63 protein-coding genes, 4 tRNA genes and 3 pseudogenes (1 of these 70 cut by a window edge) are annotated in these 56356 nt (G+C 46.5%); 3 read left to right on the top strand and 67 right to left on the bottom strand.

Annotation, left to right across the window (positions count from 1 at the left end):
• The 49 genes from rplQ to ACTHS8_RS08365 form a co-directional block, all read right to left on the bottom strand.
• A protein-coding gene (gene rplQ / locus ACTHS8_RS08605) for a 50S ribosomal protein L17 (protein WP_003684792.1) crosses the window boundary here: on the bottom strand, window positions 1-131 show its beginning. Its footprint begins 244 nt before the window's first position; only the first 131 of its 375 coding nucleotides appear in the window; its start codon is at window positions 129-131; its stop codon lies beyond the left edge, outside the window.
• A 24-nt stretch (window positions 132-155) separates the two neighbouring features.
• The gene (locus ACTHS8_RS08600; RefSeq protein ID WP_003684706.1) at window positions 156-1142 is read right to left on the bottom strand and encodes a DNA-directed RNA polymerase subunit alpha; all 987 of its coding nucleotides are present in this window, start codon (window positions 1140-1142) and stop codon (window positions 156-158) included.
• Window positions 1143-1167: 25 nt separating this feature from the next.
• On the bottom strand, window positions 1168-1788 hold the full coding sequence (gene rpsD, locus ACTHS8_RS08595) for a 30S ribosomal protein S4 (protein WP_039863983.1): 621 nt from the start codon (window positions 1786-1788) through the stop codon (window positions 1168-1170).
• A gap of 19 nt (window positions 1789-1807) precedes the next feature.
• Window positions 1808-2203, bottom strand: a complete 396-nt coding sequence (gene rpsK, locus ACTHS8_RS08590; protein WP_002216249.1) for a 30S ribosomal protein S11 — start codon at window positions 2201-2203, stop codon at window positions 1808-1810.
• A gap of 19 nt (window positions 2204-2222) precedes the next feature.
• Window positions 2223-2585, bottom strand: coding sequence for a 30S ribosomal protein S13 (gene rpsM, locus ACTHS8_RS08585; protein ID WP_063075322.1), 363 nt, complete (start codon window positions 2583-2585; stop codon window positions 2223-2225).
• A gap of 67 nt (window positions 2586-2652) precedes the next feature.
• A complete protein-coding gene (rpmJ, locus tag ACTHS8_RS08580; RefSeq protein WP_003697674.1) occupies window positions 2653-2766 on the bottom strand; it encodes a 50S ribosomal protein L36 in 114 nt (37 codons plus the stop codon).
• 18 nt (window positions 2767-2784) lie between these two features.
• Entirely contained in the window at window positions 2785-3003 is a 219-nt protein-coding gene (infA, locus tag ACTHS8_RS08575) for a translation initiation factor IF-1 (protein ID WP_003684714.1), read from the bottom strand.
• A gap of 4 nt (window positions 3004-3007) precedes the next feature.
• The gene (secY, locus tag ACTHS8_RS08570; protein ID WP_154954173.1) at window positions 3008-4321 is read right to left on the bottom strand and encodes a preprotein translocase subunit SecY; all 1314 of its coding nucleotides are present in this window, start codon (window positions 4319-4321) and stop codon (window positions 3008-3010) included.
• A 13-nt stretch (window positions 4322-4334) separates the two neighbouring features.
• Window positions 4335-4769, bottom strand: coding sequence for a 50S ribosomal protein L15 (gene rplO / locus ACTHS8_RS08565; protein WP_004520192.1), 435 nt, complete (start codon window positions 4767-4769; stop codon window positions 4335-4337).
• 1 nt (window position 4770) lies between these two features.
• Window positions 4771-4956: a 50S ribosomal protein L30 gene (gene rpmD, locus ACTHS8_RS08560; protein ID WP_003684808.1), complete on the bottom strand. Its 186-nt coding sequence runs from the start codon at window positions 4954-4956 to the stop codon at window positions 4771-4773.
• Window positions 4949-5467, bottom strand: coding sequence for a 30S ribosomal protein S5 (gene rpsE / locus ACTHS8_RS08555; RefSeq protein ID WP_003684704.1), 519 nt, complete (start codon window positions 5465-5467; stop codon window positions 4949-4951). The genes rpmD and rpsE overlap by 8 nt, the downstream gene beginning before the upstream one ends.
• Window positions 5468-5484: 17 nt before the next feature.
• Entirely contained in the window at window positions 5485-5838 is a 354-nt protein-coding gene (rplR, locus tag ACTHS8_RS08550; RefSeq protein WP_003749287.1) for a 50S ribosomal protein L18, read from the bottom strand.
• A 13-nt stretch (window positions 5839-5851) separates the two neighbouring features.
• Window positions 5852-6385, bottom strand: a complete 534-nt coding sequence (gene rplF, locus ACTHS8_RS08545) for a 50S ribosomal protein L6 (RefSeq protein WP_039408163.1) — start codon at window positions 6383-6385, stop codon at window positions 5852-5854.
• A 13-nt stretch (window positions 6386-6398) separates the two neighbouring features.
• Window positions 6399-6791 (bottom strand): 30S ribosomal protein S8, encoded by a 393-nt coding sequence (rpsH, locus tag ACTHS8_RS08540; RefSeq protein ID WP_003684738.1) that lies wholly within the window; start codon window positions 6789-6791, stop codon window positions 6399-6401.
• A gap of 14 nt (window positions 6792-6805) precedes the next feature.
• Window positions 6806-7111, bottom strand: a complete 306-nt coding sequence (rpsN, locus tag ACTHS8_RS08535; RefSeq protein WP_003684736.1) for a 30S ribosomal protein S14 — start codon at window positions 7109-7111, stop codon at window positions 6806-6808.
• Window positions 7112-7113: 2 nt separating this feature from the next.
• Window positions 7114-7653, bottom strand: coding sequence for a 50S ribosomal protein L5 (rplE, locus tag ACTHS8_RS08530; RefSeq protein ID WP_003684750.1), 540 nt, complete (start codon window positions 7651-7653; stop codon window positions 7114-7116).
• Window positions 7654-7662: 9 nt separating this feature from the next.
• The gene (rplX, locus tag ACTHS8_RS08525) at window positions 7663-7986 is read right to left on the bottom strand and encodes a 50S ribosomal protein L24 (protein WP_003684754.1); all 324 of its coding nucleotides are present in this window, start codon (window positions 7984-7986) and stop codon (window positions 7663-7665) included.
• A gap of 11 nt (window positions 7987-7997) precedes the next feature.
• Window positions 7998-8366, bottom strand: a complete 369-nt coding sequence (gene rplN / locus ACTHS8_RS08520) for a 50S ribosomal protein L14 (RefSeq protein ID WP_002215434.1) — start codon at window positions 8364-8366, stop codon at window positions 7998-8000.
• A gap of 227 nt (window positions 8367-8593) precedes the next feature.
• Window positions 8594-8857 (bottom strand): 30S ribosomal protein S17, encoded by a 264-nt coding sequence (gene rpsQ / locus ACTHS8_RS08515; protein ID WP_003684766.1) that lies wholly within the window; start codon window positions 8855-8857, stop codon window positions 8594-8596.
• Complete coding sequence (rpmC, locus tag ACTHS8_RS08510; RefSeq protein ID WP_003684705.1) at window positions 8857-9048, bottom strand: 50S ribosomal protein L29; 192 nt, start codon at window positions 9046-9048, stop codon at window positions 8857-8859. The genes rpsQ and rpmC overlap by 1 nt, the downstream gene beginning before the upstream one ends.
• On the bottom strand, window positions 9048-9464 hold the full coding sequence (gene rplP, locus ACTHS8_RS08505; protein ID WP_003684741.1) for a 50S ribosomal protein L16: 417 nt from the start codon (window positions 9462-9464) through the stop codon (window positions 9048-9050). The genes rpmC and rplP overlap by 1 nt, the downstream gene beginning before the upstream one ends.
• Window positions 9448-10140, bottom strand: coding sequence for a 30S ribosomal protein S3 (gene rpsC, locus ACTHS8_RS08500; RefSeq protein WP_003684753.1), 693 nt, complete (start codon window positions 10138-10140; stop codon window positions 9448-9450). The genes rplP and rpsC overlap by 17 nt, the downstream gene beginning before the upstream one ends.
• Window positions 10141-10149: 9 nt before the next feature.
• On the bottom strand, window positions 10150-10479 hold the full coding sequence (gene rplV, locus ACTHS8_RS08495; RefSeq protein WP_003749277.1) for a 50S ribosomal protein L22: 330 nt from the start codon (window positions 10477-10479) through the stop codon (window positions 10150-10152).
• A gap of 8 nt (window positions 10480-10487) precedes the next feature.
• Window positions 10488-10766 carry a 30S ribosomal protein S19 gene (gene rpsS / locus ACTHS8_RS08490; RefSeq protein ID WP_002215422.1) on the bottom strand — a complete coding sequence of 93 codons (279 nt, stop codon included), beginning with the start codon at window positions 10764-10766 and terminating at the stop codon, window positions 10488-10490.
• A gap of 5 nt (window positions 10767-10771) precedes the next feature.
• The gene (rplB, locus tag ACTHS8_RS08485) at window positions 10772-11605 is read right to left on the bottom strand and encodes a 50S ribosomal protein L2 (RefSeq protein ID WP_003684813.1); all 834 of its coding nucleotides are present in this window, start codon (window positions 11603-11605) and stop codon (window positions 10772-10774) included.
• A 5-nt stretch (window positions 11606-11610) separates the two neighbouring features.
• Entirely contained in the window at window positions 11611-11925 is a 315-nt protein-coding gene (gene rplW / locus ACTHS8_RS08480; protein WP_197459389.1) for a 50S ribosomal protein L23, read from the bottom strand.
• On the bottom strand, window positions 11922-12542 hold the full coding sequence (rplD, locus tag ACTHS8_RS08475; protein ID WP_003684798.1) for a 50S ribosomal protein L4: 621 nt from the start codon (window positions 12540-12542) through the stop codon (window positions 11922-11924). The genes rplW and rplD overlap by 4 nt, the downstream gene beginning before the upstream one ends.
• Window positions 12542-13186: a 50S ribosomal protein L3 gene (gene rplC / locus ACTHS8_RS08470; protein WP_004464584.1), complete on the bottom strand. Its 645-nt coding sequence runs from the start codon at window positions 13184-13186 to the stop codon at window positions 12542-12544. The genes rplD and rplC overlap by 1 nt, the downstream gene beginning before the upstream one ends.
• 250 nt (window positions 13187-13436) lie before the next feature.
• A complete protein-coding gene (gene rpsJ / locus ACTHS8_RS08465; RefSeq protein ID WP_002642322.1) occupies window positions 13437-13748 on the bottom strand; it encodes a 30S ribosomal protein S10 in 312 nt (103 codons plus the stop codon).
• A 17-nt stretch (window positions 13749-13765) separates the two neighbouring features.
• Window positions 13766-14950 (bottom strand): elongation factor Tu, encoded by a 1185-nt coding sequence (gene tuf / locus ACTHS8_RS08460; protein ID WP_440373472.1) that lies wholly within the window; start codon window positions 14948-14950, stop codon window positions 13766-13768.
• An 85-nt stretch (window positions 14951-15035) separates the two neighbouring features.
• Window positions 15036-17141, bottom strand: a complete 2106-nt coding sequence (gene fusA, locus ACTHS8_RS08455; RefSeq protein ID WP_063076706.1) for an elongation factor G — start codon at window positions 17139-17141, stop codon at window positions 15036-15038.
• A gap of 18 nt (window positions 17142-17159) precedes the next feature.
• Window positions 17160-17630, bottom strand: a complete 471-nt coding sequence (gene rpsG / locus ACTHS8_RS08450; RefSeq protein WP_002240962.1) for a 30S ribosomal protein S7 — start codon at window positions 17628-17630, stop codon at window positions 17160-17162.
• Window positions 17631-17747: 117 nt separating this feature from the next.
• Entirely contained in the window at window positions 17748-18119 is a 372-nt protein-coding gene (gene rpsL / locus ACTHS8_RS08445; protein WP_002218431.1) for a 30S ribosomal protein S12, read from the bottom strand.
• A 470-nt stretch (window positions 18120-18589) separates the two neighbouring features.
• Complete coding sequence (gene rpoC / locus ACTHS8_RS08440; protein ID WP_440373471.1) at window positions 18590-22765, bottom strand: DNA-directed RNA polymerase subunit beta'; 4176 nt, start codon at window positions 22763-22765, stop codon at window positions 18590-18592.
• Window positions 22766-22920: 155 nt separating this feature from the next.
• Entirely contained in the window at window positions 22921-27099 is a 4179-nt protein-coding gene (rpoB, locus tag ACTHS8_RS08435) for a DNA-directed RNA polymerase subunit beta (RefSeq protein WP_440373470.1), read from the bottom strand.
• Between the two features lie 189 nt (window positions 27100-27288).
• A complete protein-coding gene (gene rplL / locus ACTHS8_RS08430) occupies window positions 27289-27660 on the bottom strand; it encodes a 50S ribosomal protein L7/L12 (protein WP_003677916.1) in 372 nt (123 codons plus the stop codon).
• Window positions 27661-27718: 58 nt separating this feature from the next.
• Entirely contained in the window at window positions 27719-28219 is a 501-nt protein-coding gene (rplJ, locus tag ACTHS8_RS08425) for a 50S ribosomal protein L10 (RefSeq protein ID WP_003680699.1), read from the bottom strand.
• 223 nt (window positions 28220-28442) lie between these two features.
• Window positions 28443-29138, bottom strand: a complete 696-nt coding sequence (gene rplA, locus ACTHS8_RS08420) for a 50S ribosomal protein L1 (protein ID WP_003677918.1) — start codon at window positions 29136-29138, stop codon at window positions 28443-28445.
• On the bottom strand, window positions 29138-29572 hold the full coding sequence (gene rplK, locus ACTHS8_RS08415; RefSeq protein ID WP_002220151.1) for a 50S ribosomal protein L11: 435 nt from the start codon (window positions 29570-29572) through the stop codon (window positions 29138-29140). Before rplK ends, rplA begins: the two co-directional genes overlap by 1 nt.
• 105 nt (window positions 29573-29677) lie before the next feature.
• Window positions 29678-30211 (bottom strand): transcription termination/antitermination protein NusG, encoded by a 534-nt coding sequence (gene nusG / locus ACTHS8_RS08410; protein ID WP_063076703.1) that lies wholly within the window; start codon window positions 30209-30211, stop codon window positions 29678-29680.
• A gap of 2 nt (window positions 30212-30213) precedes the next feature.
• On the bottom strand, window positions 30214-30489 hold the full coding sequence (gene secE / locus ACTHS8_RS08405; protein WP_063076702.1) for a preprotein translocase subunit SecE: 276 nt from the start codon (window positions 30487-30489) through the stop codon (window positions 30214-30216).
• A gap of 131 nt (window positions 30490-30620) precedes the next feature.
• Window positions 30621-30696 (bottom strand) — tRNA-Trp (locus tag ACTHS8_RS08400).
• A 6-nt stretch (window positions 30697-30702) separates the two neighbouring features.
• Window positions 30703-31887 carry an elongation factor Tu gene (tuf, locus tag ACTHS8_RS08395; RefSeq protein ID WP_440373469.1) on the bottom strand — a complete coding sequence of 395 codons (1185 nt, stop codon included), beginning with the start codon at window positions 31885-31887 and terminating at the stop codon, window positions 30703-30705.
• Between the two features lie 50 nt (window positions 31888-31937).
• Window positions 31938-32012: transfer RNA gene (locus ACTHS8_RS08390), tRNA-Thr, on the bottom strand.
• A gap of 9 nt (window positions 32013-32021) precedes the next feature.
• Window positions 32022-32095 (bottom strand) — tRNA-Gly (locus ACTHS8_RS08385).
• Window positions 32096-32127: 32 nt separating this feature from the next.
• Window positions 32128-32211, bottom strand: a tRNA-Tyr gene (locus ACTHS8_RS08380).
• A 98-nt stretch (window positions 32212-32309) separates the two neighbouring features.
• On the bottom strand, window positions 32310-32561 hold the full coding sequence (locus ACTHS8_RS08375; RefSeq protein WP_003679513.1) for a YfhL family 4Fe-4S dicluster ferredoxin: 252 nt from the start codon (window positions 32559-32561) through the stop codon (window positions 32310-32312).
• Window positions 32562-32683: 122 nt separating this feature from the next.
• Complete coding sequence (rsmD, locus tag ACTHS8_RS08370) at window positions 32684-33256, bottom strand: 16S rRNA (guanine(966)-N(2))-methyltransferase RsmD (RefSeq protein WP_440373468.1); 573 nt, start codon at window positions 33254-33256, stop codon at window positions 32684-32686.
• A gap of 132 nt (window positions 33257-33388) precedes the next feature.
• A complete protein-coding gene (locus ACTHS8_RS08365) occupies window positions 33389-33772 on the bottom strand; it encodes a helix-turn-helix domain-containing protein (protein ID WP_128580462.1) in 384 nt (127 codons plus the stop codon).
• A gap of 130 nt (window positions 33773-33902) precedes the next feature.
• Between ACTHS8_RS08365 and ACTHS8_RS08360 the strand changes: the two genes are divergently transcribed.
• Window positions 33903-35078, top strand: a complete 1176-nt coding sequence (locus ACTHS8_RS08360; protein ID WP_188209999.1) for a GTPase — start codon at window positions 33903-33905, stop codon at window positions 35076-35078.
• 83 nt (window positions 35079-35161) lie between these two features.
• Here ACTHS8_RS08360 and topA read toward each other — a convergent pair whose 3' ends face one another.
• The 11 genes and pseudogenes from topA to def all read right to left on the bottom strand — a co-directional run bounded on the left by topA (window position 35162) and on the right by def (window position 46820).
• A complete protein-coding gene (topA, locus tag ACTHS8_RS08355) occupies window positions 35162-37468 on the bottom strand; it encodes a type I DNA topoisomerase (protein ID WP_107724226.1) in 2307 nt (768 codons plus the stop codon).
• Window positions 37469-37541: 73 nt separating this feature from the next.
• Complete coding sequence (locus tag ACTHS8_RS08350) at window positions 37542-37997, bottom strand: DUF494 family protein (RefSeq protein ID WP_003679497.1); 456 nt, start codon at window positions 37995-37997, stop codon at window positions 37542-37544.
• Window positions 37998-38021: 24 nt separating this feature from the next.
• A pseudogene (locus tag ACTHS8_RS08345) lies at window positions 38022-38177 on the bottom strand (DNA-processing protein DprA); the annotation flags it as partial.
• Between the two features lie 104 nt (window positions 38178-38281).
• Window positions 38282-39212: pseudogene (gene dprA, locus ACTHS8_RS08340) on the bottom strand (DNA-processing protein DprA); the annotation flags it as partial.
• 234 nt (window positions 39213-39446) lie between these two features.
• Entirely contained in the window at window positions 39447-40721 is a 1275-nt protein-coding gene (locus tag ACTHS8_RS08335) for a sigma-54-dependent transcriptional regulator (protein ID WP_440373467.1), read from the bottom strand.
• Entirely contained in the window at window positions 40708-42834 is a 2127-nt protein-coding gene (locus tag ACTHS8_RS08330) for an ATP-binding protein (protein ID WP_440373466.1), read from the bottom strand. The genes ACTHS8_RS08335 and ACTHS8_RS08330 overlap by 14 nt, the downstream gene beginning before the upstream one ends.
• A gap of 3 nt (window positions 42835-42837) precedes the next feature.
• On the bottom strand, window positions 42838-43431 hold the full coding sequence (locus tag ACTHS8_RS08325) for a DUF4390 domain-containing protein (protein ID WP_063075692.1): 594 nt from the start codon (window positions 43429-43431) through the stop codon (window positions 42838-42840).
• A complete protein-coding gene (gene rsmB, locus ACTHS8_RS08320; RefSeq protein WP_440373465.1) occupies window positions 43397-44656 on the bottom strand; it encodes a 16S rRNA (cytosine(967)-C(5))-methyltransferase RsmB in 1260 nt (419 codons plus the stop codon). Before rsmB ends, ACTHS8_RS08325 begins: the two co-directional genes overlap by 35 nt.
• A gap of 46 nt (window positions 44657-44702) precedes the next feature.
• A pseudogene (locus tag ACTHS8_RS08315) lies at window positions 44703-45221 on the bottom strand (O-acetyl-ADP-ribose deacetylase).
• Between the two features lie 33 nt (window positions 45222-45254).
• Window positions 45255-46181, bottom strand: a complete 927-nt coding sequence (gene fmt / locus ACTHS8_RS08310) for a methionyl-tRNA formyltransferase (protein ID WP_440373464.1) — start codon at window positions 46179-46181, stop codon at window positions 45255-45257.
• Window positions 46182-46316: 135 nt separating this feature from the next.
• A complete protein-coding gene (def, locus tag ACTHS8_RS08305) occupies window positions 46317-46820 on the bottom strand; it encodes a peptide deformylase (protein ID WP_003678675.1) in 504 nt (167 codons plus the stop codon).
• A gap of 234 nt (window positions 46821-47054) precedes the next feature.
• On the opposite strand from def, the gene ACTHS8_RS08300 reads away from it, so the two are divergent.
• Window positions 47055-48320 carry a LysM peptidoglycan-binding domain-containing protein gene (locus tag ACTHS8_RS08300; protein ID WP_440373463.1) on the top strand — a complete coding sequence of 422 codons (1266 nt, stop codon included), beginning with the start codon at window positions 47055-47057 and terminating at the stop codon, window positions 48318-48320.
• Window positions 48321-48629: 309 nt separating this feature from the next.
• On the opposite strand, the gene ACTHS8_RS08295 is transcribed toward ACTHS8_RS08300, so the two are convergent.
• Both ACTHS8_RS08295 and pyk read right to left on the bottom strand, forming a co-directional pair.
• Entirely contained in the window at window positions 48630-50018 is a 1389-nt protein-coding gene (locus tag ACTHS8_RS08295) for an OmpP1/FadL family transporter (protein WP_440373462.1), read from the bottom strand.
• A gap of 200 nt (window positions 50019-50218) precedes the next feature.
• A complete protein-coding gene (gene pyk / locus ACTHS8_RS08290; RefSeq protein WP_440373461.1) occupies window positions 50219-51691 on the bottom strand; it encodes a pyruvate kinase in 1473 nt (490 codons plus the stop codon).
• 213 nt (window positions 51692-51904) lie between these two features.
• Between pyk and ACTHS8_RS08285 the strand changes: the two genes are divergently transcribed.
• Window positions 51905-52408: a hypothetical protein gene (locus tag ACTHS8_RS08285; RefSeq protein WP_063075685.1), complete on the top strand. Its 504-nt coding sequence runs from the start codon at window positions 51905-51907 to the stop codon at window positions 52406-52408.
• Window positions 52409-52473: 65 nt separating this feature from the next.
• Here the strand turns inward: ACTHS8_RS08285 and ACTHS8_RS08280 are convergent, their stop codons facing one another.
• The 5 genes from ACTHS8_RS08280 to pyrB all read right to left on the bottom strand — a co-directional run bounded on the left by ACTHS8_RS08280 (window position 52474) and on the right by pyrB (window position 56004).
• The gene (locus ACTHS8_RS08280; RefSeq protein WP_283132674.1) at window positions 52474-52599 is read right to left on the bottom strand and encodes a hypothetical protein; all 126 of its coding nucleotides are present in this window, start codon (window positions 52597-52599) and stop codon (window positions 52474-52476) included.
• Between the two features lie 23 nt (window positions 52600-52622).
• Window positions 52623-53480, bottom strand: a complete 858-nt coding sequence (locus tag ACTHS8_RS08275) for a GNAT family N-acetyltransferase (protein WP_063075684.1) — start codon at window positions 53478-53480, stop codon at window positions 52623-52625.
• Window positions 53481-53755: 275 nt separating this feature from the next.
• Complete coding sequence (locus ACTHS8_RS08270; RefSeq protein WP_440373511.1) at window positions 53756-54421, bottom strand: hypothetical protein; 666 nt, start codon at window positions 54419-54421, stop codon at window positions 53756-53758.
• A 193-nt stretch (window positions 54422-54614) separates the two neighbouring features.
• On the bottom strand, window positions 54615-55073 hold the full coding sequence (gene pyrI / locus ACTHS8_RS08265; RefSeq protein ID WP_003684689.1) for an aspartate carbamoyltransferase regulatory subunit: 459 nt from the start codon (window positions 55071-55073) through the stop codon (window positions 54615-54617).
• A 10-nt stretch (window positions 55074-55083) separates the two neighbouring features.
• Window positions 55084-56004: an aspartate carbamoyltransferase gene (gene pyrB / locus ACTHS8_RS08260; RefSeq protein ID WP_063076131.1), complete on the bottom strand. Its 921-nt coding sequence runs from the start codon at window positions 56002-56004 to the stop codon at window positions 55084-55086.
• Window positions 56005-56356: the final 352 nt, after the last annotated feature.

The following is a 56356-nucleotide window of genomic DNA, read 5'->3' as shown; positions in this document are numbered from 1 at the left end:
AATTCTTTTGCTTTAGGCAAAGTTGTCACGATGGTTTCGTGAGTCAACAAGGAATTCGCCATATTGCGCAGCATCGCAGCACGGTGGCTGCTAGTACGGTTTAATTTGCGGTTGCCATTACGATGACGCATGTCATTATCCTTTAATCTTCAAACTTACGGCTTTTCTAAGCCTACAGGCGGCCAAGCTTCTAATTTGGAACCTAATGTCAGACCTTTAGAGGCCAACACTTCTTTGATCTCATTCAAAGATTTACGACCCAAATTAGGGGTCTTGAGAAGCTCGGTTTCAGTACGTTGAATCAAATCGCCAATATAGTAAATATCTTCAGCTTTCAGACAATTAGCTGAACGTACGGTTAATTCCAAATCATCTACAGGACGCAGCAAGATAGGATCGATAGGAGGCGCTTTTTCTTCAACCTCTTCAACCGGAGTACCTTGCAGATCTGCAAAAATAGACATTTGGTCAATTAAGATACGTGCGGCACTACGTACAGCTTCTTCTGGATCAATAGAACCATTGGTTTCAATATCCAAAACCAATTTATCCAAATCCGTACGTTGCTCTACGCGTGCAGGTTCAACTTCAAAGCTAACACGACTGATGGGCGAAAAGCTCGCATCCAACTGAATCGCACCAATCTGTTTGTTCTCATCACGCAAAACGCGACGGCCTGAAACAGATTGATAACCACGACCTTGCTCTACTTTAATTTCCATGTCGATTTGGCCATTGTCAGCCAAGTGGCAAATAACATGTTCAGGATTGATGATTTCCACATCGTGTGGCAAATCAATATCACCAGCTACAACAGCACCGGCACCTGTTTTTTTCAAAGTCAACTGAACTTGGTTACGACCGTGAAGCTTGAATACGATACCTTTAATGTTCAAGAGAACGTCGACAACATCCTCTTGAACACCATCAATAGTAGAGTATTCGTGCAATACGCCGGAAATAACTACTTCAGTTGGGGCAAAGCCATTCATGGATGACAGTAAGATACGACGCAAAGCATTACCTAAAGTATGACCAAAACCACGTTCAAATGGCTGCATAGACACCTTGGCCCGAGTGGAAGACAAAGTATCTACATCGATTTGACGAGGTTTCAAAAATTCGGTTGTGCTATTTTGCATTTAACTGTCCCTCATTGAGCTAGCATTATTTAGAGTAGAACTCTACCACCAGCTGTTCATTAATATCGCCAGACAATTCTGAGCGATCCGGCATATTTTTGAATACGCCTTCCAATTTGTCGGCATCAACAGATACCCAGCTTGGCAAGCCAATTTGAGTAGCCAGGCTCAATGCTTCTTGGATACGTACTTGTTTCTTAGCTTTTTCACGAACAGCTACAACATCACCTGCTTTAACTTGGAAAGAAGGGATATTAACAACTTGACCGTTTACAACGATAGCTTTATGAGAAACCAATTGACGTGCTTCGGCGCGAGTAGAGCCAAAACCCATACGGTAAACGACATTGTCCAAACGAGACTCCAGCAATTGCAGCAGCAATTCACCGGTAGAGCCTTTACGACGAGCTGCTTCCGCGAAGTAACGACGGAATTGACGCTCTAATACGCCATAAATACGACGAATTTTTTGTTTTTCACGCAATTGCAAACCGTAGTCTGATAAACGTGGTTTTTTTGCACCGTGTTGACCAGGTGCAGAATCCATTTTACATTTGGAATCCAAAGAGCGACGTGCACTCTTCAAAAACAGATCCGTACCTTCGCGACGTGCTAATTTACATTTAGGGCCAATATAACGTGCCATGTTTTAAATCACTCCAATATTAAATACGACGTTTTTTAGGCGGACGGCAACCGTTATGAGGCAACGGGGTAACGTCAGTAATGCTGGTAATCTTGAAACCAAGAGCGTTTAAAGCACGTACAGAAGATTCGCGACCAGGGCCAGGGCCTTTAATGCGAACTTCTAAATTTTTAACGCCATACTCTTGGGCAACTTTACCAGCTGCTTCTGCTGCAACTTGTGCTGCAAATGGTGTACTTTTACGAGAACCTTTAAAACCAGCGCCGCCAGAGGTAGCCCAAGACAATGCATTGCCTTGACGGTCAGTGATTGTAATGATGGTATTGTTGAAAGATGCATGAACGTGCACAATACCTTCGCTTACGGTTTTACGTACTTTTTTACGTACACGCGAAGCTGTGTTTGCTTTAGCCATTAATCAAATTCCTTAAAATTTATTTCTTACCGGCAATCGCTTTGCGCGGACCTTTACGGGTGCGAGCATTTGTGCGAGTGCGTTGACCACGACAAGGCAAGCCACGACGATGACGGAAGCCACGATAGCAACCCATATCCATCAGTCGTTTAATGCTCATCGTTACTTCACGACGCAAATCGCCTTCAACTTCATATTTAGCAACTTGCTCACGCAAAGCGTCTAATTGAGCCTCGTCCAAATCTTTTGCTTTAGTAGCAGGAGCAATATTTGCTGCCTCACAAATCAATTTAGCACGAGTCGCACCAATACCATAAATAGCCTGAAGGCCAATTACGATATGGGCATTATTAGGGATATTTACCCCTGCAATACGAGCCATATTTTTTCCTTTTTAGGGCAAAGTATGTCACTATACCACAAAATCAATAGTTAAGAAAACTAGCTTCTTAACCTTGACGTTGTTTGTGACGTGGGTCAGTACAAATTACGCGAACTACACGATTACGACGAATAATCTTGCAATTGCGACAAATTTTCTTTACAGAAGGTTGTACACGCATTTTATTTCCTTTTATCGTTTATCTTGCTCGGAAAACAATCCGAGCACGGGTTAAATCATAAGGAGTTAATTCAACTGTTACCTTATCACCTGGAGAAATACGGATATAGTGCATCCGCATTTTGCCAGATATATGACCAAGTACTACATGATCATTTTCCAGTTTTACTTTAAATGTTGCATTGGGCAGAGTTTCAAGGATTTCGCCCTGCATCTGTATGGTATCTTCTTTAGCCATAAGCCTACTTACGTGACAAAGATTTCATATCTGGACGACTCATCAAGTCTTCATACTGACTACTCATTCTATATGAATTGATTTGTGTCCTAAAATCCATTGTAACGACAACCAAAATAAGCAGAGATGTTCCACCTAAATAGAAAGGAACTTTCAATGCCGTCGTTAAAAATTCAGGTATCAGACAGATTATAGTGATATACAAAGCACCAAATAATGTCAGTCTCAGTACAACTTTTTCCAAATATCTAGAGGTTTGCTCACCTGGGCGAATACCCGGTACAAATGCGCCACTCTTCTTCAAATTTTCAGCCATCTCTTTAGGGCTAAATACTAAAGCAGTATAGAAATAGCAGAAGAAGATGATAGTTGTGGCAAATAATACAATATACAAAGGCTGTCCGTGTTGCAGCATTGCAGCAACCTTATGAAGAACAGAATTCGTGCTATTTGAACCAAACCAACCTAAAAGTGTAGATGGAAATAAAATGATACTGGAAGCAAAAATAGGAGGAATAACACCTGCCATATTTAGCTTGAACGGCATATGAATGCTTTGTCCCGGCATCATTCCAGAGCCAAACTGCCTTTTAGCATAATGTACAGGAACTTTACGCTGAGCACTCTCAAAATAAACTACAGCATAGATCAACAGCAAAATACCAATCACAATGGATACTGCCATCAACATACTCATGGAACCTTGTTCAGTCAAAGTTAACAACCGAACAATACCGGATGGGATACCCGATACAATGCCTGCTGTAATAATTAAAGAAATACCATTACCAATACCACGCTCGGTAATTTGCTCCCCTAACCACATCAGAAACATAGTACCTGTAACCAAACAGACTACTGTAGAAATATGAAACTCAAGCGAACTCGTTACAACAACACCTTGTTGATAAACAAATGTTGCAACACCAAAGCTTTGCAATACAGCCAATAATACCGTCCCATACCTAGTATATTTCGTAATTATTTTCCTACCAGCCTCACCTTCCTTCTTTAAAGCTTTTAAAGAAGGAACAATTTCAGAAGCAAGCTGAACAATAATCGATGCCGAAATATAAGGCATGATACCAATTGCAAATATACTAAAGCGCTCCAACGAACCACCCGAGAACATATTTAACATTCCGAATATGCCGTTTGCAGCGCCTTCGTATAACTTAGCTAATGCAACAGCATCTACGCCCGGTACCGGTATATGAGCACCAATACGGAAAACGACTAAAGCACCTAAAAGGAACACCAGACGTTTTTTCAGATCACCAAATTTGGATAATCCTGATAAAGATTGTTGATTAGCCACTGTAGTGCAAGCCTTATTCTTCTACTTTACCACCGGCAGCTTCAATAGCAGCTTTAGCACCTTTAGTAGCTTTTACACCTTTCAAGGTAACTGCTTTTGAGATTTCACCAGAAGCAATAACTTTTACATTAGAAGCAGTTGCAGGAATCAGACCAGCTTGTTTAAGAACCAAGACATCAATCTCGTTCACAGCAATCAGATTTAATTCACTCAAACGAACTTCAGCATTCGCGGCAGCAGTCAAAGATTTGAAACCACGTTTCGGCAGACGGCGTTGCAAAGGCATTTGACCGCCTTCAAAACCTACCTTGTGGAAGCCACCAGAACGGCTTTTTTGACCTTTATGACCACGACCACCTGTCTTACCCAAGCCGCTACCAATACCACGGCCTACACGACGACTAGCGTGAGTAGCACCCTCAGCAGGTTGAATAGTATTCAAAAACATATTAAGACTCCACTTTCAACAAGTAGCTGATTTTATTGATCATGCCACGGTTTTCAGGGGTATCCAAAACCTCTACAGTATGTTCACGGCGGCGCAAACCTAAACCGCGAGCACATGCACGATGAGATTCAATTGTACCGATCAGGCTCTTAACCAATGTAACTTTAATCTTTTTTTGCTCAGTCATGGTTAGCTCCCAAAATATCTTCTACTGTCAAGCCACGTTTAGCAGCAATATCAGCAGGGGTATACAGTTTAGACAAACCGTCTAATGTAGCGCGTACAATATTGTAAGGATTAGTAGAACCATGTACTTTAGCTGAAATGTTATGGATACCCATAGCATCAAATACTAAACGCATTGGACCACCAGCTTTCACACCGCTACCTTCTTTAGCAGGTTGCATAAATACTTTAGTAGCACCATGACGACCAATAACCTCATGATGAATAGTACCGTTTTTCAAAGGTACTTTAATCATAGAGCGTCGAGCTTGATCCATTGCCTTTTGAACAGCAACTGGTACTTCTTTTGATTTACCTTTGCCCATACCGATGCGACCATCACCATCACCAACAACAGTCAGTGCAGAGAAAGCCATGATACGGCCACCTTTAACTACTTTAGTCACGCGATTAACTGCGACCATCTTTTCAATCAGGCCATCACCGCGTTCTTCAATTTCATGTTTTGCCATCTGAAAGTCTCCAAATATTAGAAGCTTAAACCATTTTCACGTGCAGCTTCAGCCAAAGCTTTCACACGACCGTGATATTGGAAACCTGAACGGTCAAAAGCAACTTTTTCAACACCTACTGCTTTAGCTTTTTCAGCAATACGCTTACCAACTACAGCTGCTGCTTCAACGTTGCTACCTGATTTCAGGCTACTACGTACTTCAGCTTCCAATGTAGAGGCTTGAGCCAATACTTTATCACCTTCAGCACTAATTACTTGAGCATAAATATGATTATTGCTGCGGAACACACATAATCTTACCATTTTCAAGTCCGCAATACGCGCACGGGTTTTGCGTGCACGACGGAGTCGGGTTGTATGTTTATCCATTAGTGAACCTCAATTATTTTTTCTTGGCTTCTTTCATCACTACTACTTCACCTACATAACGAACACCTTTACCTTTATAAGGTTCAGGAGAACGGAATGCACGGATTTCAGCAGCGACTTGGCCAACCACTTGTTTATCTGCACCAGTCAAAACGATTTCTGTTTGGCTAGGAGTTTGAACAGAAACACCTTCAGGCATTTCGTATACGATTGGATGAGAGAAACCCAGAGACAAGTTCAAAACTTTGCCTTGAGCTTGGGCACGATAACCCACACCAATCAATTGAAGTTTTTTCTCAAAACCTTCAGAAACACCCTTAACCATGTTATTAACCAATGCACGAGCAGTACCAGACATAGCATTAGCCTGTTTACTATCATTTTTTGCAGCAAAAGTCAATTTACCATCGTTCAGTTCAATAGCAACATCGGAATGCAAAGGAAAAGACAATTCGCCGTTTTTACCTTTGATAACCAATGCCTCTGTTCCGAATTTTACTTCTACACCAGCAGGAACAGTCACTGGGTTTTTTGCGACGCGTGACATTTACTTTTCTCCACTAGGCTACGATGCACAACAACTCACCACCTACACCCTCAGAACGGGCTTTGCGATCAGTCATTACACCTTTAGAAGTACTAACAATAGCGACACCCAAACCATTCATTACGCTAGGGATCTCACTTGATGCTTTGTAAATACGCAAACCTGGACGTGAAACACGTTTAATTTGCTCAATCACAGGACGACCTGCATAGTATTTCAATTGAATTTCCAATACCGGTTTTGCATCAGCAGAAACCGCAAAATCCTCGATATAACCTTCTTCTTTCAGAACTTTTGCAATTGCACATTTCAGTTTAGAGGAAGGCATGGCAACTGCTGCTTTATTAGCACGTTGCGCATTGCGAATACGAGTCAACATATCGGAAATAGGATCATGCATACTCATTATTTATACTCCTATTACCAGCTAGCTTTAACAACACCAGGGATCTCGCCACGCATAGCGATTTCACGGATTTTAATACGGCCCAAACCAAATTTACGGAAAGTGCCACGAGGACGACCTGTTAAAGCACAACGACGACGTTGACGTACAGGTGCTGCATTACGAGGAATGGATTGAAATTTCAAACGTGCTTCAAAACGTTCTTCTTCAGTCGCATTAGCATCATTAATAACAGCGAAAATTGCCTCACGTTTAGCTGCAAACTTTTTCGCCAATGCTTGACGTTTCAGCTCACGATTAATAAGTGCTTTCTTAGCCATGATTATCCTTTAAACGGAAACTTGAACAGTGACAACAAAGCTTTCGCTTCTTCATCAGTTTTTGCAGTAGTTGTAATAGTAATATTCAAACCACGCAAAGCATCGATTTTATCGTATTCAATTTCCGGGAAAATAATTTGCTCACGAACGCCCATATTGTAATTGCCACGACCATCAAATGATTTACCGCTTACACCACGGAAGTCACGTACGCGAGGCAACGCAATAGTAATCAAACGATCCAAGAATTCAAACATTTGATCACGACGCAATGTTACTTTGCAACCAACTGGATAGTTATCACGGATTTTAAAACCTGCGATAGATTTACGAGCAACAGTAACAACTGGTTTTTGACCAGCAATTTTCTCTAAATCAGAAACAGCATGCTCCATAACTTTTTTATCAGCAACAGCTTCACCTACACCCATATTCAAGGTGATTTTTTCAATACGTGGAACTTCCATTACTGATTTGTAACCAAATTGTTTAACCAATTCAGGAACAACTGTATCTTTATAAAACTCTCTCAAACGAGCCATGTTATCTCCTTATGCTCCAATGATAGAGCCATTTGATTTGAAGAAACGAACGCGTTTAACTTTGCCTTCATTTTCAATCAGCTTAATACCAACACGGTCTGCTTTATTAGTTTCCGGATTCAGGATTGCAATATTAGAAATATCCAAAGGCATTTCTTTAGTAATAATGCCACCCTCAATACCACGCATTGGATTAGGTTTTTGATGGCGTTTTACGACATTAACACCCTCAACAACAACTTTATCACCCAACACTCGAACTACTTGACCTTGCTTACCTTTATCTTTACCGGTAATCACTACAACCTGATCGCCTTTAATGATCTTATTCATCGCGCTATTCCTTATAATACTTCAGGCGCCAATGAAACGATTTTCATAAATCGCTCAGTACGCAATTCACGGGTTACCGGACCAAAAATACGGGTACCCAGAGGTTCAAGTTTATTATTCAACAACACAGCAGCATTGTTATCGAATTTAATTAACGCACCATCAGGACGACGCACACCCTTAGCAGTACGAACAACTACTGCATTGTATACATCACCTTTTTTGACACGACCACGTGGGGCTGCATCTTTAACTGCAACTTTAATAATGTCGCCAACAGAAGCGTAGCGACGCTTAGATCCGCCCAATACTTTGATGCACATTACGCGACGCGCACCAGAGTTATCAGCCACATCTAAGATGGTCTGCATTTGAATCATATTAGTACCTTTAAATTAACCAACTTAATTTACCACTTTCATATAACTCGCACCTTACTTTAAGCTGCTTATTAAATGAAACCATCACGGTTCTAGTAAACCAGTCTTGGATCCCGAAGGGAGAGAAACTTCCATAAGAAGCTGGAAGATAAGAAACGAAGTTTACACGCAAATTAACTTTGCTGCAAGACTTCGTTTCTTATTAAGCTACATTACTGTGTTTTAAATCAAACAGTACGTGCTTTCTCAACCAATTCTTTTACAACCCAAGACTTGGTTTTCGACAAAGGACGAGATTCCTCGATTACCACTACATCACCAATACCATATTGATTGTTTTCATCATGAGCATGGATTTTAGTTGATAAACGAATAATTTTACCGTACAGAGGGTGTTTAACTTTACGCTCAACCAATACTGTAACAGTTTTGTCCATTTTGTCGCTTACCACTTTGCCTTGCAAAGTACGAACATTTTTAGCTTCGCTCATTACTTAGCACCTTTTTCAGTTAAAATGGTTTTAATACGAGCAATATCGCGACGTACACGTTTTAACTCGCTAGATTTACCCAACTGACCGGTTGCATTTTGCATGCGTAAGCCAAACTGAGCTTTCAACAAGTCCAACAAATCAGAGTTTAATTGCTCAATAGATTTGTCTTTCAATTCATTTGCTTTCATTATTGACCCACCTGTCTTACTACAAAGGTTGTAGGAATAGGCAATTTGGCAGCGGCCAATTCAAATGCTTCACGAGCCAAAGACTCAGGAACACCGTCCATTTCGTACAATACTTTGCCTGGTTTAACTTCAGCAATGTAATATTCCACATTACCTTTACCGCCACCCATACGAACTTGGATAGGTTTCTCAGTAATTGGTTTATCAGGGAATACACGAATCCAAATACGACCGCCACGTTTAATATGACGAGTCATAGTACGACGAGCAGCTTCGATTTGGCGGGCAGTCAAACGACCACGGCCTACGGCTTTCAAACCGAATTCACCGAAACTTACTTTGTTACCGCGAGTAGCAATACCGGTGTTACGGCCTTTTTGTTGCTTGCGATATTTCAGTCTAGTTGGCTGCAGCATTACGTCCACCTGCCTTTCTTTGTTTCTTCTCATGCTCAGGTTTAGAAGATTTAATATTACCTTCTGTATAAACCCAAACTTTCAGACCCAGTACACCATAAGTAGTGTGCGCTTCGCTAGTTGCATAATCTACGTTCGCACGCAAAGTATGCAAAGGTACGCGACCTTCACGGTACCATTCGCTACGAGCGATATCAGCACCATTCAGACGGCCTGAAGTCATGATCTTGATGCCTTTAGCACCAGAACGCATTGCATTTTGCATTGCACGTTTCATAGCGCGACGGAATTGAACACGTTTTTCAAGCTGCTGAGCAATACCATCAGCAATGATTTGCGCATCCAATTCAGGACGACGAATCTCTTCAATATTTACATGAACAGGCACACCCATCAGAGCTTGCAAGTCACGTTTCAAGATTTCGATATCCTCACCTTTTTTACCAATAACCACACCTGGACGAGCAGAGTGAATGGTAATACGTGCAGATTTAGCAGGACGCTCGATCACTACGCGACCAACTGAAGCATTGGCCAGTTTTTTACGCAAGTAGTTACGAACATCAATATCTTGTTTCAAAACAGTAGAAAAGTCGGTGCTTTTAGCAAACCATTTTGAAGCCCAGTCTTTAGTTACCGCCAGGCGAAAGCCTGTAGGGTTAATCTTTTGTCCCATAGCTTTTCCTTAGTTGCCCACTGTCACGTTAATATGACAAGTTTGTTTCTCGATGCGGTTACCGCGACCTTTGGCACGAGCTTGGAAACGTTTCAAGCTTGGGCCTTTGTCAACAAAGATAGTTACCACTTTCAGTTCGTCAATGTCAGCACCATTATTGTGCTCGGCATTGGCGATTGCTGATTCCAATACTTTTTTAATCAGCTCAGCACCTTTTTTAGGACTGAATGCCAAGATATTCAAAGCTTGGGCAACGTCTTTACCACGAATCAAATCAGCTACCAAACGAGCTTTTTGAGCTGAAATACGGGCGTTTTTATGTTGTGCACTTACTCTCATGATTCACCTTATTTCTTTTTAGCCTTTTTATCAGCCAAGTGGCCTTTAAAGGTACGGGTCAATGAGAACTCACCTAATTTATGACCAACCATGTTATCGCTGATAAACACAGGCACGTGAGTGCGACCGTTGTGTACAGCGATAGTCAGACCAATGAAATCAGGCAAAATGGTAGAACGACGTGACCAAGTTTTAATTGGGCGTTTGTCGTTGCTTGCACGAGCAGCATCTACTTTTTTCAGCAAATGCAGGTCTACATATGGGCCTTTTTTTAATGAACGAGCCATACTAATTAACCTTTATTTGAGTAACGACGACGAACAATCATGTTATCCGTGCGTTTGTTATTACGAGTGCGGTAGCCCTTAGCAGGAGTACCCCATGGGCTAACCGGTTCGCGAGCCTCACCAGTACGGCCTTCACCACCACCATGTGGGTGATCAACAGGGTTCATTACAACACCGCGAACGGTCGGACGAATACCACGCCAGCGGTTAGCACCAGCTTTACCGATTTTTTTCAGGCTTTGTTCTTCGTTGCCAACTTCACCGATAGTTGCACGGCAATTTACGCTAATTTTGCGCACTTCACCAGACCGCAAACGAACTTGTGCGTAAGCACCTTCTTTTGCAAGCAATACCGCAGAAGCACCAGCAGAACGTGCAATTTGTGCACCTTTACCTGGTTTCATTTCGATACAGTGAATAGTTGTACCAACAGGAATATTGCGGATCGGCAGAGTGTTACCTACTTTGATAGCAGCTTCAGCACCGGAAACCAATACTGCACCGGCTTGAATACCACGAGGAGCAATGATGTAGCGACGCTCACCATCTGCATAGCACAACAGTGCAATAAATGCAGTACGGTTAGGGTCATATTCGATACGCTCTACTTTTGCAGGGATACCGTCTTTGTTACGTTTAAAATCTACAACGCGGTAATGATGTTTATGGCCACCACCTTTATGACGGGTAGTAATATGACCATTATTGTTACGACCGGCAGTAGAATTTTTCTTTTCCAGCAGAGGTGCATAAGGTGCACCTTTGTGCAAACCTTCTGTTACCACGCGAACCATGCCGCGACGGCCTGCAGAGGTCGGCTTCATTTTAACGATTGCCATTTTGTTTATTCCTTATCTGCAGCTGCAGCAGCGGCTTCCAAATCCAACTCTTGGCCTGCAGCCAGGCTTACATAAGCCTTTTTAATATCGCTGCGACGACCTAAAGTGCGACCAAAACGTTTAACTTTACCTTTAATGGTAACAGTAGTAACGTCTGCAACTTGAACGCCGAACAGCAGCTCAACAGCCGCTTTAATTTCAGGTTTAGTTGCATTTGCCAAAACTTTAAACGTCATTTGGTTACGTTTTTCAGCCAATACGTTGCTTTTTTCAGAAACGATAGGTGCCAAGATTACTTGAGTCAAACGTTGTTGATTCATACCCATTGCTCCTCTAATTGTGCAACTGCATCTTTAGTAATAACGACTTTTTTGTAACGCAGCAAGCTGTAAGGATCAACTTGTTGAGCTTCCAAAACCAATACGTTAGGCAAGTTGCGTGAAGCCAAGTAAACATTCTCGTCGAGCTGTTTAGTTACAAACAGAACTTGCTCCAAACCCAAATTTTTCACTTGTTCAGCAAAAACTTTGGTTTTAGGAGTTTCAGCAGTCAATGCTTCGATTGCAAACAAACGTTCATCTCGAGCCAATTGGGACAAAATAGTCGCCATACCGGCACGATACATTTTACGGTTCACTTTTTGAGTGAAGTTTTCATCAGGTTTGTTTGGGAATGCACGACCACCTTTACGCCACAGCGGAGAAGAAGTCATACCGGAACGAGCACGACCAGTACCTTTTTGGCGCCATGGTTTTTTAGTAGAGTGGTTTACTTCGGCACGAGTTTTTTGCGCACGATTACCAGAACGGGCATTTGCCAAGTAAGCAGTAACCAGTTGGTGAACCAGAGCTTCATTGTATTCGCGAGCAAACAAAGCATCAGAAACAGCCAAGCTGCCAGATACTTGTCCTTTAGCGTCAATTACTTTCAATTCCATTACGCACCTACTTTCACGCTAGGACGAACCACGACGTCGCTGTTAACCGAACCCGGAACAGCACCTTTAACCAACAAGAGTTGGCGTTCAGCATCAACACGTACAACTTCCAATTTTTGAACAGTTGCTTTAGTGTTACCGTATTGACCTGCCATTCGTTTACCAGGGAACACGCGACCAGGGTCTTGTGCCATACCGATAGAACCAGGAACACGGTGGGAACGGGAGTTACCGTGGGAAGTACGTTGAGCACCGAAGTTATGACGTTTGATCGTACCAGAGAAACCTTTACCTTTAGAGGTACCGGTTACATCTACCAATTGACCAACTTCAAACATAGAAACGGTAATTTCATCACCGGCTTTCAATTCAGCCAGTTTTTCTTCAGTCAAAGCAAATTCAACCAAACCGCGACCAGCTTCAACACCTGCTTTAGCAAAGTGACCGGCTTCAGTTTTGTTGACACGATTAGCTTTTTTCTGACCAAAGGTAACTTGTACAGCAGTGTAGCCGTCAGTATCTTTGGATTTCACTTGTGTAACGCGGTTGGCAGACATATCCAAAACAGTTACCGGAACAGAAACACCCTGTTCGTCGAACACGCGAGTCATACCAACTTTGCGTCCAACCAGACCTAAAGTCATGATTATTTTCCTTTTAAGTAAAGGGGCGGGCTACGATTGGCCTGCCTTTCAGACAAAGTTAAACTTGATACGGATGTACCAAGTCTGCCATTATAATTGACAAATCAAAGAAATATCAACAAAAATTTCAATTTAACTTCTTAAACCCATCATTTTTTCGGATGAAGGGTTACCAAATATCTGAAAATTTTCAGACTGCCTAAGAATTCTATAAAAAACCGAACAGCCAAGCTGTTCGGTTTTTCAGTTCTTATTGAACTTTAATTTCTACATCTACACCTGCTGGAAGATCCAGTTTCATCAGTGCATCAGTAGTTTTATCAGTCCAGTCCACGATGTCCATCAGACGCAAGTGGGTACGGATTTCCAATTGTTCACGAGAAGTTTTGTTCACGTGAGGGGAACGCAAGATGTTGAAACGTTCGATTTTAGTTGGCAAAGGAATCGGACCTTTAACAACAGCGCCAGTACGTTTGGCAGTTTCAACGATTTCTTGCGCAGAACGGTCAATCAGACTGTAATCATAAGCTTTCAGGCGGATACGGATTTTTTGGTTTGCCATTTATCAATATCCCTCAATTAAGCGATTACAGAAGAAACCACACCCGCACCTACGGTACGACCACCTTCACGAATCGCAAAGCGCAGACCTTCTTCCATAGCGATTGGCGCAATCAGTTCTACAGTAATGGTTACGTTCTCACCTGGCATTACCATTTCTACACCTTCTTCCAAAGTAACTGCACCAGTTACGTCAGTAGTACGGAAGTAGAATTGTGGACGGTAGTTAGCGAAAAATGGAGTGTGACGACCACCCTCTTCTTTGCTCAGTACGTATACTTCTGCTTTGAACTTGGTGTGAGGAGTGATAGTACCTGGTTTAGCCAATACTTGACCACGCTCTACGTCTTCACGTTTAGTACCACGCAGTAATACGCCTACGTTGTCACCAGCTTGACCTTCGTCCAGCAGTTTGCGGAACATTTCAACGCCGGTACAAGTAGTTTTTTGGGTTGCTTTCAGACCTACGATTTCGATCTCGTCACCAACATGGATGATACCGCGCTCTACACGACCGGTTACTACTGTACCACGGCCAGAGATAGAGAATACGTCTTCGATAGGCAACAAGAAAGGTTTGTCCACAGCACGCTCAGGTGTTGGGATGTAGCTGTCCAAGGCAGCAGCCAATTCGAAGATTTTTTCTTCGTAAGCAGCGTCACCTTCCAAAGCTTTCAGTGCAGAACCTTGTACGATTGGGCAGTCATCGCCTGGGAAGTCGTAGCTTGACAACAAGTCACGGATTTCCATTTCAACCAGTTCCAACAGCTCGGCATCGTCAACCATGTCGCATTTGTTCATGAATACGATGATGTAAGGTACACCTACTTGGCGAGCCAACAGGATGTGTTCGCGAGTTTGTGGCATAGGACCGTCAGCTGCGGAACATACCAAGATCGCGCCGTCCATTTGTGCAGCACCGGTAATCATGTTTTTAACGTAGTCGGCGTGGCCCGGGCAGTCTACGTGCGCGTAGTGACGGGTTTCAGTTTCGTATTCTACGTGTGAGGTATTAATGGTAATACCACGAGCTTTTTCTTCAGGAGCGTTGTCAATTTGGTCGTAAGCTTTTGCAGCGCCACCGAATTTTTTAGCCAAAATAGTAGTCAAAGCAGCAGTCAGAGTGGTTTTACCATGGTCAACGTGACCGATGGTGCCAACGTTTACGTGCGGTTTGCTACGTTCAAATTTTTCCTTAGCCATGAGCTAATTCCTTTACATATAAAGATCGATTAAAGAACAATGGCCGTCTGAAAATTTATTTTCAGTTTCAGACGGCCTTTTCTGATTAGCCTTTGCGGGCTTCAGTTACAGCAGCAGCTACGTGAGCAGGAGCTTCAGCGTATTTTTTGAACTCCATGGAGTAAGTAGCGCGGCCTTGGGTTGCAGAACGCAGGTCGGTTGAGTAACCGAACATTTCTGCCAGAGGTACTTCGGCACGAACTTTCTTACCGCCGATACCGTCATCATCCATACCCAATACAACGCCACGACGACGGTTCAAGTCGCCCATTACATCACCCATGTATTCTTCAGGCGTTTCCACCTCAACTGCCATGATTGGTTCCAACAGAGCTGGATTGGCTTTACGCATACCTTCTTTAAAGGCTTGAGAAGCTGCCAATTCGAAGGCCAATTGTGAAGAGTCGACATCATGCGAAGAACCGAAGATCAAACGTACGCGTACGTCAACTACTGGGTAGCCCGCAACGATACCGTTAGGCAGGGTATCGCGGATACCTTTATCGACAGAAGGAATGAATTCGCGAGGAATCACACCACCTTTAATTTCGTCGATAAATTCGTAACCTGCACCACCCGGTTCCATAGGTTCCATTTTGATCACAACGTGACCGTATTGACCTTTACCACCAGATTGTTTAGCGTGTTTGTATTCTGCTTCAACTTCTTTGCGGATAGTTTCACGATATGCAACTTGAGGCGCACCAATGTTAGCTTCCACACCGAATTCGCGTTTCATACGGTCAACAATAATTTCCAAGTGCAACTCACCCATACCGGAAATAATGGTTTGACCAGATTCTTCATCTGTACGAACGCGGAAAGAAGGGTCTTCCTTAGCCAAACGGTTCAGGGCAATACCCATTTTCTCTTGGTCGGCTTTGGTTTTTGGTTCAACAGCAATGTGAATTACCGGCTCAGGGAATTCCATGCGCTCCAAGATAATCGGCGCGCTTTCTGCGCACAAAGTTTCACCGGTAGTAACATCTTTCAGACCGATAGCAGCGGCGATGTCGCCAGCGCGTACTTCTTCAATTTCAGTACGGTCCGCAGCAGTCATTTGCACCAAACGACCGATACGTTCGCGAGTACCTTTTACAGAGTTCAATACGGTATCACCGGATTTCACGACACCAGAGTAAACGCGAATGAAAGTCAGCTGACCAACGTATTTGTCGTTCAACATTTTGAACGCCAATGCAGAGAATTTCTCTTCATCGCTGGCTTGACGGCTGTCTGCTTCTTCAGTGTTAGGGTTAACACCTTGAACAGGAGGAATGTCGGTAGGAGCAGGCAACAATTCTACTACTGCGTCCAACATACGTTGAACACCTTTGTTTTTAAATGCAGAACCGCACAACATTGGTTGGATTTCACCTGCCAAAGTACGTTGACGCAATGCGCCTACGATTTCTTCTTCGGTCAGCTCTTCACCACCCAAGTATTTATCCATCAATTCTTCGCTGGCTTCTGCTGCGGCTTCAATCATGTTTTGACGCCATTCTTCAGCAGTTTCAACCAACTCCGCAGGAATATCGCCATAGGTAAAGGTTGTACCTTTATCAGCTTCGTTCCAGATGATAGATTTCATTTTCAGCAGGTCAACAACACCACTGAAGCTATCTTCTGCACCAACCGGGATTACGATAGGTACAGGGTTCGCGCGCAAACGGGTTTTCATTTGCTCGACAACGCGGAAGAAGTTGGCACCTTGACGGTCCATTTTGTTTACAAATGCCAAGCGAGGAACTTGGTATTTGTTAGCTTGACGCCATACGGTTTCAGATTGAGGTTGAACACCACCTACTGCACAGTAAACCATTACTGCACCGTCTAATACACGCATAGAACGCTCTACCTCTACGGTAAAGTCAACGTGTCCCGGGGTATCGATGATGTTGAAACGGTGTTCAGGGAACTGTTTCGCCATACCGGACCAATAAGAAGTCACAGCAGCAGAAGTAATGGTAATACCACGCTCTTGCTCTTGTTCCATGTAATCGGTAGTTGCTGCACCGTCATGCACCTCACCCAACTTATGAGTCAAACCTGTATAGAACAGAATACGTTCTGTTGTGGTTGTTTTACCCGCGTCAATATGGGCAGAAATACCAATATTGCGATACAGGCTGATAGGGGTCTTACGAGCCATTTTGTTAGCCTTTCAATATTAGAAACGGAAGTGAGAGAATGCTTTGTTAGCTTCAGCCATACGGTGTACTTCTTCACGTTTTTTCAACGCACCGCCACGACCTTCAGCCGCATCAATCAATTCGCCTGCCAAGCGCAGGTCCATAGATTTCTCACCACGTTTACGGGCCGCGTCGCGAACCCAGCGCATTGCCAAAGCCAGACGACGTGAAGGACGAACTTCAACAGGAACTTGGTAGTTTGCACCACCTACACGGCGGCTTTTCACTTCCACGATAGGTTTGGCGTTTGCAATGGCTTCGTTAAATACTTCGATTGCTACTTTGCCGGTTTTTTTCTCAATTTGTTCCAGTGCACCGTAAACGATACGTTCTGCAACAGATTTTTTACCGTCAATCATCAATACGTTCATGAATTTAGTCAGTTCAACGCTGCCGAACTTAGGATCTGGCAGTACGTCGCGCTTAGGGACTTCTCTACGTCTTGGCATTTTAATTTCCTTTAATCTATTCAGTTGGGTCAATTCCCATGAATACCCAATTGAGTATTCACTTACTCGGCCGTTGTTCAGCTTAGGCGGCCGACGTGCCTATTTGAGTCCCGATAATTATTTAGGACGCTTAGCACCGTATTTAGAACGGGCTTGTTTACGGTCTTTAACACCTGCAGTATCCAAGGAACCGCGTACAGTGTGGTAACGTACACCTGGCAAGTCTTTTACACGACCGCCGCGAATCAATACGACGCTGTGCTCTTGCAGGTTGTGGCCTTCACCGCCGATATATGAAATGACTTCAAAACCGTTGGTCAGGCGAACTTTACATACTTTACGCAATGCAGAGTTAGGTTTTTTAGGGGTAGTTGTGTATACACGGGTGCACACGCCACGTTTTTGCGGGCAAGCTTCTAGTGCAGGCACTTTGTTTACGTACACAGGCTTTTGACGACCTTTGCGTACCAATTGGTTAATAGTTGGCATATTTTCTCGTCCTGTTGAGTTAAATACTTGCCGACACCATGTCGACAAGATTGGAATTATATTTTTATTGCAAGGGTTTAGTCAAGCAAATGACTGATAAAGTTTAGTGTTTTCCAATTTATGTCTAAATTTTGGAAACAAAGGCCGTCTGAAAGATTTAGACGGCCTGAGACCTTTGCAAAATTCCCCAAAATCCCCTAAATGTCTTGGTGGAAATTTAGGGGATTTTGGGGAATTTTGCAAAGGTCTCAACCTATGTTTAGGTTTCGGCTGTCGAGGGGAAAGGAATTTTGCAAAGGTCTCGGCCTTTGTCATTTTAAATAAGTCCGTAATTTGGCTCTCTACTTATTTTTCTCCATTGCTTTCCTTATTTATTCAGACTGCCTTAATCTCTACCCTCTTTTAAATCCTCTAAAAAATAAAACCGCAAGACTGGCTTGCGGTTTTATTTTCACAATAATCCCGAGAGATTATTCGTCTGAAGCTTCGGTTTCAGAAATTTCTTGATCAGCTTGCTGCCATTGTTGGTGGCGGCTGCGGTGATAGGTCAAACCTGTACCGGCAGGAATCAAACGACCGACAATCACATTCTCTTTCAAACCGCGCAGCTCGTCTTGTTTGCCCATAATAGCGGCCTCTGTCAAGACGCGGGTTGTTTCTTGGAACGATGCCGCAGAAATAAAGCTGTCTGTAGACAAGGAAGCTTTGGTAATACCCAGCAACACGTTTTCGTAACGTGCTGGCTCTTTGTCTTCAGCCATGGCTTTTTCATTGGCAAGCATCACATCGCCACGCTCAACTTGTTCGCCGGTAATGAACTCAGTATCACCGGAATCAACGATGTTCACTCGACGCAGCATTTGGCGGATGATGACTTCGATGTGTTTATCGGAAATCTTCACACCTTGCAGGCGGTAAACCTCTTGTACCTCTTGAACAATGTAGCGGGCCAATGCTTCGATACCTTGCAGACGCAGAATGTCGTGTGGATCTACGGCACCGTCTACGATGGTTTCACCGCGGTTTACCACTTGACCGTCGTGTACCAGAATCTGTTTCTCTTTAGAAATCAGGGTTTCGTATGCTACACCGTCTACGTCGGTAATAATCAGACGCTGTTTACCTTTGGTTTCTTTACCGAAGGAAACGGTACCGGTAATTTCTGCCAACATACCTGCATCTTTCGGCACGCGTGCTTCAAACAATTCGGCTACGCGTGGCAGACCACCGGTAATATCGCGGGTTTTAGAAGACGCTTGCGGAATACGTGCCAACACATCACCCTTACCGACTTCCTGACCTTCACGGATGGTAATCACCGCACCGACCGGGAATGCCATAGAAACTGGGGTAGTCGTACCTGGGATACAAATTTCCAGACCATTTTCATCCAACAGTTTGACAGTCGGACGCAACAGTTTAGAAGCACCAGAGGAACGACGTTTGCCATCAATCACTACCAAAGTAGACAAACCGGTTACATCGTCGGTTTGTTTCGCAACAGTAACACCCTCTTCCACGTTTTCGAATTTCACCATACCTGCATGTTCGGTAATCATCGGACGGGTATGCGGATCCCAAGTTGCCAAGGTTTGACCAGCTTTAATGGCTTCGCCGTCTTGTACCAGCAGGATTGCACCGTAAGGTACTTTGTGACGTTCACGTTCGCGACCGATATCGTCGTGAATCACTACTTCACAAGAACGGCCGATGACAACCAACTCGCCTTTGTTGTTAGCAACGTAACGCATTTGGCTGCTGAAACGTGCTGTACCGTTGGATTTGGCTTCTACTTGGCTGGCCGCCGCTGCACGAGATGCCGCACCACCAATGTGGAACGTACGCATGGTCAGCTGAGTACCTGGTTCACCAATGGATTGTGCAGCAATCACACCAACTGCCTCACCGGCGTTAACCAGTTTACCGCGTGCCAAGTCGCGGCCATAACAGTGTGCACACAGGCCATGACGGGTTTTACAAGTAATCGGAGTACGGACTTTGACTTCATCGACACCGGATTGGTCGATCATATCTACCAGTTTCTCGGTCAACAACGTACCGGCTTCAACCAAAGTCTCGCCAGTCGAAGGATCGACAACATCAGAAGCAGTAACGCGGCCCAAAATACGATCGCGCAAGGCTTCAATCACATCACCGCCTTGTACCACTGCCTTCATCACAAAGCCGTCTGAAGTACCGCAATCGTCTTCAACAACTACCAAGTCTTGGGTTACGTCTACCAAACGACGGGTCAGATAACCGGAGTTTGCAGTTTTCAACGCGGTATCCGCCAAACCCTTACGCGCACCGTGGGTCGCAATAAAGTATTGCAATACGGTCAGGCCTTCGCGGAAGTTGGAGGTAATAGGCGTTTCAATAATTGAGCCGTCAGGCTTCGCCATCAAACCACGCATACCGGACAACTGTTTAATCTGAGCTGCAGAACCACGGGCACCAGAGTCAGCCATCATGTAAATAGAGTTGAAGGACTCTTGATCAACTTCGTTGCCGTCACGATCGATAACTTTTTGTTTGGATAGGTTGTCCATCATCGCTTTAGCGATCTTATCGCCGGCACGACCCCAAATATCGACCACTTTGTTGTAACGTTCGCCGTTAGTTACCAAACCTTGACGGTATTGGTCTTCGATTTCTTTAACTTCAGCATTAGCCTCAGCCAGCAAGGCTGCTTTTTCTTTCGGAATTTCCATATCGTCAACCGCAATGGAAATACCGCCTTTAGCCGCAAAACCGAAACCGGTATACATCAGGTGGTCAGCGAAAATAACTGTTTCACGCAGGCCGCAAAGACGGAATGATGCGTTAATCAGTTTAGAAATTTCTTTTTTCTTCAGCGCTTTGTTGATGTACTCGAATGGCAGGCCTTTAGGCAGGATTTCGCTCAACAATGCACGGCCGACAGTCGTTTCGTAACGGTTAACGACAGGCTCAAACTCACCTGCTTCGTTTTTCACCCATTCACGCAGACGTACGGTAATTTTCGTACCCAGCTCAACCTGTTTGGTATAGTATGCACGATGCACTTCTTTCACATCGGCAAACAGGCTGCCTTCGCCTTTGGCATTGATACGGTCTCGGGTCATGTAGTACAGACCCAATACGATATCTTGAGAAGGTACGATGATTGGTTCGCCGTTGGCTGGAGACAATACGTTGTTTGAAGCCAGCATCAGCGTGCGTGCTTCCATTTGTGCTTCCAAGCTCAATGGAACGTGTACAGCCATTTGGTCACCGTCAAAGTCGGCGTTAAATGCGGCACACACCAATGGGTGCAACTGAATCGCTTTACCTTCAATCAGGATAGGTTCGAACGCTTGAATACCCAAACGGTGCAGGGTTGGCGCACGGTTCAGCATAATCGGATGTTCGCGGATTACTTCTTCCAAGATATCCCATACTTCAGGTACTTCTTGTTCTACCAATTTTTTCGCAGCTTTAACGGTAGAAGCCAAACCTTGTTTTTCCAGTTTATGGAAAATGAACGGTTTGAATAGTTCCAAAGCCATTTTCTTCGGCAGACCACATTGGTGCAGACGCAGGTATGGGCCTACGGTAATCACGGAACGACCGGAGTAGTCCACACGTTTACCCAGCAGGTTTTGACGGAAGCGGCCGCCTTTACCTTTAATCATATCTGCCAATGATTTCAGCGGACGTTTGTTAGCACCGGTCATGGCTTTACCGCGACGGCCGTTATCCAACAGAGAGTCAACTGCTTCTTGCAACATACGTTTTTCGTTGCGGACGATGATGTCAGGTGCATGCAGTTCCAACAGACGTTTCAGACGGTTGTTACGGTTGATGACGCGACGGTACAAATCGTTCAAATCGGAAGTGGCAAAACGACCGCCATCCAATGGAACCAAAGGACGCAAATCAGGTGGCAATACCGGCAGCACATCCATAATCATCCACTCCAGTTTCATACCGGAACGGTGGAAGGCTTCCAATACTTTCAAGCGTTTGGCAATTTTTTTAATTTTGGTGTCAGAACCGGTAGATTCCAACTCTTGACGCAGGATTTCGATCTCGCCGGCAATATCCAAGGTGCGCAGCAATTCGCGGATACCTTCCGCACCCATTTTGGCATCAAAGTCGTCGCCGTATTCGTCCAGCTTATTGTAGTAATCGTCTTCAGTCAGCAATTGACGGCGTTGCAACGGAGTCATGCCGGGATCGGTCACCACGAATGCTTCAAAGTACAATACGCGTTCGATATCACGCAACGTCATGTCCAATACCATACCCAGGCGGGAAGGCAGGGATTTTAAGAACCAGATATGGGCAACAGGTGCAGCCAATTCGATATGGCCCATGCGTTCGCGGCGCACTTTGGACAGGGTCACTTCCACGCCACATTTTTCACAGGTTACGCCTTTAAATTTCAAGCGTTTGTACTTACCGCACAAACATTCATAGTCTTTGACCGGGCCAAAGATTTTGGCGCAGAACAAACCGTCGCGCTCTGGTTTGAACGTACGGTAGTTGATGGTTTCAGGTTTTTTAACTTCGCCATAAGACCATGAGCGGATGGTTTCGGGAGAGGCAATACCGATTTTGATGGCATCAAACTCTTCTTCCATGCCGGCGGTTTGCAACGGATTAAATAAGTTCAACAAATTCATTTTTGCTCCTTGAAGGAAGTATTTTTACCGCGTGGCGGATTTTCGATATTGGAAACGGTACTTTTGATTTCAGACGGCCTAAATGCCGATTGCTTTATTCTTATTCTGAAACCGCTTTTTCAGACGACCTTAAAAGGCCGTCTGAAAACTTCTGTTTAGTAGCGTTCCAAATCGATATCCAAGCCCAGTGAGCGAATCTCTTTAACCAATACGTTGAAGGATTCAGGCATACCGGCATCGATTTTGTGTTCGCCTTTGACGATGTTTTCGTACATTTTGGTACGACCGTTCACGTCGTCCGACTTCACTGTCAGCATCTCTTGCAACGTGTATGCTGCACCGTATGCTTCCAGCGCCCAAACCTCCATCTCACCGAAACGTTGGCCACCGAACTGGGCTTTACCGCCCAGAGGTTGTTGGGTAACCAGACTGTACGGACCGGTAGAACGGGCGTGCATTTTTTCATCAACCAAGTGGTGCAGTTTCAGATAGTGCATCACACCGACTGTTACCTTGCGGTCAAACGGTTCGCCAGAGCGTCCGTCATACAGCGTGATTTGGGTTTTGCTGTCGTTAAAGCCCAATTTTTCGACTTCAGGATCATCGCTTGGATAAGCCAAGTTCAACATTTCGCGGATTTCAGACTCTTTCGCACCGTCAAACACTGGGGACGCGAAAGATGCGCCTTTACGCAAGTTAGAAGCCAATTCAATGATTTCTTCATCTGTCAGGCTGTCTAAATCTTCTTTCTTACCGCTGCTGTTGTAGAGTTTATTCAAGAATTCACGCAGCTCGCTGGCCTTGCGTTGCTCTTTCAGCATACGGTCGATGCGCTCGCCGATACCTTTTGCCGCCCAACCCAAGTGAACTTCTAAAATCTGACCGATGTTCATACGGGAAGGTACGCCCAACGGGTTCAGTACGATGTCTACCGGACGGCCGTCAGCCATGTAAGGCATGTCTTCCACTGGCAGAATGCGTGATACCACACCTTTGTTACCGTGGCGACCCGCCATTTTGTCACCGGCTTGCAGACGGCGTTTGATGGCGATAAATACTTTCACCATTTTTTGTACGCCCGGTTGCAGCTCGTCACCTTGGGTCAGTTTTTTCTTCTTGATCTCATACAACTCATCCGCTTCTTCGCGTTTTTGTTGCAGACTCAATTTAATCAGTTCCAACTGTTTGGCCAAGTCTTCGTCAGCCAGACGGATGTCAAACCAATCATGTTTGCTGGACAGGCTTGCCAAATATTCGGTAGTGATTTCACTGCCTTTAGCCAGCTTCATCGGACCACCATTAGCTTTTTGACCCACAATCATACGTTCGATACGGTCGAATGCGTCATTATCGAAAATACGCAATTGATCGCCCAAATCTTGACGGTAACGTTTCAATTCTGAATCAATAATGGATTGAGCACGTTTATCGCGTTGGATACCTTCACGAGTGAAGACTTGAACGTCGATAACGGTACCGCTCATGCCGGTAGGCATACGCAATGAAGTATCTTTTACGTCAGATGCTTTTTCACCGAAGATGGCACGCAGCAGTTTTTCTTCAGGAGTCAGTTGAGTTTCGCCTTTAGGCGTTACTTTACCTACCAAGACGTCACCGGCCTCTACTTCTGCACCGATATATACGATACCGGATTCATCCAAACGGTTTTGCATACGTTCGGACAAGTTCGGAATATCGCGGGTAATGTCTTCCGCACCCAATTTAGTGTCACGTGCAACAACGTTCAGCTCTTCAATGTGAATCGAAGTGTAACGATCGTCCGCAGCCACTTTTTCTGAAATCAGAATCGAGTCTTCGTAGTTGTAACCGTTCCATGGCATGAAGGCGATGGTCATGTTTTGACCCAAAGCCAACTCGCCCAAATCGGTAGATGCACCGTCGGCCACCAAGTCACCACGTTGCAACACATCGCCTGCTTTTACAGCCGGACGTTGGTTGATGTTGGTAGATTGGTTGGAACGGGTGAATTTAACCAAGTTGTAAATATCGACACCCACTTCACCGGCAGTCGCTTCATCATCATGAACACGAACTACGACGCGGTTGGCATCTACATACTCAACCACACCACCACGGCGGGCAACGATTGCAGTTGCAGAGTCAACGGCAACAGAGCGTTCGATACCGGTACCAACCATTGGTTTCTCAGGACGCAGGCACGGTACGGCCTGACGTTGCATGTTGGCACCCATCAATGCACGGTTCGCGTCATCATGTTCCAAGAATGGAATCAGAGATGCTGCAACGGATACCACTTGGCCGGTTGCCACGTCCATATATTGAACGCGGTCAGGCGTTGCCATAATGGTTTCGCCTTTTTCACGACAAGTAACCAAGTCGCCAATCAGATTACCGTCTTTGTCCAAATCGGCATTCGCCTGTGCAATCACATAACGGCCTTCTTCGATAGCAGACAAGTAATCAATTTCTTCAGTTACTTTACCATCGACAACACGGCGGTAAGGGGTTTCCAAGAAGCCATAATCATTAGTACGCGCATAAACGGACAGTGAGTTGATCAAACCAATGTTTGGACCCTCAGGTGTTTCAATAGGACATACACGGCCATAATGGGTCGGGTGTACGTCTCGCACCTCAAAGCCTGCACGTTCACGAGTCAAACCGCCCGGGCCCAATGCAGATACACGGCGTTTATGGGTTACTTCAGACAATGGGTTAGTCTGATCCATAAATTGGCTCAATTGGCTGGAGCCGAAGAATTCTTTAATCGCGGCAGAAACAGGTTTCGCATTGATCAAGTCATGCGGCATTAAGTTCTCAGATTCTGCTTGGTTCAAACGTTCTTTAACTGCACGTTCTACACGAGCCAAACCGCTGCGGAATTGGTTTTCAGTCAACTCACCAACAGAACGGACACGACGATTACCCAAGTGATCAATATCGTCTACTTCGCCATGACCATTACGCAGTTCAACCAATGTAGCAATAGAAGCAACAATGTCTTCAACGCTCAGAACGTAACCGCCTTTTTCAGCTGCGCCAGCCAAAGTTTCGTTCAGCAAACGGCCATACCAAGAGTTTTGTTGTGCTTCAGACAATTTTTGTTCGTATGTGCGCGTATTAAATTTCATACGGCCTACGCGAGACAAATCATAGCTGTCTTCACTGAAGAACAAGCGGTTGAAGAGCTGTTCAACAGCTTCTTCGGTAGGCGGTTCGCCAGGACGCATCATGCGGTAAATCGCTACGCGTGCAGCTTGCTGATCAGCAGTTTCGTCTGTACGCAGAGTGCTGGAGATGTAACCACCTTGATCCAATTCATTGATATAAAGGGTCGTAATTTCTTTTACGCCATGGATATCAAGTTTAGCCAACAGTTCTTCTGTAATTTCATCGTTCGCAGACGCTAATACTTCGCCGGTTTCCGGATCAATCAGGTCAGCAGCCAATGCTTTGCCAATCAGGCTTTCTGGCTCTACATCCAAACGAGTCAAGCCTGCATTGGTAATATCACGGATATTTTTCGCAGTAATGCGTTTACCTTTGGCGACCAGTACATTGCCTTCTTTATCCAAGATATCAACTTTGGCAGTTTCACCTTTCAGACGGCCTGCAATCAGATCAGTTTGAACACCGTTTGAAGACAAATAGAAAGTTTCTTTGTCGTAGAAAATATCCAAGATTTGTTCATTGTTGTAGCCCAAAGCTTTCAACAAAATCGTAACCGGCATTTTACGGCGACGGTCGATACGGAAATACAGCAAATCTTTTGGATCAAATTCGAAATCCAACCATGAACCACGGTAAGGAATAATACGAGCAGAGAACAACAGCTTACCGGAAGAATGTGTTTTACCACGGTCATGCTCAAAGAACACACCAGGAGAACGGTGCAGCTGGGAAACAATCACACGCTCAGTACCATTGATGACAAAAGAGCCGCTTGGCGTCATCAATGGGATTTCACCCATATACACTTCGTTTTCACGAACTTCTTTTACAGTCGGCTTAGATGCTTCTTTATCTAAAATCACCAAACGGATACGGGCACGCAATGGAGCCGCGTAAGTAATGCCGCGCAATTGACATTCAGGAATATCGAACAAAGGCTCGCCCAATGTGTAATGCACAAACTCCAGTCGCGCATAACCGTTATGGCTCACAATCGGGAAAATAGAATTAAATGCCGCTTGTAGACCATCATCAGTACGTTGATCAAAAGCATTTTCCAGCTGCAAAAATTTCGCATAAGAATCAATTTGGGTTGCCAGCAGGAAAGGAACATCTAAGACATTCTCTCGCTTTGCAAAACTCTTACGGATACGTTTTTTCTCGGTAAACGAATAGCTCATATACACTCCGAAAAGCAATTTTAAATAATAGGCCGTCTGAAACAACGGCATGCATCAATCTGATATTTACATTTATTTGCAATGATTTTATAAAGACTATGCAAATAAATGTAAACAATGCCTGATGCTTATTTTAAGAAGCAAAATAAGGCTGGCAGAAAACTGCCAGCCTTCATTGGAAGCATCAAATTATTTGATTTCGACTTTAGCGCCGGCTTCTTCCAGTTGTTTTTGGATGTCTTCAGCTTCAGCTTTAGAAACACCTTCTTTCAGAGTTTTAGGTGCACCGTCAACGATGTCTTTAGCTTCTTTCAGACCCAGGCCAGTGATAGCGCGGACAACTTTAATCACGCCAACTTTTTGATCACCGGCAGAAGCCAATACTACGTCGAATTCAGTTTTTTCTTCAGCAGCAGCTGCACCAGCACCTGCAGGGCCTGCAACTGCAACTGCAGCAGCAGAAACGCCAAATTTTTCTTCAAAAGCTTTAACCAGGTCGTTCAATTCCATTACGGTCAAAGAACCAACGGCTTCCAAAATGTCTTCTTTAGTAATAGCCATGCTATTTATACTCCAAATATTGTATTAAAAAATAATTGATTAAATGAAACAAAATCGATTAAGCGGCTTCTTCGCCAGCTTTTTTCTCTGCCAAAGCAGCCAAACCACGTGCAAAGCCTGATACAGGAGCTTGCATAACGAACAACAGTTTGGACAACAGTTCTTCGCGACTTGGAATAGAAGCCAACTCAGCAACCTGAGCAGGATTCATCACTTCGCCATTGTAAGAACCGGCTTTAACGATAATTTTGTCATCTTTTTTCGCGAATTGGTGCAGCACTTTAGCAGCAGCAACAGCATCTTCAGAAGCAGCGTAAACCAACGGACCAACCATTTGATCAGCCAAACCTGCGAATGAAGTACCCTCTACTGCGCGACGAGCCAGAGTATTTTTCAGAACGCGCAAGTAAACGCCTTCTTTACGTGCATTCGCACGAAGCTCAGTCATGCTGGAAACACTGATACCGCGATATTCAGCGACTACGAGAGTTTGAGCGTTAGCAATTGCTGCGCTAATTTCCTCTACGGCCACTTTCTTGGTTTCAATATTGAGACTCAAGGTCTACCTCCCACTGTTTACAAACAGGATACCGAAATGATATCCCACCAGCGCGGTAACCTAAAAAGACATCTTACAAGCAATCTTGCAATGTGTTTCAGGACTACCGTCTGCGTAGGGCAGTTACGATTAAATCTTACGATCCCTACGGTCTTGGACATCTACTTAATTTTAAGTAGCCCAAATTCAGGCAATCCAGAAAATTGGATCACCTGAAAATTTCTTAGTTGTTCACGCTTGCAGTATCAACGCGAACACCCAAACCCATAGTGCTGGATACAGCAACTTTTTTCAGGTACTGACCTTTAGCAGCAGCAGGTTTGGCTTTAACGATAGCATCCAGCAACGCATTGAAGTTTTCTTTCAAGTCAGCTTCAGCGAAAGAAGCACGACCGATAGTTGCGTGAACGATACCGGCTTTATCTGTACGGTATTGTACTTGACCTGCTTTTGCATTTTTAACTGCTTCAGCAACGTTAGGAGTAACAGTACCTACTTTAGGGTTTGGCATCAGACCACGAGGACCCAAGATGGTACCCAATTGACCAACGATACGCATTGCATCAGGAGAAGCAATAACAACGTCAAAGTTCAGGTTACCAGCTTTGATTTCAGCAGCCAGATCTTCAAAACCGACAATATCTGCACCAGCTTCTTTAGCAGCATCTGCATTTGCACCTTGAGTAAACACAGCTACGCGAGTTGTTTTACCGGTACCTTTAGGCAGAACGACTGAACCACGAATAACTTGGTCAGATTTACGAGGATCAACGCCCAAGTTGAAAGATACGTCAACAGACTCGTCAAATTTAGCGGTAGCAGCTTTTTTAACCAAAGCAATTGCTTCGTCGATTGCGTACAGTTTGTTAGCTTCAACAGAAGAGCGAAGAGCTTTCAAGCGTTTAGATACTTTAGCCATTATACAACACCCTCCACGTCCAAGCCCATTGAGCGAGCAGAACCTGCGATAGTACGAACAGCCGCATCCAAGTCAGCAGCAGTCAAATCAGGCTCTTTAGTTTTAGCAATTTCTTCCAACTGAGCACGGGTCAATTTACCCACTTTGTTAGTCAGAGGATTAGAACTACCTTTTTGCAGACCAGCAGCTTTTTTCAACAAGATAGAAGCTGGTGGTGTTTTCATCACAAATGTGAATGACTTATCTGCAAATGCAGTAATCACGACTGGAATTGGCAAACCAGGTTCCATACCTTGGGTTGCAGCATTAAATGCTTTACAGAATTCCATGATGTTCAAACCACGTTGGCCCAAGGCTGGACCAACTGGGGGAGATGGATTGGCTTTACCTGCAGGAATTTGCAGTTTAATGTAGCCGATAATTTTCTTTGCCACTTAAAGGACTCCTAAAAACGGGTATAACGCGGAACCATTCCGCTTCCCAAACAGAATTCGCGATTATATCCGCTTAAAAAAAAAATTTCAAGCGAATTAAACCACTTAAATCTTTTCAACTTGGCCGAACTCTAATTCAACCGGTGTTTCGCGACCAAAAATCTGAACAGAAACACGCAGTCTATTACGTTCGTAATTAACTTCATCAACAATACCGTTAAAATCAGCAAATGGGCCTTCGTTTACTCGAACTTGCTGACCAACTTCAAACTGAACTTTTGGTTTTGGCTTCTCAACACCTGTTTTAGCTTGTTGCAAAATAGCATCTGCATCTTTTTGAGAAATTGGGATCGGGCGATTTCCACTACCGCCTACAAAACCATTTACTCGAGGAGTACTCTTAACCAAGTGCCATGAATCATCAGTCATTTCCATTTCGACCAATACATAGCCTGGATAGAATTTACGCTCACTGATGGTTTTTCGACCATTCTTGATATCTACTACTTCCTCGACGGGCACAAGAATCTGACCGAAATAATCTTCCATGTTTTCACGAGCAATACGCTCTTTCAATGTTTTTTGGACATTTTTTTCAAAACCGGAATAGGCCTGCACCACATACCAACGCTTTGACATCTTTACCCTTTCCTATTTAATAAAACATCAAAAAACAACCATGAAATAATTGTATCTGCCACATAAATGAAGGCCGCTAAAATCGCAACAAAGATAATTACAAATACAGTCATTTTGACCGCTTCATCCCGACTCGGCCAAACCACTTTCTTGAACTCGGTCCAAGAGCTCTTAAAATATGCAAACAGACCTTCTTTCTTTTCAGGAGCTGGCTTATTACTTACCACAACCTCCTTTTTCTGATGGTCTTCTTTGCGTCCAGACGGATGTTCTGTCATCTTTACTCACTTATCAATACCCCACCCGCCTTCATTTTAGATAGTGGCATTGATCCATTAATTAATTCCAAATAATCTTAAAACTTAAGTACAAAAAAATTAACCGACACAAGGCCGGTTAATTTTTTATTTGGCAGGCCAAGAGGGTCTCGAACCCCCAACCCTCGGTTTTGGAGACCGATACTCTACCAATTGAGCTATTGGCCTCTAAACTTAAGCGATGATAGAAGAAACCACACCCGCACCTACGGTACGACCACCTTCACGAATCGCAAAGCGCAGACCTTCTTCCATAGCGATTGGCGCAATCAGTTCTACAGTAATGGTTACGTTCTCACCTGGCATTACCATTTCTACACCTTCTTCCAAAGTAACTGCACCAGTTACGTCAGTAGTACGGAAGTAGAATTGTGGACGGTAGTTAGCGAAAAATGGAGTGTGACGACCACCCTCTTCTTTGCTCAGTACGTATACTTCTGCTTTGAACTTGGTGTGAGGAGTGATAGTACCTGGTTTAGCCAATACTTGACCACGCTCTACGTCTTCACGTTTAGTACCACGCAGTAATACGCCTACGTTGTCACCAGCTTGACCTTCGTCCAGCAGTTTGCGGAACATTTCAACGCCGGTACAAGTAGTTTTTTGGGTTGCTTTCAGACCTACGATTTCGATCTCGTCACCAACATGGATGATACCGCGCTCTACACGACCGGTTACTACTGTACCACGGCCAGAGATAGAGAATACGTCTTCGATAGGCAACAAGAAAGGTTTGTCCACAGCACGCTCAGGTGTTGGGATGTAGCTGTCCAAGGCAGCAGCCAATTCGAAGATTTTTTCTTCGTAAGCAGCGTCACCTTCCAAAGCTTTCAGTGCAGAACCTTGTACGATTGGGCAGTCATCGCCTGGGAAGTCGTAGCTTGACAACAAGTCACGGATTTCCATTTCAACCAGTTCCAACAGCTCGGCATCGTCAACCATGTCGCATTTGTTCATGAATACGATGATGTAAGGTACACCTACTTGGCGAGCCAACAGGATGTGTTCGCGAGTTTGTGGCATAGGACCGTCAGCTGCGGAACATACCAAGATCGCGCCGTCCATTTGTGCAGCACCGGTAATCATGTTTTTAACGTAGTCGGCGTGGCCCGGGCAGTCTACGTGCGCGTAGTGACGGGTTTCAGTTTCGTATTCTACGTGTGAGGTATTAATGGTAATACCACGAGCTTTTTCTTCAGGAGCGTTGTCAATTTGGTCGTAAGCTTTTGCAGCGCCACCGAATTTTTTAGCCAAAATAGTAGTCAAAGCAGCAGTCAGAGTGGTTTTACCATGGTCAACGTGACCGATGGTGCCAACGTTTACGTGCGGTTTGCTACGTTCAAATTTTTCCTTAGCCATGGCAATATCCTATAATCTATAGCTTTTTGAAAGAAAGGGTAATAATGAGATGGTGCCCATGGGCAGATTTGAACTGCCGACCTCTCCCTTACCAAGGGAGTGCTCTACCCCTGAGCTACATGGGCGAAATTGTTTGGAGCGGGTGAAGGGAATCGAACCCTCACCGTAAGCTTGGAAGGCTTCTGCTCTACCATTGAGCTACACCCGCATACTCACTTTTTTGCTCCAAGTAAGAATTTTTGGTGGAGGGAGAAGGATTCGAACCTTCGAAGCTCACGCAACAGATTTACAGTCTGCCCCCTTTGACCGCTCGGGAATCCCTCCAAAAGAGAACGCTAGTTTATTGGCAACTCAGATTTCCGTCAAGATTTTTTTTTATTTATTTCTTTAAAAATACCCAAGCTTTTGCTTTTAAACACTATTTATTTAAACTGAATGATTTTTTCGTACTTAGCCATCAACTCTTCGTGCGTTTCAGGATGTTCTTCATCGATCAAGATACAGTCGACAGGGCATACCTGTTGGCACTGAGGCTCATCGTAATGGCCTACACATTGTGTACACAAATTTGGATTGATTTCGTAAATTTCTTCACCTTGCGAAATGGCATCATTAGGGCATTCCGGCTCGCACACATCGCAGTTAATGCACTCATCTGTAATAAAGAGCGACATTTCTATTTCCTTTTTTCTTAAATTATCAAAACCGATTGGGCGCGGATTATAGCACAAATGACGTCGGAACAATCCGTTTGAAAGAATGTTTTACACCTTGGGAATGATTCTCAAATTCTATACTATTCAGCAACTTGCGAATAGAATAACAATTCAAACCTACTCATTCCCGCCTTTCCTTCCCGATAAACTTCCAGCCAATCCGGTTTTTCAGGTAGCTTCCCTGCTTCAATATAGACCATTGCCCCATTTTTCAAGTGGCTTTGCAATCGGATAAACAGATTTTGCCAATCTTCCCATGCAAACGGCGGATCAAGGAACACAACATCAAATTTTTCAGACGGCCTTGCCAGATAAGCCATGCCGTCTGAACACACGATTTCCACCTGTTTCAAACCTAATTCACGGATATTTTTCTGAAGCGTTTGAACAGTTTGGCGGTGGTTATCGACCATTACCACTTTTGCCGCATTACGAGAAGCAGCCTCCATTCCCAAAGCACCACTGCCGCTGAATAAATCCAATACTGTTTTACCGGTTAAATCCTGGCCCAGCCAATTAAACAGTTTTTCACGCACGCTGTCAGGCGTCGGACGCAGACCGTCTGCAGATAAAAATGTTAACTTTCGTCCCCTGCATTGCCCACCGATGATGCGTACTTGATTGGTGTGTTTGGAATGTTTATTGTTTGCCATAATTTTTAAAAAGATGCCGAGTTTTCAGACGGCCTCAATTATATAGTGAAACTGCCATCAAGCCGTATTTCACTCTATTCTTTTAGAAACAAAAAGGCCGTCTGAAAATCATTTTTCAGACGGCCTAGGCTTTTACTTCTGCACAGAAGCAGCCAGCTGTCTCAACAACTCAATTTCCTTATCCTTCTGCTCCAGCATTTCCCGGCAATGTTTTAACTCCTGATTCAACAACTCCAATTTCATAGCCATATCACTTGAAGCATATAAAGCGATATCGCCTCCACTGTCTCCTTCATTAATCTGTAAAACCATCCCGTTATTACCCGATTTCAACAAATCCCACATATCTACTTTAAAGATAGCCGCCAACTGCTCTAGTCTTGGAATATTCAATTGTGTCTCACCTCGCTCAATCTTAGCGTATCCACCGGCAGACATGGCTAACTTTTCCGCCATTTCTTCCTGAGACCATTTATTTAATTCGCGTATCAAGCGGATCTTTTCGTGAGTTTCCATAGACTAAACTTTCTGTATAGATGATTGAATTATTAGGGTAGATTTCAAACTTTGCGTTACTGGAACACAACGGTAAATTTTTTAGAAAATAACTATACCTTACCAATACTATCATTTTACAGGAAGCAACATGAATTACACTGACTATCTAGGAACCTCTTACTCCGAAAACTCTCAAGAATTTAATCCTGAAAAGGCTGCCCAGCAAGTGAGACAAGAGCGTGGAAATTTGAATATCGTTTTAATGGGTGCAACTGGGGTGGGCAAAAGTTCATTAGTAAATGCTATTTTTGGTGACAATATCGTCGAATCAGGTAATGGTGTCCCGATTACCCAACACTTGGAAAAAATCACTATTCCAAACAAATCCATTACACTATGGGATACCAAAGGCATCGAGTCAGAATCATATGAAGAAACAACAAAACAACTGCGACTTGATATTGAAAAGGGATTTAAAGAAGCCATTGATTCCCAACAAGACGATAAAATACCTCATATTGCGTGGTTATGTATTAAAGAAACTTCTGGGCGTATTGAACAAAGAGAACTTACCTTATTGAGTTTATTGAAAGAGTTTATGATTCCAACTGTCGTGGTATTTACTAACACGATGAAATCCGGTGATGATTTTTACCACAAAGCAGTTACCCTACTCAATAAAGAATATTCAGATTTTATAAAAGACAGGTTTGCACGAGTCAATTCCGTTCGAACTGAAGTGGATGATGGTGTTTTTATTGAACCAAAAGGCTTGGAAGAACTGTTAGCGAAAATAGAAGAATGCCTAGGGGATGTAGATGCTGTAAAAAAGGATACTTTTTTAAGAGCACAAAAGATTGACCTCCTAAAAAGAAAACAGAAAATGAAAGAGGATGCCAAAAAAGCTGTACATTTTGCCGCTGCAGCTGCCGCAACTGCAGGGGCCTCTCCTATTCCATTTTCTGATGCGCCTATTATTGCTGCTATACAGACAAAGATGATTCTTTCGATTAATGGCTATTTTGAAGTAGATATGGAAAACAATGTAGCCACTTCAACAGCTATGAGTATTTTAGGTGTAACCGCCATAGCTAATGCTGGCAAAACTGCTGTCTCATACGCGCTCAAATTGATTCCTGGAGCTGGCAGTATAATAGGCGGGGCAGTTTCAGCAACGACAGCGTTTGCCATTACCGAAACTATCGGTTTTGCGTATATTCGAGTTATGGAAAACTACTTTAATAACGATACAGGACATGTTGAACTGCCCGTCAATACCAAAGATATTGTAGACACTTTCCAACTCTTCTTTAAGAAACCTTAGTATTTCGACAATCTATTTCTTATTCAAAAGGCCGTCTGAAAATCATTTTTCAGACGGCCTTTTTCCACCCAAGCTTTAACCAATTATTCCTTTGGTGCAGGCGGTTCAATTTGCTCTTTCCAGCCGCATTCTTTTTGCGGGCAGACTTTTTCGACGCCCCAGCGTTTGGTGGTTTTGATGGTTAAAACCGGCCATGCACATTTCGGACAAGTTTCTGCAATGGGCGGATTCCATGTGGCGTAGTTGCAATCCGGATAAGTGCTGCAACTGTAAAACAGTTTGCCGTAGCGGGATTTGCGCTCGACGAGGTTGCCTTTTTTACATTGCGGGCATTGGACACCGGTATCTTTCGGTTTTTCCAGCGGTTCAACGTGTTTGCATTTCGGATAGTTGGCGCAGCCGATGAATTTGCTGCCGGTGCGGCTGTATTTGTACACTAGGCGACCGCCGCATTTAGGGCATTCGCGTCCGTCAAGTTCAGCTTGTTCTGCTTCCGCTTTGGCAATGCGTTCGGCAGCTTCTTCTGCAGTTTCGTTGACATTGCGCGTGTAGCTGCACTCGGGATAACCGGCACACGCGACGAAACGACCCATTTTGCCGAATTTGATTTGCAGTTTGTGTTCGCCGCATTTCGGGCAGGTTTCGTCAAGTTCCTGAGTGGTAAATTTGGCGCGTTCGATGCCTTCTTTTTCTTCCACTTGCTTGATAAACGGCTTCCAGAATTTGTCCATCACGGGAATCCATTGGCGTTTGCCGTTGGCAATTTCGTCAAGCTGGTCTTCAAGTTTGGCTGTGAAGTGGTAATCGACATATTGGGCGAAGTGTTCGGTCAAGAATTTATTGACGATGTCGCCTGTGTCGGTGGGCATGAAGCGTTTTTGCTCAAGGGTAACGTATTCACGGTCTTTGAGCGTGGAAATAATGCTGGCGTAGGTGGAAGGGCGGCCGATACCGTATTCTTCGAGGGCTTTAACCAGCGTGGCTTCGTTGTAGCGTGGAGGCGGAGTGGTGAAGTGTTGTTCGCCGTAGAGTTTGTCCACGGGCAATTTGTCGCCTTCGCTCATTTCGGGCAGTTTTTTGCTGTCTTCGCTTTCTTCATCGTCGCTGCTTTCTTCGTAAACGCTGAGGAAGCCTGCGAAGGTTTGCACTTGTCCGGTTACGCGGAATACGCCTTTACCGACGGTAATATCAACGGTGGTTTGGTCGAATTTGGCGGGCGTCATCTGACAAGCGACGGTACGTTGCCAAATCATTTGATAGAGTTTGAACTGGTCTGCGCTCAAGAAGGGTTTGACGCTTTCAGGCGTGCGGTACACGGATGTCGGGCGGATCGCTTCGTGGGCTTCTTGGGCGTTTTTGGATTTGGTTTTGTACTGTTTGGCGGCACTCGGCAGATATTCTTTGCCGATTTTGTTTTCGATGTAATGGCGGATTTCGGTTAACGCTTCATCCGCCAAATTCACGCTGTCGGTACGCATATAGGTAATCAGACCGATGGCACCCTGCCCTACGTCTATACCTTCATAAAGCTGTTGGGCTGTACGCATGGTGCGGTCGGTGGTGAAGCCAAGTTTGCGCACAGCATCCTGCTGCATGGTAGAAGTGGTGAACGGCGCGGCTGGATTGCGGCTGCGCTTTTTCTTTTCAATGGCGGTAACGACGGCCTCTTTGCCTTCGAGTTCTTTCAACACGTCGGCTTGCGCGGCTTCGTTCGGCAGGTCGAATTGTTCGAGTTTCGCGCCGTTGTATTGGGCGAGTTTGGCGGTAAACTTACTGCGGCCTTTGTGGCTGTCGAGATGTACCGTCCAATATTCCTGCGCTTCAAACGCGCGGATTTCGTTTTCGCGTTCGCAAATCAGGCGCAAAGCGGGACTTTGCACACGGCCTGCACTCAAACCGCGGCGGATTTTTTTCCACAACAATGGCGAGAGGTTGAAACCAACCAAATAGTCCAAAGCGCGGCGGGCTTGTTGCGCATCGACCAAATCCATTTCGATTTCGCGCGGATGGGCAACCGCATCGAGCACGGCGTTTTTGGTAATTTCGTGGAACACGACACGCTGCGGCTTGATATTTTTCAAGCCGCGTTTGGATTTGAGGATTTCCAAAAGATGCCAAGAAATGGCTTCGCCTTCCCTATCCGGGTCGGTTGCGAGGTAGATGTTTTCAGCTTCTTTGGCACCGGCGACGATGGCATCGACGTGTTTGCTGTTGCGGCTGATCAATTGGTATTTCATGGCAAAGCCATTGTCGGGATCGACTGCTCCGCTTTTGGGTACCAAGTCGCGGACGTGGCCGTAAGACGCCAAGATTTCAAAATCACCGCCCAGATATTTTTTCAGGGTTTTGGCTTTGGACGGGGATTCGACGATTAATAGGTTTTTCGCCATTGTTGTTCTCTTTTGGATGTATTGGATTTATGTTTCAGACGGCCTTTATTATTGAGGCCGTCTGAAAAAAGGTTTAGTGCATCACGTTTTGTCCGGTCAACGCACTCATCAAGTCGTCGCCTATCAGAACGGGCAACTCGCTCTTGTGCATCCACAACACCAGCAATACCAACACTTTGGCGGTATCGAGGGTAATTTCGTCTGATGGAATGTGCATCAGGGCGTGAATGACGATTTCGCGTTGCTCATAAGTAATTGCGTGTTCGGTAACCAAATACTGCATCAAGCCCATGACTTCCTGCGGCAGGTTTTCAGCTTCTTCACGGCAGAATACACGCAGGGAGTCGCTGTTAAACGGCTCGGCATAGAATTCGGACGTATTGAACAAGACTTCCATCATCATCAATGTATTGCCGATTTCTGTAGCATCAAAACCCGCATCTTCCAAGAGGCGACCCAAATCCTCCGGAGGCGGACAATTGTCGAAATCTTGGAAGTGTTCGATTAAATAGGCAATGACTTCGGTCATGCTGGTTCCTTAAATATAGATAATTTATGCTTTGACACGCTGATAACGGCCGCCCGGTAAGGCGGCGACGATACCGTCAAGTTCGTATTCCAAAAGCTGTGCGTACACGTCTGCCGCTGCCGTATTGGTTTGTTGCGCCAAAATATCGGGGTGTATCGGGTCGTAACCCATTGCTTCCAATAAAGCGCTTGTTGATGGGGCGGCAGATAGGTTTTCAGACGGCCTTTGCGGTTCATTCACTATTGTTTTTGGTTGCAGCTGTTTGGTTTGATCGTTTTTCGGTTTGACCGTCTTATTTATAGAATATGATGGAACATGCGTATTTTGCAATAGCTGCGGACACTCATGGAGAATATCGTCCAAACATTCAACCAGTTTTGCCCCGTCTTTAATTAGCTTGTGACAGCCTTTGCTATGCGGATTGTCTATCGAACCGGGTACCGCCATCACTTCGCGCCCCATCTCTGCCGCCAATTTGGCAGTAATCAATGAGCCGGATTCCAATGCCGCCTCGACCACCAATGTCAGCTGCGACAACGCGGCAATCAGACGGTTGCGGCGCGGAAAGTTGCCTGCGAACGGACGCGTATCCAAAGGGAACTCGCTGACAATCAATCCCCTTTCGGCAATTTCATAAGCAAGGTTTTTATTGGACGGCGGATAAATACGGTCTATACCGGTTCCCCAGACGGCAATGGTACCGCCATCTGCCTGCAATGCGCCCTGATGAGCGGCGGTATCGATACCCGAAGCCATACCCGATACGACGGGAATGCCTTTTTCACTCAACGCTCTGCCGAAATCTTTGGCAATCCGCATTGCCTGCGGCGTGGCATGGCGGCTGCCGACAATCGCGGCAGAAGGTGTGTGCAGCAGCTCTGCATTGCCGCGTAAAAACAAAACTGGCGGCGGGGTAATGCCTTGTGTCAGCATTTCAGGGAAATCATCATCTTGCAGTAGCAACAGACGGCAACCGTCCTGCATTTCCCATTGTAAAGCGGCTTCGGCAGACCGCTGCGCCAAAGCCCGTTTGTCCGCATTGCGCCACGATTCGGCCGCCTGTTTATGGCGCACCAACGCGGCAATTTTGTCTGCCGGCGCATTCAAGGCTGCTTGTGCGCTACCGAATTGCTGCAACAGCACCAAAAAACTTTCTGCGCCGATATAGGGCGTAAATGCCAGTTGCAACCAAGCAAAACGCTCGTTTTCCGTCATCAATCTGTTCCCTTTTCGTAATGTTTTTTCAGACGGCCTGAAGTAAATCAAGGCCGTCTGAATATTTTATTGATATAAAATTTCTGTCGGCTTAAAAGGCAAAATAACCATGCCGAGCCATATCATTATTTTTATAAAGTATTGCTTGTCTAAGCAAACCGTCAAATGACGATGCCGTCTGAAAAACCTGATGGCTTTCAGACGGCCTCTTTTATGTTTATACCGATATTGCGCTTATTCTTCGGATTTGTCGGCGCTGCGGCGTGATACGCTGATACCGAGTTGTTTGAGTTTGCGGTAAAGATGTGTACGCTCCAAACCAACCTTTTGCGCCACGCGGCTCATATTTTGGCCTTCTTGGGCGATGTGGTACTCAAAGTAGCGGCGCTCGACTTCTTCCCTCAATTCGCGCAAAGGCATATTGAAATTGAAGCCACCGATGATTTCTGTCGCCGTTGCGTTTTCCTTCTGACCCAAAGCCACGGCAACGGCCTGCTCGTCCACTTCTTTGTCGTCAGATTCCAACATAATGTTTTTCACCGTTTCGGCAAGCTGGTCGTAATTGCCCGGCCAATCGTATTGGCGCAAAACCACCAACGCGCTGTCGCTGAATTTTACCGGCTGGATTTTTTGACTTTCGGCCAAATCGGTCATGATGCGGTTGATTAAAAAAACGATGTCGTCCGGTTGACTGCGCAAAGAAGGAACATTGATGCGCTCTTTCAACAGCTCTGCCAGTCGGCCGGTAACGACGTCATCGGCGCTCTCACCGCGTTTAAAACCGCATGAAGCAATCACACGAACATTGTAGCGGTCGGCTTTCTCCAGCAAAAAAGCAATGCCGTTTTGGATATTTTTGCTGTACCGGGCAATATCGCCGACATACAAAATGCCGCCTGATGCCTTTTGCAACAGCTCCATCGGCGTATCGACAATGTGTTCGACACGGTCGGTTGCCACCCAAGGCGTACCGCTTTTATGCAGATAGCGGGCGACAATCTCAAACGGCGAGCCAGCCTCACCGGCCAACAACAGCGGGCCGTTGTGTTTGGCGGCCGCTTCAATACTGCCGTTCATTTCTTGAATGACGGAACTGTTGCCCAGTTTGTCCAAAGTCATGCCGGAGGCCGTCTGAACTTCGCCATGTTTCAAGGCGCGTTCAACTGCGGACAAGAGTTTTTGCAGGGCAATCGGTTTTTCCAGAAAATCGAGCGCGCCGATTTTGGTGGCTTCAACCGCAGTGTCAATGCTGGCATGGCCGCTCATCATCACCACAGGCATATTGAGTTGGCCGTTTTTCGCCCACTCTTTCAACAAAGTGATGCCGTCGCAATCGGGCATCCAAATGTCCAGCAATACCATGGCCGGACGCGTTTGATAACGCAATTGGCGCGCTTCTTCGGCATTTTCAGCCAAAGTAACGGTATAGCCTTCGTCTTGAAGGATTTCGGAGAGCAGGTCGCGGATGCCTACTTCATCATCTACAATCAAAATATCACTGCTTCGCATAAGTTTCTGCCATTTCCGGTAAAGCTATTTTGACGCACGCGCCGCCGCTGTTCTGATTGCTCAGGCTGATACGGCCGCCATGCTCCTCGATAATTTTTTTCACAACGGGCAAACCCAGCCCCGTTCCTGTCGGTTTGTCGGTAACGTACGGCTCAAAAGCATTGTGCAGCATTTCTTTGCTGAAACTTTTACCGTTGTTGCAGACGGTCAGGAAAACCTGTCCGCCTTCGCGCCCTGTTTCGACGTTTACTTTCGGCGCTTCATCCGACTCTGCCGCTTCTGCGGCATTCTTAAATAGGTTATGCAACACTTGGCGCATCGCCGTCGTATCGGCAACAATCGGCAGGGCGTCGGCGCTGAGCCGTGCATTAAACTTGCACGCGCCAGCCTCATATAATACCAATACTTCCGACACCAAACCGTTTAAATCTTGTTTTTCTAAATTCAGCGACGGCGCACGCGCATAGTTGCGGAACGCTTCGACCATTTCTTTCAGCGCAGCCACCTGTTTGACGATGGTATCGGTTGAACGGCTGAGGATTTGGGCGTCTTGTTCATCAAGTTTATCATGCAATTTCCATGCCAATCTCTCGGCGGAAAGTTGGATAGGCGTGAGCGGATTGCGGATTTCGTGCGCCAACCGTTTCGCCACTTCGCCCCATGCGGCCTCTTTTTGCGCCCGCATCAAGACGGTAATGTCATCAATCACCATCACCACGCCGTTATCGTTGTCTTCCGGCAGGATGGTGGCCTTACCCAACAAGATTCGGGCATCATCGGGCGCGGCGTATTCGACTTGGACGGGTTTGTCGCTGTCGGCGGTTTCATTAATGGCGGCAAACACATCGGCCAACAGGGTTTGCTGCGGCGATTTGCCGTGCCATTGATGCCAGTTGCTGCCCCACAAAGACACCAGCGAAACACCCAAAATCTGTTCGGCGGCCTTGTTAAAGGTTTTCAGACGGCCATCGGCATCCAAAGTAATCACGCCTGTGGTCAAACTTTCCAATACGCATTCTAAATAATGGCGGGCGGCTTCTTCGCGCAAACGGTTGCGCTCATCTGCCTCTTTGGCAATCGCCAATTGCTCGGTCATATGGTTGAACAATTGGGTCAAACGGCCGAACTCGTCATTGCGGAATACCGGCCGGGTCTGGCTGAAGTCACCCTGAGCCACCGCCCGTGCGCCCTCTGCCAATGACAACACCGGCGCCACAAAACGGCGGGCAAAATACAAAGCCATCACCAACGCCAAAAAGATGGCCAACAATGTCGCGACCAACAGCGTGGACAGGAAAAAGGTTTGCAGGCCTTTTTTGGTATAACTCAGCTCGGCATATTTGGCGCGGGCCGCTTCAATCAGCGTCGCATCTTGGGCAACATCTTTCGGAATCGGCTGTCGGAAAAACAACGCATAATCCTGATTTTTATGCGTACCGATCAGCATCCAGCCTTGAGCATACAGCACGCCGCCGATGTTTTCCAAGCTGCGCACCGAGCCGGTCTGCTCCAGCTGCTCCCATCCTTCTTTGGTGAGTTCGGGTTGATTTAGTTTCAGGGGATTGATGCTTTTCTCAGCTTTATGGGTGGTCGCGTTATAAAGCGCCAGCTGGGCAAAGTCGGCAGTAAGCGCCGATTTTGCCAGCGTCTGCCCCAAGTTGCCGTCCAGTGAAGCGGCGCTGATTAAGTCGATCTGCACCGGCGTGGCGTTGCTAACAGCGTTGTCCACCGCCAAGTTCAGCGCGGATTTGCTCAAGTTTAAGCTGCGCTCTAGAGCCTCATGGGTATCATTGCCAAACCAAGAATTAATCGTACCGTTAATAAACTGGGCGGAAATACCGAACAAAAACACACCCGGCAATACGGCAACCAAGGTAAACATCCCCGACAGCCGACGCGCAATCTGCGAACCGAACACGCTTTTGCTGTTGTCGCGCATCAAAAGCACGACATAGCGCACCAACACCGCCGCCAACACCAGCAACAGCAAGCCGCACAAAGCAACAATCCACCAAAAATAATCGGACAACACGTTGCTGCTGCCCGTTGCAACAGTCAGACCGTACAACAAAACAACGGCGAATACGGCGGCAATCAGAAGAAAGCGGCGCATGGTTTACTCCTGCACGACCGACAAGGATTTCCAACCGGAATCCAAATGCCAGTTTTTAGACGTCAGGGCATTGATTTGGAACGGTTTGGGCAGCTTGGCGGTTGTCAGCAGCAGGCGGATTTCAGCCTTCGTGTCTTTGGCGGCCACATCACTCAGCGCGCCCTTGGACAAGACCTTCCAATTCGCGACCGCGCCCACTGCGCGCAAGGCGGTTTCAAGCGTGTCGTACTCGGTAGAAAACGTACCGACGGTAACGCGATAACGGTTGGTCAGTGGATGGAAGGACAATTTGTATTGAATCGTGCTGTCGTTGTTGAGCAGCTGGTCGAACTTGAATTTATAAGACGACATAGACGGCGCTGACAGCTGCCAACTCAAATTGAAATGCAGGGGGACGCCCTGTTTGAGTGCTTCTTTAAGCTGGTCGGGCAGGTCGGTGCGGAAACGGCTGCTGACGGAAAGCTGTCCGGCATGGGTCAGCTTTGCCTCGGCACGGGTCGCACTGATGCCCTCGCCCGCCGCATTCAGCGATACGGCGAGCAAGAGCAATACAATCAGCGTTTTACTGCTTTTTAATAAGCGCGTAATAAAAGCCATCTTGGTGTTTGTTCGGTAAGAGCACATGCGATTCGATCAACTCGGTATCGGCATGGCGGTTAAGGAATTTTTGCAACTGACCGTCGTTTTCTTCGACAAAGACCGAGCAGGTAGCCAGTAACATCCTGCCGTTTTTCGTCAAGGTCTGCCACAGCGCGTCTAATAATGCTTCCTGTTGGCGTGCAGTTTTGACGGCATCGGTCGGTCGGCGCAGCCATTTGACATCGGGATTGCGGCGCGCCACACCCGAAGCGGTACACGGCACATCGGCCAAGACAGCGTCAAAGGCCTTGCCATCATACCACGCTGTCAAGTCCTGCGCATCGGCACAAGTCAAAGAGGCCGTTTGAAAGCCTAAACGGTCAAGGTTGCTCTTCACCCTGTTCAGACGGCCCTCGTCTACATCCAAAGCGGTAACATGACAATCTGCCAGTTCCAAGATATGGCCCGTCTTACCGCCAGGTGCCGCGCAGGCATCAAGGATGCGTTCGCCGTCTTTCGGGTTCAACAAGTAGGCAGCACGTTGTGCACCAAAATCCTGCACCGACACCAGGCCGTCTGAAAAACCGGGCAGGCGGCTTACCGGCACGGCTTCTTCCAACATCACGGCGTATTCGTCCAAAGCTCTGGCTGGAATACCTTCCGCAGCCAGCTTTTCCAAATAGCTTTCGGCATTGCCGTGTCGGCGGTTGACGCGCAAAGTCATCGGCGGATGCGATTGCAGCGCGGTGGTGATGTTATGCCAATGTTTCGGATAATGGTTTCTCAAGTAAGCCACCCACCACAGCGGCAAATTGTGTTTCGCCACATCGTCTTTTTTGCAGGAAGCCGCGAGTTTGTCGCGTTCACGCAAAAAGCGGCGCAAAATCGCGTTGGCAAAAGAGCGGAACTGGCCGCGGCCGATTTTGGCAATGCTTTCCACCGCCTCATTAACCACGGCATGAGGCGCATTGCGCGTGTAATGCAGTTGGTACATCGCCGCCAAAAGCAGGCTTTCAAGCTGCGGATTGTCAATCGGCTTCTTCAGCATTTGGCCAAGCATGTGCTTCAAACTGCCCAAATAACGTTGGCAACCGTAGGCAATATCCTGCAACGCGCCGTTTTCCTGCGCCGTCAGCTGCGGATGCGCCACGCGGATTTCCGCTAAAACATCCTGAAGATTGCGCCCTTCGGCAACCGCGGCAACGCTGTCGGCGGCCAGTTTTTGGGCGAGGGACATACTCATATTTTTGCTTTCTGATTCATATTTGATTTCACGTATTCGGAGGATTTCAGACGGCCTGTTCGGCTGCCAGCAATGCCCGATAATATTCGGCATCTGTTTTGGAAAAACAGCAAAAGATGATTTTTTCCACTGCCGGACATTGCGGCAAGGTTTGTTGCAAACTCTCCAAAGCGATACGCGCGGCGGCTTCGGCCGGAAAGCGGTACACACCGGTACTGATGCACGGAAAGGCGATGCTGTGGAGATCGTGCTTCTAGGCAAGCAGCAAGGAATTGGCATAGGATTGTGCCAATTTTGCCTCTTCATTTTGCTGTCCGCCAAACCATACCGGCCCGACCGTATGAATGACAAAACGTGCAGGCAAACGATAGCCTTTGGTTATTTTGGCTTCGCCTGTGCGGCAACCGTCCAAAGTGCGGCACTCGTCCAGCAGTTCTTTGCCTGCGGCGCGGTGTATTGCACCGTCTACGCCGCCACCACCCAACAACGATGAATTGGCGGCATTGACAATCGCATCGACTGCCAATCGGGTAATATCGCCCTCAACCACTTCAAAAACAGCCATTGTTTTCTTTCCTCTACGTTTGTTTCCAGCCTGTTACAAAACCGTTCCGACTTCAATCGTCCGGCCTGCCGCAAATGCCTGTATGCTCATGCGTTTGCTACCGGAAGGCTGCAATTCGGTAATGTTCAGCGCATTTTCACCGCACGCCACTAGCAGGCCGTCTGAAGTGCAGGACAATACTTCGCCAGTCTTACCCTGTTTGGCTACCACCTCGGCACGCCAGATTTTCATCGGCTTGCCTTGATATTCGACCCACGCGGCAGGTACGGGGTTAAAGGCGCGGATTTTGCGTTCGATAATGTGCGCGGACTCGTTCCAATCGATACGCGCTTCTTCTTTGCTTAATTTCTGGGCGTAGGTAACACCTTCTTCAGGCTGCTTAACCGCGTTCAGACGGCCTTCCGCCTGCAGACGCTGTAAGTCGGCAACAATCGCTTCGGCACCCAAACCCATCAGCGCATCATGCACTTCGTTGGCAGTATCCGTAGGTTGAATGGCGTAGCGATGTTCGCTGACCACATCGCCAGTGTCCAAGCCGATGTCCATCTGCATGATGCACACGCCGGTTTCGGCGTCGCCGGCTTCAATCGCACGTTGAATCGGTGCCGCGCCACGCCAACGGGGCAACAACGAAGCATGGATATTGAGGCAACCGTGTTTGGGCGTATCCAACACATCCTGCGGCAAAATCAAACCATACGCAGCCACCACCATCACATCCGCGCCTGTATCTTTGAGCATTTGCAGGACTTCGGCGTTATTGCGCAACTTTTCCGGCTGCGCCACGGTCAAACCCAATTCCAAGGCAGCCTGTTTGACCGGCGACGCGGTCAACTGCATACCGCGGCCTTTGGGGCGGTCGGGCTGGGTCAACACCAGCGGAATTTCAAAACCTGCGGCGGCGATGGCTTTCAAGGCGGCGGCGGCAAAATCGGGCGTACCGGCAAAGATGACTTTCATGTTGTGTCCTTGTGGAAATGGTTTGAATGGGCGCGTCGGGCAAACTGTTTCAGCTGAAAAGGCCGTCTGAAAGATTGAAAACCGAAGTCTGCCTTCTGTTTTGTCTTTTCAGACGGCCTTTAAGCGATGCGCAGGTCAGATGGTGTGTTTCTGACGTTTTTTCAGTTTGGTTTTGATGCGGCCTTGTTTCAGCTGCGACAGGTGTTCGACAAACACGATGCCCATCAGGTGGTCCAATTCGTGTTGCACGCAAATTGCCAGCAGACCGTCTGCTTCCAACGTGAATTTCTCGCCTTTCTCGTTCAAAGCTTCAACTTTGACGCGCTCGGCACGGGTTACGGTATCGTAAATGCCCGGCACGGACAGACAGCCTTCTTCATAAGTCGTCTCGCCGTCTTTTTCGACAATGACGGGATTGATGAACACGCGCGGCTCGCTGCGGTCTTCGGTTAAATCCATCACGACGATGCGCTCGTGTACGTCGACCTGAGTGGCCGCCAAGCCGATACCGCGTGCTTCGTACATAGTTTCAAACATATCGGCAACCAATGTCTGGATGCGCTCGTCGATTTTTTCAACAGGTTTGGCGACCGTGTGCAAACGCTCGTCAGGGTATTGGAGGATGTTCAGTAAAGCCATAATATTCTCGTTTTATAAAGCTGATGTGTGATTTTCATACAGATTTGGTTTCCGCCGCCACAATCTCCTGTCATGACAGCAACATTCAATGCTAAAATAACGCCGAAAAATGTTAAGATAGCGCGACGGAGGCCGTTCGTTATCGTATTGATGAATGGGCGGCAGTTTCGCAAACTCCAGCCTTCTCTGTTTATCATCTGAAGACAAACCGAATCGATTTCAAGGGGAACGGTTATGCAACAACGTATTATAACCCTGCTTTGCATAGCAGGCATGGCTATTTCTGCCCACACTCAGGCAGCTTCTTTAAAAATCCGCCCCAATGCGCCGCAACGCTACGTCGTTAAAAACGGCGATACCTTGTGGGGTATTTCCGGTAAATATCTGTACAGCCCATGGCAATGGAACCGCCTTTGGGGCGCCAATCGCAACGCCATCCGCAATCCGCATCTGATCTATCCGGGTCAGGTGTTGGTTTTACGCTACGTCAACGGCCAGCCACGACTGGGTTTTGAACATGCCCAAACCCGTTCAGACGGCATTCCCGTGATCAAACTGCATCCGCGCGTACGCGAAACTTCCGGCTACGGCATTCCGACTGTCAACGTCAATCTCTACCGCATGTTCATGAAACATCCGCAGATTATCGCTCCAGAAGAAACCGCCAACGCGCCGCGCCTGATTGCCGGCCCCGACAACCGCGTCCTCTACACCCAAGGCAACCGCGTGTACGCATACGGCCTGACCGAGCCCGGCCGCTACCTGACCTACCGCGTCAATAAAAACATCACCGATCCGGAAACCGGCAAATTCCTCGGCCAAGAAGTCGTGTTCAGCGGCATCGCCAACACACTGCCTTACACCGACTCCGCATTGGAACACCGTACCCGCGCTTCTGACGAAAAACTCAAAAGCAACGAGTATTACACCCAAGTCAACAAAGTCATGAAGCTGCGCACCCAGTCCGCGCAACCTTTGGTTATCGAAGAAGCGGTTTCCGAAATCCGCAAAGACGACTATCTGCTGAAACTGCCAGAAGGCCTCGACAGCTTCAATGTGATGCCTCACGCCCCTGCCCGTCCGATTCAGGCCAAAGTCGTTTCCATCTTCGACGGCGTGGGCGAAGCCGGCCAGTTCCAAACCATTACGTTGGATAAAGGCGAACTCGACGGTTTGGACAAAGGCACAGTGGTCAGCCTCTACAAACGCGGCCGCCAAGTCCGTGTCAATCTGTCCAACAACCTGATTCGCAAGCCGAAAGACAAAGATACGGTTGAATTGGTTTCCATTCCGGCAGAAGAAATCGGCTTGGCAATGGTGTACCGCACATCCAACCATCTGGCCTCAGCCATTATTTTGGAAAGCCTGAACAGCGTTTCCATCGGCGATACCGCCTCCGAACCCGGCCGCGATTTGGACAATATGGCTGATGAAAAAACCATGGACAAACCGGCTGAAGACGAACAAGAAAGAGAAATCGAACTGGAAGTCCGCAGCTGATTGGGCTTTCTTAGCAGCCATCCGGCAAATAAAGGCCGTCTGAAAACCTGTTTTTCAGACGGCCTTTTGATTGCTGCCAATCAAATAAAATCTGTAACACGTTGTTTAAAGCGCAAACAATATTTCATGTCTTCAGCTATTTATCGGCTATCCCCCTTTTCTATTGTTTTCCCGTTCTGCCATTCCAATCGGCAATATGGAAAGTCCGGCACGCTATTTATTGCCTGTTGATTATTCCATCTGTTCCTGCCAATCAAAAAGGCCGTCTGAAATCTTCAGACGGCCTTTTTATCCACAACTCAAATCCGATTATTTGAATTTGTAAGTGTATTGCAAGCCCAAGATGTCCGCTTTGTTTTTGAAGCGGGCAGAGGATGCACCGCGGCTGTCCACGTCGTTGCCGCTGGCTTTGCCGGCGCGGTAAACCGTGTCATTGATGTGGATATGGCTGTACGCCGCATCGATCACATGGTTTTTACCCAGTTGATATTTAGCACCAACGGAGAACCAGATACGGTTGCCGTCAGGCAGGCTGTTCATGCGGTCTTCGGCGCTTTTAACCGGTGATTTATCGAAAGCGATACCGGCACGCAGTTGCAATGGTTCGGTAACTTGGTAAGAGCTGCCGAATGCAACTTTATAAGTGTTACGCCAGTTAGGCGTGATGACAGTACGGTCAGATTGGCCGTTGACAACTTTTTTGGTGTTTTCAAACACCAGCTCGGCTTTGTTGAAGCGGCTGTGGCGCGTCCAAGTCACATCGCCGAACAGGTTGGTTTTGTCGGTGGCGCGGTACATACCGTGAACAGACAAAGACTCAGGCGTGACGATTTTGACACTGGCTTTTTCGTTCGGCACATAACCGAGCTTAGCCATTAAATCCCAAGCGCGTTTTGCATCTGCGCCGTCCGCTTCCCAATCGGCAGTGCCTTTCAACGTATGCGATACTTTGGAACGATAGTTCACACCCACGCGTGCGCGCTCGTTGATGTCCCACATCCACGCCAGTTGGTAGCCGAAGCCCCAATCGCTGCCTTTGACATCGGCGTGTCCGTCAGCCTGAATGGCGGCGGCAATGGCTACATCCGGTTTGCCGGAGGCTTTTGCCACTTCTTTTTGCTTGATACCCCAGTCGGCATATTTGCGCAGTTCGGCGGAAGTATGTTGGGCAATAATACCTGCGCCGAAGGAATGGCGGTCGTTGAGTTTCCACGCAACTACCGGCTCAATGGCAATCGTGGTCAAACCCAGTTTGTTGATGTTATGGCGCAAGACGGAATCTTTTTCGTATTCGGTTGCGGAACCGAAAGGAACGTACACGCCCAAACCCAAAGTGACATCGTCGTTGGCTTTGTATGCGCCGTAGATGTGCGGAGCAACGGTGGTTTTGGTGATTTTGCCGCTTTTCGATCCTTGGACGGGAATGCCGGTAAAGTCGGTGGCAGATTCCGCTTCATAATGAATGCTTGGGAAAACGATATTGGCGTTAACGGAAATTTGGCTGCTGTCGAGTTTGGTCAGGCCGGCCGGGTTGTAGAAAATGGTTGATGCATCGGCGGCTTCGGCGGCTGCGGCGTTGGCCGTACCTTGTGCGTTAACGGATTGTGTGCCGAAGTGGTAACCGGAAGCTTGGACGGCGGTAGATAAAAGTGCTGTGCTTAAAATAAATGCTGTTTTTTTCAGATTGAAATGAATCATTTTGGTTTACCGTGAAAGTGGCGGACAAAGAAAAAGGCCGTCTGAAGCGTCCTTTATTGATTTAGTATAGGCACTCAATTCTATACTACATCGTTATTCTTGCCTATTATTTTCGGTTTTTTACATAAAAAATACCCAAAATACAAAAAAAGCAGGCTACGGACAGCCTGCTTTTTCCACTTAGTAAAACATTGATTCGATTATTTGACTTGCAACACTTCCAATGTATTGGTCGAACCGGATTCGCGCATTTGCGAACCGCTGGTGATGATGTATTGGTCGCCGCTTTGGAGGATTTTGTGTTCTACCAGCATGGCTTCCACTTCGTTCAGCGCGGTATCGTGATCGGTACTGGTTGCCAAAATCAACGGACGTACACCGCGGTACATCGCCATGCGGCGTTGCGCTGAAACACTCGGCGTCAGGGCAAAAATCGGCAGGGTGATGTTGTGGCGGCTGACTTCGAAGGCGGTCGAACCGCTTTCAGTCAGGGCAACGATGGCTTTGGCGTGAACTGCTCGCGCCACGCTGACCGCACCGCCGGCAATCGCCAAGTTGGTGCTGACGGCTTCGGGATACTCGACCTGTTCGGCAACGCCGTTGAGCGAATCTTGTTCTTTTTCCGCAGCCGCACAAATAATCGCCATTTGGCTGACGGTTTCAAACGGATACGCGCCGACGGCGGTTTCGGCGGAACACATCACCGCATCGGTACCGTCCAATACCGCGTTGGCCACGTCGCTGACTTCCGCGCGGGTCGGTACGGGGTTGGTAATCATCGATTCCATCATTTGAGTTGCCGTAATACTGAAGCGGCGCAACTCACGGGCGCGGCGGATCATGCGTTTTTGCAGGGCAGGTACGGCGGCATGGCCGACTTCCACTGCCAAGTCGCCGCGGGCAACCATAATACCGTCGCTGGCAAGGATGATTTCGTCCAGATTTTCAATGGCTTCTACGCGCTCGATTTTGGAAACCAAACCGGGGCGTACGGCTGTACTGCCTTTCATTTCTTCTTCGACTTTGGCGCGTGCGATGTGCAAATCTTCGGCAGATTTCACAAAGCTGATGGCCAAGTAGTCGCAACCAATGGCAATCGCCGTTTTCAGGTCACGGAAGTCTTTCTCGGTCAACGCACCGGCAGACAGACCGCCGCCGCGTTTATTGATACCTTTGTTACTTTTCAGCACATGGCTGTTTTCTACCCTTGTAATAATCTTACTTCCTTCAACCGCCTCAACGGTCAAGGTCAACAGGCCGTCGTCCAGCCACAAAACATCGCCGGCAGCGACGTCATTCGGCAAATCACGGTAGTCCAAACCCACCGCTTCGCGTGTACCTTCACCTTTAAGCGCGGCATCCAAAATTAAGGTTTCATCTTTATTCAGCTCAATGCTGCCGCCGGCAATTTTGCCGACACGGATTTTCGGGCCTTGCAAGTCGGCAAGAATAGCCACTTCCTGACCTGCGCGTTTCGCGGCTTCACGCACAATGCGGGCATTTTCTTCATGGAACTCCGGAGTACCGTGGCTGAAATTGAAACGGACGACATTAAGACCACCGACACGGATCATGTCTTCCAACAATTGTACATTGTTGCTGCCCGGACCCAATGTGGCGACAATTTTGGTATTGTGACTGATACGGGTTAAATCACGTTGCAATTCGCTCATGTAAACGTCCTTTCCTGTTGATTCCACGTTTGATAATGAGGGAGATTGTACGCTTAATACAATAATGTTGGCGTAAAATTACATTATTTTCTGACTTAAACTAAATTTATTTTTGCATTAACCTACTTTTCTATCGGATACAATACACTCTCACGTCGTCATTTTTGATTTTCAGACGGCCTCCCTCATACTAATAGAATACTCAACTGATCCATGAAACGTTTTTTGACTCCGCTACCCATCGGCATCGTTTTGGCCGACCTGATCTACGGTTTCGTACTTAATGTCATGCAAGGCTTAAATTTGCAACAAACCGCCGCCAACCAGTCCGGTACAATTTCCGTTACGCCCGACATTGCTTTCAACAGCCTGCAAATCGTCGCCAACGGCGGCATGGTCTGCATCATCGGCTTCGGTTTGATTGTTTTGTTCCAACTCAACCGCGCCGTATTACGCCAACAAATCCTGCCCATCGGCATTTTCCGAACCCTCGGCCTGTTGGCTGTTTTGGCATTCAGCATTTCGTCTTTGTGGGAATGGTTGCATGCCGCTTTGTCGCTGCTTTCCGGGCACAATGTTTTAAACTTCAGCAACCCGCGTTATCTGGTTACCGCAGCCTGCATGCCCATCATCGCTTTCTTGTGCATCTTGCGCCTGTACAATTGGTATCGCCTGCATCGGACTGTTGCCACTGACGACACCTCCACGCCCCTCTAATCAAGCTGCAAAAAGGCCGTCTGAAATAGGAAAATCTATTTCAGACGGCCTTGTCATTGTATATCTCAACGTTGATGGCTGGTTTCTACACCGACCTTAATCTCACCATACATTTGCGAGCTGCCTCCGCTGCCTGATGCGCAGGCCGCCAAGCTCAGTGTCAAAACAGCCGCAGTCAAAATCTTCAACATTGAGTGCTCTCTTTCTACAAAAATTATTTCGGGTCGCAACGGAAATGGTAAGCGCAGATTTCAAATCCGTTTTTGAAGTAGAGACGATGCGCACCTGCACGGTCATGGTTCACATGGACATTCAAATGGATTTTGGTTGCCCCGGTTTCCGCACCGATTTTGCGTACTTCTTCCAACAAGCGTGAAGCATAACCTTTTTGGCGGCATTGCGGCATGGTTACGAGATCATCAATATGGATATGGTAACCGCTGGCCAAGTTATGTGCGGCATGGAAGCCGCATACGGCCACGGCATTTTGTTTGCCTTCTTCAAAAATACCCAACAGACGGTAGCCGGTTTTGCGCTGATGCTCGTTGATTTGTTCGACGAAACGGTGAATATCGGTCAAAGAAGAACGCAAAATGCTCAATGCCGCAAAAGCGGTTGCAGTTTCTTCCGGCGGAATTTCACGCAATACGCCGACCACAGGCGTGGCAGCTTGAGGCTCGGTTTGAGCAGCTTCTGCACGTTCGGCAGCGTGTTTTTCTTCAATCGCCTGCGCCAACAAAACGCGCTCGACCGGCACTTCGCCCTGCTGTTTGCTCTCTTGCTCTTTGAGCAAGGCTTTGCAGTCAATCACGCGCAAATCATTATCCGCCGCAAAGTCCATCAAGAAACGGAACATTTGCGGATTGTCTTCTTCCAATTTTTTATCGACCGCTACACAACGGACATTGTCCACCAAAATCGGGCGCACCCAATTAGAATAGGAAAGGCGGTTGTCTTTAGTAAAGGAGGACAAAATACCGCACAGGCGCTCCGCCCAGTCGCTTGGTCGGAAAATCTTGCCTTTGCTGGTCGTACCATGGATCACAACTTCATAAGGATTACACACTAACATAAGCAGCTTCCTGAGAGTAAATGGCTGAAGGAATATTTCGCCAGTGCCAACATCAGAAAAAGTTCCGATACATAGCAACAGATTATTGAAAAAATATCAGTAAGGTTTTGAAATACGACAATGATGAGACGGCTTGCCGATCCTGACAATCCGTTTCGAATTATTTGATTATTATACCCGATACGCCTCTTTTTCTTCAAAAATCATTTGAAAAATAACAACAGGCCGTCTGAAAACAAGTATTTCGGTTTCAGACGGCCTGCATATTTTGAATATCAATACAACAATTTCTTGCGAGGCTTTTGCTCGCCACTGGATTTAATTTCTGACAAATTGAAATTCAGTATGCTCAAATCCAAAATGCTTTCAGAAGTGCATTGATCGCCAAAGGCATTTTCATAAATGGCCTTCAGTTTCAACACACCGCCAAATGTCTGGTCCGGCAATTCGGCAGCCAGCGCCAACATGCTTGCAAACACGCCGCCATACAATTCGCCCGATGCCAGCATATCCACACCGCCGGAAAACATCTCCAAGCGCATAACCGCATCGGCAATCAGCTTGCTCGGCAAGTGATCCGGCAAAGGTTCTACCTCAAAACGCACATTCTTAGCCAAGCCCTTACCGCTATTGCGGACAACCAAAACCAATAAATCTGTTTGCCCATCAGAACGTTGCAACGTCGCATGCAAAACAGGATGAATGCTTTCTTTTTGAATCAGCTGCTCACGGTGCAACATCTTGCTTTTTGCTTTGGATCGCGCAGATACAATGGCCCAAATCAACCAAACCAATGCAACGGCAGAAATGGCTGTGACCAAGAGGGGAAGGTTGGTCAAATAGGCTTGCTGATTAAACCAAACTTGTGCTGCCAAAAATCCGGCAAAGAAAATCAAGACGTATAAAATTGGGGCAAACCGGCTTTGTATGGATGAGTGCATAAGTTTTCCTACATTTCGTATCGTGTTATAAAAAAATAATGCCTTTTGAGCAAATGATGTCATCAACTCAGAAGGCATTATTTTAACGTAATTTTAACGCAATTTGCTTAATATCTTGCTTTTTATGAAACTGATGTATCAAGCAGACAACTCAAACCGCACAGCCGTGTTTTCAGACGGCCTGAGATTTTCATCAGGCTTCGGCAACCGAATCACGCGAGAAGGTTTTTTCGCAATAATGGCATTTCAAACGCGTCTGACCATTATGTGAACGGACATAAAAACGGCTGATGACCGGCTCGCCATGACTGGCACAATTAGTATTCGGGCAGCGGAACACTTCCGAAATCTCGTCCGGCAATGACAAATGCTGTTTGTCGATCACTTTAAACTGATCGATTTTGTTCACCACTGCTTCAGGGGCAAATAAAGCCAAACGGTTGGCCGCGTTGGCATCCAACCATACGCCGCTGACTTTGATAATGTCTTTGCTTCCCTGCGTTTTACTGGGCAAATTAAAGCCGACTGTAACCGCGCTGCCATAATGCAGCAACTTAAACTGTCTTAAAATGGCCAAGCCTTTACCGGCAGGAATATGGTCAATTACCGTACCTTGTTCAATCGCTTCAACGCTGAGTTTTGAGTTTTCCATCTTTCGCTCCTTAAACTTCTTCGTTCAATACCAAAGACAAAATCGCCATCCGTGCATACACGCCATTGGTTGCCTGCTCAAAATAATAGGCATGAGGTGTTTTATCCACATCCGGATGAATTTCATCTACCCTCGGTAAAGGATGCAAGACGCGCAAATTGGGTTTGGCGTTTGCCAACATCTGCGCATCAAGATTGAATTTACCCTGAATTTTGGCAAATTCCTGCTCATCAAAACGTTCGCGCTGAACTCGGGTCATGTACAAAATATCCGCCCATTCGACTGCTTCTTCCAAACTGGATAAAACTTGGTAAGGGCAACCGGCCTCCTCCAGCTCTTCGGTAATATAGTCCGGCATCGCCAAGCTGGGAGGGGATACAAATGCGAACTCACAACCCCAACGCTTCAGTGCCTGACACAATGAGTGTACCGTACGGCCATATTTTAAATCACCGGCCATCGCAATCTTCAAATTGCTCAAGCTATCTTGTGTTTCATAAATCGTTACCAAATCCAAAAGTGTCTGGCTCGGATGTTGGTTGGTACCATCACCGGCATTAATCACAGGTACGCTTGAAAACTCGGCCGCCACACGGGCCGCACCGTCTTTCGGGTGTCGCTGAATAATCGCATCCGTATAGCTGGAAATAATCCTTGCAGTATCTGCAAGCGTTTCACCCTTTTTCGCACTGGTATTCGCACCATCGGAAAAACCGATAACTTTCCCACCCAAACGCTGTACCGCCGTTTCAAAAGACAAACGCGTACGGGTGGACGGTTCAAAAAAGCACGAACCAATCAATTTACCCTCAAGCAAATCTTCACGAGGCTGCTTTTTCAACTTCAAGGCCGTCTGAAGCAGCAATTCAAGCTGCTCCGTCGTCAAATCTGAAATTGAAATAATATGTTGGCGATAAAGCGGATTAGGCATGACCATTCCTTCCCATAAAAAAGCCCGCAACAGGCGGGTGTTTCAAGCAAACCGATTCCATCGTTGCCCGACATCATCCCCGTCGGACAATCACAACCATGTTTCTACCACACCCATGAAATCTTTCGCATTATCGCATATTTAACAGACGGCTGCTTCTTTCAAGTTTTCAGACGGCCTGATCCCTTTGCAAAATAACTCTCTGCACCCAACAGCTGAAACCTAAGCACAGGGATTCGGCTGTTTTCAGTTATTGCCCAATGAAGCTCCGCTTTGCCCAAGCTCTCATTCCCGGCCCCATACAAAGCCGCCCGTCAGCCCAAACCGGCAAACGGTTCGGCCTCGGGGCGGC

It is taken from the genome of Neisseria sp. P0016.S008 (assembly GCF_051957775.1).
Lineage (GTDB): Bacteria > Pseudomonadota > Gammaproteobacteria > Burkholderiales > Neisseriaceae > Neisseria > Neisseria flavescens_B.
This window is presented reverse-complemented; position numbering and strand designations above follow the sequence as displayed.

Excerpts from the sequence above, each read along its gene's own strand:
- ACTHS8_RS08600 (WP_003684706.1), bottom strand. The coding sequence starts at position 1,142 with ATGCAAAATAGCACAACCGAATTTTTGAAACCTCGTCAAATCGATGTA.
- rpsD (WP_039863983.1), bottom strand. The coding sequence starts at position 1,788 with ATGGCACGTTATATTGGCCCTAAATGTAAATTAGCACGTCGCGAAGGT.
- rpsK (WP_002216249.1), bottom strand. The coding sequence starts at position 2,203 with ATGGCTAAAGCAAACACAGCTTCGCGTGTACGTAAAAAAGTACGTAAA.
- rpsM (WP_063075322.1), bottom strand. The coding sequence starts at position 2,585 with ATGGCTCGTATTGCAGGGGTAAATATCCCTAATAATGCCCATATCGTA.
- rpmJ (WP_003697674.1), bottom strand. The coding sequence starts at position 2,766 with ATGCGTGTACAACCTTCTGTAAAGAAAATTTGTCGCAATTGCAAGATT.
- infA (WP_003684714.1), bottom strand. The coding sequence starts at position 3,003 with ATGGCTAAAGAAGATACCATACAGATGCAGGGCGAAATCCTTGAAACT.
- rplO (WP_004520192.1), bottom strand. The coding sequence starts at position 4,769 with ATGTTTTTGAATACTATTCAACCTGCTGAGGGTGCTACTCACGCTAGT.
- rpmD (WP_003684808.1), bottom strand. The coding sequence starts at position 4,956 with ATGACTGAGCAAAAAAAGATTAAAGTTACATTGGTTAAGAGCCTGATC.
- rpsE (WP_003684704.1), bottom strand. The coding sequence starts at position 5,467 with ATGGCAAAACATGAAATTGAAGAACGCGGTGATGGCCTGATTGAAAAG.
- rplR (WP_003749287.1), bottom strand. The coding sequence starts at position 5,838 with ATGGATAAACATACAACCCGACTCCGTCGTGCACGCAAAACCCGTGCG.
- rplF (WP_039408163.1), bottom strand. The coding sequence starts at position 6,385 with ATGTCACGCGTCGCAAAAAACCCAGTGACTGTTCCTGCTGGTGTAGAA.
- rpsH (WP_003684738.1), bottom strand. The coding sequence starts at position 6,791 with ATGAGTATGCATGATCCTATTTCCGATATGTTGACTCGTATTCGCAAT.
- rpsN (WP_003684736.1), bottom strand. The coding sequence starts at position 7,111 with ATGGCTAAGAAAGCACTTATTAATCGTGAGCTGAAACGTCAAGCATTG.
- rplE (WP_003684750.1), bottom strand. The coding sequence starts at position 7,653 with ATGGCTCGTTTGAGAGAGTTTTATAAAGATACAGTTGTTCCTGAATTG.
- rplX (WP_003684754.1), bottom strand. The coding sequence starts at position 7,986 with ATGAATAAGATCATTAAAGGCGATCAGGTTGTAGTGATTACCGGTAAA.
- rplN (WP_002215434.1), bottom strand. The coding sequence starts at position 8,366 with ATGATTCAAATGCAGACCATCTTAGATGTGGCTGATAACTCTGGTGCG.
- rpsQ (WP_003684766.1), bottom strand. The coding sequence starts at position 8,857 with ATGAGCGAAGCTAAAAATGTTCGTACTTTGCAAGGCAAAGTGGTAAGC.
- rpmC (WP_003684705.1), bottom strand. The coding sequence starts at position 9,048 with ATGAAAGCAAATGAATTGAAAGACAAATCTATTGAGCAATTAAACTCT.
- rplP (WP_003684741.1), bottom strand. The coding sequence starts at position 9,464 with ATGCTGCAGCCAACTAGACTGAAATATCGCAAGCAACAAAAAGGCCGT.
- rpsC (WP_003684753.1), bottom strand. The coding sequence starts at position 10,140 with ATGGGACAAAAGATTAACCCTACAGGCTTTCGCCTGGCGGTAACTAAA.
- rplV (WP_003749277.1), bottom strand. The coding sequence starts at position 10,479 with ATGAGAGTAAGTGCACAACATAAAAACGCCCGTATTTCAGCTCAAAAA.
- rpsS (WP_002215422.1), bottom strand. The coding sequence starts at position 10,766 with ATGGCTCGTTCATTAAAAAAAGGCCCATATGTAGACCTGCATTTGCTG.
- rplB (WP_003684813.1), bottom strand. The coding sequence starts at position 11,605 with ATGGCAATCGTTAAAATGAAGCCGACCTCTGCAGGCCGTCGCGGCATG.
- rplW (WP_197459389.1), bottom strand. The coding sequence starts at position 11,925 with ATGAATCAACAACGTTTGACTCAAGTAATCTTGGCACCTATCGTTTCT.
- rplD (WP_003684798.1), bottom strand. The coding sequence starts at position 12,542 with ATGGAATTGAAAGTAATTGACGCTAAAGGACAAGTATCTGGCAGCTTG.
- rplC (WP_004464584.1), bottom strand. The coding sequence starts at position 13,186 with ATGACTTTAGGTCTGGTTGGACGCAAAGTTGGTATGACTCGCGTGTTC.
- rpsJ (WP_002642322.1), bottom strand. The coding sequence starts at position 13,748 with ATGGCAAACCAAAAAATCCGTATCCGCCTGAAAGCTTATGATTACAGT.
- tuf (WP_440373472.1), bottom strand. The coding sequence starts at position 14,950 with ATGGCTAAGGAAAAATTTGAACGTAGCAAACCGCACGTAAACGTTGGC.
- fusA (WP_063076706.1), bottom strand. The coding sequence starts at position 17,141 with ATGGCTCGTAAGACCCCTATCAGCCTGTATCGCAATATTGGTATTTCT.
- rpsG (WP_002240962.1), bottom strand. The coding sequence starts at position 17,630 with ATGCCAAGACGTAGAGAAGTCCCTAAGCGCGACGTACTGCCAGATCCT.
- rpsL (WP_002218431.1), bottom strand. The coding sequence starts at position 18,119 with ATGCCAACTATTAACCAATTGGTACGCAAAGGTCGTCAAAAGCCTGTG.
- rpoC (WP_440373471.1), bottom strand. The coding sequence starts at position 22,765 with ATGAATTTGTTGAACTTATTTAATCCGTTGCAAACCGCCGGCATGGAA.
- rpoB (WP_440373470.1), bottom strand. The coding sequence starts at position 27,099 with ATGAGCTATTCGTTTACCGAGAAAAAACGTATCCGTAAGAGTTTTGCA.
- rplL (WP_003677916.1), bottom strand. The coding sequence starts at position 27,660 with ATGGCTATTACTAAAGAAGACATTTTGGAAGCCGTTGGTTCTTTGACC.
- rplA (WP_003677918.1), bottom strand. The coding sequence starts at position 29,138 with ATGGCTAAAGTATCTAAACGCTTGAAAGCTCTTCGCTCTTCTGTTGAA.
- nusG (WP_063076703.1), bottom strand. The coding sequence starts at position 30,211 with ATGTCAAAGCGTTGGTATGTGGTGCAGGCCTATTCCGGTTTTGAAAAA.
- secE (WP_063076702.1), bottom strand. The coding sequence starts at position 30,489 with ATGACAGAACATCCGTCTGGACGCAAAGAAGACCATCAGAAAAAGGAG.
- tuf (WP_440373469.1), bottom strand. The coding sequence starts at position 31,887 with ATGGCTAAGGAAAAATTTGAACGTAGCAAACCGCACGTAAACGTTGGC.
- ACTHS8_RS08375 (WP_003679513.1), bottom strand. The coding sequence starts at position 32,561 with ATGTCGCTCTTTATTACAGATGAGTGCATTAACTGCGATGTGTGCGAG.
- rsmD (WP_440373468.1), bottom strand. The coding sequence starts at position 33,256 with ATGGCAAACAATAAACATTCCAAACACACCAATCAAGTACGCATCATC.
- ACTHS8_RS08365 (WP_128580462.1), bottom strand. The coding sequence starts at position 33,772 with ATGGAAACTCACGAAAAGATCCGCTTGATACGCGAATTAAATAAATGG.
- ACTHS8_RS08360 (WP_188209999.1), top strand. The coding sequence starts at position 33,903 with ATGAATTACACTGACTATCTAGGAACCTCTTACTCCGAAAACTCTCAA.
- topA (WP_107724226.1), bottom strand. The coding sequence starts at position 37,468 with ATGGCGAAAAACCTATTAATCGTCGAATCCCCGTCCAAAGCCAAAACC.
- ACTHS8_RS08350 (WP_003679497.1), bottom strand. The coding sequence starts at position 37,997 with ATGACCGAAGTCATTGCCTATTTAATCGAACACTTCCAAGATTTCGAC.
- ACTHS8_RS08335 (WP_440373467.1), bottom strand. The coding sequence starts at position 40,721 with ATGCGAAGCAGTGATATTTTGATTGTAGATGATGAAGTAGGCATCCGC.
- ACTHS8_RS08330 (WP_440373466.1), bottom strand. The coding sequence starts at position 42,834 with ATGCGCCGCTTTCTTCTGATTGCCGCCGTATTCGCCGTTGTTTTGTTG.
- ACTHS8_RS08325 (WP_063075692.1), bottom strand. The coding sequence starts at position 43,431 with ATGGCTTTTATTACGCGCTTATTAAAAAGCAGTAAAACGCTGATTGTA.
- rsmB (WP_440373465.1), bottom strand. The coding sequence starts at position 44,656 with ATGAGTATGTCCCTCGCCCAAAAACTGGCCGCCGACAGCGTTGCCGCG.
- fmt (WP_440373464.1), bottom strand. The coding sequence starts at position 46,181 with ATGAAAGTCATCTTTGCCGGTACGCCCGATTTTGCCGCCGCCGCCTTG.
- def (WP_003678675.1), bottom strand. The coding sequence starts at position 46,820 with ATGGCTTTACTGAACATCCTCCAATACCCTGACGAGCGTTTGCACACG.
- ACTHS8_RS08300 (WP_440373463.1), top strand. The coding sequence starts at position 47,055 with ATGCAACAACGTATTATAACCCTGCTTTGCATAGCAGGCATGGCTATT.
- ACTHS8_RS08295 (WP_440373462.1), bottom strand. The coding sequence starts at position 50,018 with ATGATTCATTTCAATCTGAAAAAAACAGCATTTATTTTAAGCACAGCA.
- pyk (WP_440373461.1), bottom strand. The coding sequence starts at position 51,691 with ATGAGCGAATTGCAACGTGATTTAACCCGTATCAGTCACAATACCAAA.
- ACTHS8_RS08285 (WP_063075685.1), top strand. The coding sequence starts at position 51,905 with ATGAAACGTTTTTTGACTCCGCTACCCATCGGCATCGTTTTGGCCGAC.
- ACTHS8_RS08280 (WP_283132674.1), bottom strand. The coding sequence starts at position 52,599 with ATGTTGAAGATTTTGACTGCGGCTGTTTTGACACTGAGCTTGGCGGCC.
- ACTHS8_RS08275 (WP_063075684.1), bottom strand. The coding sequence starts at position 53,480 with ATGTTAGTGTGTAATCCTTATGAAGTTGTGATCCATGGTACGACCAGC.
- ACTHS8_RS08270 (WP_440373511.1), bottom strand. The coding sequence starts at position 54,421 with ATGCACTCATCCATACAAAGCCGGTTTGCCCCAATTTTATACGTCTTG.
- pyrI (WP_003684689.1), bottom strand. The coding sequence starts at position 55,073 with ATGGAAAACTCAAAACTCAGCGTTGAAGCGATTGAACAAGGTACGGTA.
- pyrB (WP_063076131.1), bottom strand. The coding sequence starts at position 56,004 with ATGCCTAATCCGCTTTATCGCCAACATATTATTTCAATTTCAGATTTG.